At 38.5% G+C, this 57,671-nt stretch carries 58 protein-coding genes (1 of these 58 running past the window's edge); 42 read left to right on the top strand and 16 right to left on the bottom strand.

What is annotated here, in order from left to right; translation table 11 throughout:
• From AC0UA9_RS14610 to arsJ, 16 genes are all read left to right on the top strand, one after another.
• Positions 1–104, top strand: partial view of a DUF6868 family protein gene (locus AC0UA9_RS14610; RefSeq protein ID WP_475661015.1) — the final stretch only. It extends 142 nt beyond the left edge of the window; 104 of the gene's 246 nt are visible here — the last part of the coding sequence; its start codon lies beyond the left edge, outside the window; the stop codon is at positions 102–104.
• Positions 105–190: 86 nt separating this feature from the next.
• Positions 191–748, top strand: a complete 558-nt coding sequence (locus tag AC0UA9_RS14605; RefSeq protein ID WP_475661014.1) for a hypothetical protein — start codon at positions 191–193, stop codon at positions 746–748.
• 162 nt (positions 749–910) lie between these two features.
• Positions 911–1,204 (top strand): hypothetical protein, encoded by a 294-nt coding sequence (locus tag AC0UA9_RS14600; RefSeq protein WP_475661012.1) that lies wholly within the window; start codon positions 911–913, stop codon positions 1,202–1,204.
• Between the two features lie 252 nt (positions 1,205–1,456).
• Positions 1,457–1,687 (top strand): DUF904 domain-containing protein, encoded by a 231-nt coding sequence (locus AC0UA9_RS14595; RefSeq protein ID WP_475661011.1) that lies wholly within the window; start codon positions 1,457–1,459, stop codon positions 1,685–1,687.
• On the top strand, positions 1,687–1,968 hold the full coding sequence (locus AC0UA9_RS14590; protein ID WP_475661010.1) for a cell division protein ZapA: 282 nt from the start codon (positions 1,687–1,689) through the stop codon (positions 1,966–1,968). Before AC0UA9_RS14595 ends, AC0UA9_RS14590 begins: the two co-directional genes overlap by 1 nt.
• 164 nt (positions 1,969–2,132) lie before the next feature.
• A complete protein-coding gene (gene minC, locus AC0UA9_RS14585; protein ID WP_475661007.1) occupies positions 2,133–2,849 on the top strand; it encodes a septum site-determining protein MinC in 717 nt (238 codons plus the stop codon).
• Between the two features lie 26 nt (positions 2,850–2,875).
• On the top strand, positions 2,876–3,685 hold the full coding sequence (gene minD, locus AC0UA9_RS14580; RefSeq protein WP_475661005.1) for a septum site-determining protein MinD: 810 nt from the start codon (positions 2,876–2,878) through the stop codon (positions 3,683–3,685).
• 1 nt (position 3,686) lies between these two features.
• Positions 3,687–3,968, top strand: a complete 282-nt coding sequence (gene minE, locus AC0UA9_RS14575) for a cell division topological specificity factor MinE (protein WP_475661003.1) — start codon at positions 3,687–3,689, stop codon at positions 3,966–3,968.
• A 674-nt stretch (positions 3,969–4,642) separates the two neighbouring features.
• On the top strand, positions 4,643–5,011 hold the full coding sequence (locus tag AC0UA9_RS14570) for a DUF3703 domain-containing protein (protein WP_475661000.1): 369 nt from the start codon (positions 4,643–4,645) through the stop codon (positions 5,009–5,011).
• 52 nt (positions 5,012–5,063) lie between these two features.
• Positions 5,064–5,369, top strand: a complete 306-nt coding sequence (locus tag AC0UA9_RS14565) for a monooxygenase (protein WP_475660999.1) — start codon at positions 5,064–5,066, stop codon at positions 5,367–5,369.
• 61 nt (positions 5,370–5,430) lie between these two features.
• Positions 5,431–5,850, top strand: a complete 420-nt coding sequence (locus AC0UA9_RS14560) for a GFA family protein (RefSeq protein ID WP_475660998.1) — start codon at positions 5,431–5,433, stop codon at positions 5,848–5,850.
• 291 nt (positions 5,851–6,141) lie between these two features.
• Complete coding sequence (locus AC0UA9_RS14555; RefSeq protein WP_475660996.1) at positions 6,142–8,010, top strand: SLC13 family permease; 1,869 nt, start codon at positions 6,142–6,144, stop codon at positions 8,008–8,010.
• Between the two features lie 165 nt (positions 8,011–8,175).
• A complete protein-coding gene (locus AC0UA9_RS14550) occupies positions 8,176–8,997 on the top strand; it encodes a metalloregulator ArsR/SmtB family transcription factor (RefSeq protein ID WP_475660994.1) in 822 nt (273 codons plus the stop codon).
• 40 nt (positions 8,998–9,037) lie between these two features.
• Positions 9,038–10,048 (top strand): ACR3 family arsenite efflux transporter, encoded by a 1,011-nt coding sequence (arsB, locus tag AC0UA9_RS14545; RefSeq protein WP_475660992.1) that lies wholly within the window; start codon positions 9,038–9,040, stop codon positions 10,046–10,048.
• A gap of 46 nt (positions 10,049–10,094) precedes the next feature.
• Positions 10,095–11,117 (top strand): ArsJ-associated glyceraldehyde-3-phosphate dehydrogenase, encoded by a 1,023-nt coding sequence (locus AC0UA9_RS14540; RefSeq protein WP_475660991.1) that lies wholly within the window; start codon positions 10,095–10,097, stop codon positions 11,115–11,117.
• Between the two features lie 66 nt (positions 11,118–11,183).
• Positions 11,184–12,437 carry an organoarsenical effux MFS transporter ArsJ gene (arsJ, locus tag AC0UA9_RS14535; RefSeq protein WP_475660989.1) on the top strand — a complete coding sequence of 418 codons (1,254 nt, stop codon included), beginning with the start codon at positions 11,184–11,186 and terminating at the stop codon, positions 12,435–12,437.
• Between the two features lie 84 nt (positions 12,438–12,521).
• On the opposite strand, the gene AC0UA9_RS14530 is transcribed toward arsJ, so the two are convergent.
• The 6 genes from AC0UA9_RS14530 to AC0UA9_RS14505 all read right to left on the bottom strand — a co-directional run bounded on the left by AC0UA9_RS14530 (position 12,522) and on the right by AC0UA9_RS14505 (position 17,720).
• Positions 12,522–13,367, bottom strand: a complete 846-nt coding sequence (locus AC0UA9_RS14530; RefSeq protein WP_475660988.1) for a fumarylacetoacetate hydrolase family protein — start codon at positions 13,365–13,367, stop codon at positions 12,522–12,524.
• A 27-nt stretch (positions 13,368–13,394) separates the two neighbouring features.
• Positions 13,395–14,171, bottom strand: a complete 777-nt coding sequence (locus tag AC0UA9_RS14525; RefSeq protein ID WP_475660984.1) for an SDR family NAD(P)-dependent oxidoreductase — start codon at positions 14,169–14,171, stop codon at positions 13,395–13,397.
• A gap of 17 nt (positions 14,172–14,188) precedes the next feature.
• A complete protein-coding gene (locus AC0UA9_RS14520) occupies positions 14,189–15,076 on the bottom strand; it encodes an amidohydrolase family protein (protein WP_475660981.1) in 888 nt (295 codons plus the stop codon).
• A 1-nt stretch (position 15,077) separates the two neighbouring features.
• A complete protein-coding gene (locus AC0UA9_RS14515) occupies positions 15,078–16,121 on the bottom strand; it encodes an aldo/keto reductase (RefSeq protein WP_475660980.1) in 1,044 nt (347 codons plus the stop codon).
• Between the two features lie 86 nt (positions 16,122–16,207).
• Positions 16,208–17,419 (bottom strand): UxaA family hydrolase, encoded by a 1,212-nt coding sequence (locus AC0UA9_RS14510; RefSeq protein WP_475660977.1) that lies wholly within the window; start codon positions 17,417–17,419, stop codon positions 16,208–16,210.
• A gap of 1 nt (position 17,420) precedes the next feature.
• Entirely contained in the window at positions 17,421–17,720 is a 300-nt protein-coding gene (locus AC0UA9_RS14505; RefSeq protein WP_475660974.1) for a UxaA family hydrolase, read from the bottom strand.
• Positions 17,721–18,069: 349 nt separating this feature from the next.
• Between AC0UA9_RS14505 and AC0UA9_RS14500 the strand changes: the two genes are divergently transcribed.
• The 4 genes from AC0UA9_RS14500 (at position 18,070) to AC0UA9_RS14485 (ending at position 21,044) form a co-directional block, all read left to right on the top strand.
• A complete protein-coding gene (locus AC0UA9_RS14500) occupies positions 18,070–18,249 on the top strand; it encodes a hypothetical protein (RefSeq protein ID WP_475660973.1) in 180 nt (59 codons plus the stop codon).
• Positions 18,250–18,315: 66 nt separating this feature from the next.
• Positions 18,316–19,737, top strand: a complete 1,422-nt coding sequence (fucP, locus tag AC0UA9_RS14495) for an L-fucose:H+ symporter permease (protein ID WP_475660972.1) — start codon at positions 18,316–18,318, stop codon at positions 19,735–19,737.
• 1 nt (position 19,738) lies between these two features.
• On the top strand, positions 19,739–20,080 hold the full coding sequence (locus AC0UA9_RS14490; protein WP_475660969.1) for an L-rhamnose mutarotase: 342 nt from the start codon (positions 19,739–19,741) through the stop codon (positions 20,078–20,080).
• A 187-nt stretch (positions 20,081–20,267) separates the two neighbouring features.
• Complete coding sequence (locus tag AC0UA9_RS14485) at positions 20,268–21,044, top strand: IclR family transcriptional regulator (RefSeq protein WP_475660967.1); 777 nt, start codon at positions 20,268–20,270, stop codon at positions 21,042–21,044.
• A gap of 415 nt (positions 21,045–21,459) precedes the next feature.
• On the opposite strand, the gene AC0UA9_RS14480 is transcribed toward AC0UA9_RS14485, so the two are convergent.
• The gene (locus AC0UA9_RS14480) at positions 21,460–23,034 is read right to left on the bottom strand and encodes a cation:proton antiporter domain-containing protein (RefSeq protein WP_475660966.1); all 1,575 of its coding nucleotides are present in this window, start codon (positions 23,032–23,034) and stop codon (positions 21,460–21,462) included.
• A gap of 173 nt (positions 23,035–23,207) precedes the next feature.
• On the bottom strand, positions 23,208–23,828 hold the full coding sequence (locus AC0UA9_RS14475; RefSeq protein WP_475660964.1) for an arylesterase: 621 nt from the start codon (positions 23,826–23,828) through the stop codon (positions 23,208–23,210).
• Between AC0UA9_RS14475 and AC0UA9_RS14470 the strand changes: the two genes are divergently transcribed.
• The 3 genes from AC0UA9_RS14470 (at position 23,827) to AC0UA9_RS14460 (ending at position 28,302) form a co-directional block, all read left to right on the top strand.
• Positions 23,827–24,555, top strand: coding sequence for an ABC transporter ATP-binding protein (locus tag AC0UA9_RS14470; RefSeq protein WP_475660963.1), 729 nt, complete (start codon positions 23,827–23,829; stop codon positions 24,553–24,555). The genes AC0UA9_RS14475 and AC0UA9_RS14470 overlap by 2 nt on opposite strands.
• The gene (locus AC0UA9_RS14465; protein WP_475660961.1) at positions 24,545–27,058 is read left to right on the top strand and encodes an ABC transporter permease; all 2,514 of its coding nucleotides are present in this window, start codon (positions 24,545–24,547) and stop codon (positions 27,056–27,058) included. Before AC0UA9_RS14470 ends, AC0UA9_RS14465 begins: the two co-directional genes overlap by 11 nt.
• 161 nt (positions 27,059–27,219) lie before the next feature.
• Complete coding sequence (locus AC0UA9_RS14460) at positions 27,220–28,302, top strand: AI-2E family transporter (RefSeq protein ID WP_475660959.1); 1,083 nt, start codon at positions 27,220–27,222, stop codon at positions 28,300–28,302.
• Here the strand turns inward: AC0UA9_RS14460 and AC0UA9_RS14455 are convergent.
• Both AC0UA9_RS14455 and AC0UA9_RS14450 read right to left on the bottom strand, forming a co-directional pair.
• Complete coding sequence (locus AC0UA9_RS14455; RefSeq protein ID WP_475660957.1) at positions 28,299–28,703, bottom strand: lysozyme inhibitor LprI family protein; 405 nt, start codon at positions 28,701–28,703, stop codon at positions 28,299–28,301. The genes AC0UA9_RS14460 and AC0UA9_RS14455 overlap by 4 nt on opposite strands.
• Positions 28,704–28,840: 137 nt before the next feature.
• Positions 28,841–29,143 carry a YciI family protein gene (locus AC0UA9_RS14450; protein ID WP_475660955.1) on the bottom strand — a complete coding sequence of 101 codons (303 nt, stop codon included), beginning with the start codon at positions 29,141–29,143 and terminating at the stop codon, positions 28,841–28,843.
• A gap of 439 nt (positions 29,144–29,582) precedes the next feature.
• Here AC0UA9_RS14450 and AC0UA9_RS14445 point away from each other — a divergent pair, with 439 nt between their 5' ends.
• From AC0UA9_RS14445 to AC0UA9_RS14415, 7 genes are all read left to right on the top strand, one after another.
• Entirely contained in the window at positions 29,583–30,368 is a 786-nt protein-coding gene (locus AC0UA9_RS14445; RefSeq protein WP_475660954.1) for an AAA family ATPase, read from the top strand.
• Positions 30,369–30,423: 55 nt separating this feature from the next.
• On the top strand, positions 30,424–31,041 hold the full coding sequence (locus AC0UA9_RS14440; protein WP_475660951.1) for a cytochrome c oxidase subunit 3 family protein: 618 nt from the start codon (positions 30,424–30,426) through the stop codon (positions 31,039–31,041).
• Between the two features lie 19 nt (positions 31,042–31,060).
• Positions 31,061–31,336: a cytochrome C oxidase subunit IV family protein gene (locus AC0UA9_RS14435; RefSeq protein WP_475660949.1), complete on the top strand. Its 276-nt coding sequence runs from the start codon at positions 31,061–31,063 to the stop codon at positions 31,334–31,336.
• 143 nt (positions 31,337–31,479) lie between these two features.
• Positions 31,480–31,848, top strand: coding sequence for a hypothetical protein (locus AC0UA9_RS14430; RefSeq protein WP_475660948.1), 369 nt, complete (start codon positions 31,480–31,482; stop codon positions 31,846–31,848).
• Between the two features lie 186 nt (positions 31,849–32,034).
• Positions 32,035–33,882, top strand: a complete 1,848-nt coding sequence (locus tag AC0UA9_RS14425) for a nitric oxide reductase activation protein NorD (RefSeq protein WP_475660946.1) — start codon at positions 32,035–32,037, stop codon at positions 33,880–33,882.
• A gap of 56 nt (positions 33,883–33,938) precedes the next feature.
• Positions 33,939–34,133, top strand: a complete 195-nt coding sequence (locus AC0UA9_RS14420; RefSeq protein ID WP_475660944.1) for a DnrP protein — start codon at positions 33,939–33,941, stop codon at positions 34,131–34,133.
• 132 nt (positions 34,134–34,265) lie between these two features.
• Positions 34,266–35,471, top strand: coding sequence for a cation:proton antiporter (locus tag AC0UA9_RS14415; protein WP_475660943.1), 1,206 nt, complete (start codon positions 34,266–34,268; stop codon positions 35,469–35,471).
• Positions 35,472–35,501: 30 nt separating this feature from the next.
• Here the strand turns inward: AC0UA9_RS14415 and yfaE are convergent, their stop codons facing one another.
• The 4 genes from yfaE to ubiG all read right to left on the bottom strand — a co-directional run bounded on the left by yfaE (position 35,502) and on the right by ubiG (position 40,557).
• On the bottom strand, positions 35,502–35,756 hold the full coding sequence (yfaE, locus tag AC0UA9_RS14410; protein WP_475660942.1) for a class I ribonucleotide reductase maintenance protein YfaE: 255 nt from the start codon (positions 35,754–35,756) through the stop codon (positions 35,502–35,504).
• 5 nt (positions 35,757–35,761) lie between these two features.
• Positions 35,762–36,892, bottom strand: a complete 1,131-nt coding sequence (gene nrdB / locus AC0UA9_RS14405) for a class Ia ribonucleoside-diphosphate reductase subunit beta (RefSeq protein ID WP_475660940.1) — start codon at positions 36,890–36,892, stop codon at positions 35,762–35,764.
• A gap of 169 nt (positions 36,893–37,061) precedes the next feature.
• Positions 37,062–39,332, bottom strand: coding sequence for a class 1a ribonucleoside-diphosphate reductase subunit alpha (gene nrdA / locus AC0UA9_RS14400; RefSeq protein WP_475660938.1), 2,271 nt, complete (start codon positions 39,330–39,332; stop codon positions 37,062–37,064).
• A 505-nt stretch (positions 39,333–39,837) separates the two neighbouring features.
• Positions 39,838–40,557: a bifunctional 2-polyprenyl-6-hydroxyphenol methylase/3-demethylubiquinol 3-O-methyltransferase UbiG gene (gene ubiG / locus AC0UA9_RS14395; protein WP_475661029.1), complete on the bottom strand. Its 720-nt coding sequence runs from the start codon at positions 40,555–40,557 to the stop codon at positions 39,838–39,840.
• A 334-nt stretch (positions 40,558–40,891) separates the two neighbouring features.
• On the opposite strand from ubiG, the gene gyrA reads away from it, so the two are divergent.
• The 9 genes from gyrA (at position 40,892) to pyrF (ending at position 51,819) form a co-directional block, all read left to right on the top strand.
• Positions 40,892–43,609 carry a DNA topoisomerase (ATP-hydrolyzing) subunit A gene (gene gyrA / locus AC0UA9_RS14390; protein ID WP_475660936.1) on the top strand — a complete coding sequence of 906 codons (2,718 nt, stop codon included), beginning with the start codon at positions 40,892–40,894 and terminating at the stop codon, positions 43,607–43,609.
• 314 nt (positions 43,610–43,923) lie between these two features.
• Positions 43,924–45,027, top strand: a complete 1,104-nt coding sequence (gene serC / locus AC0UA9_RS14385; RefSeq protein WP_475660935.1) for a 3-phosphoserine/phosphohydroxythreonine transaminase — start codon at positions 43,924–43,926, stop codon at positions 45,025–45,027.
• A gap of 1 nt (position 45,028) precedes the next feature.
• A complete protein-coding gene (aroA, locus tag AC0UA9_RS14380; RefSeq protein ID WP_475660933.1) occupies positions 45,029–46,309 on the top strand; it encodes a 3-phosphoshikimate 1-carboxyvinyltransferase in 1,281 nt (426 codons plus the stop codon).
• A gap of 81 nt (positions 46,310–46,390) precedes the next feature.
• Positions 46,391–47,071: a (d)CMP kinase gene (cmk, locus tag AC0UA9_RS14375; protein WP_475660932.1), complete on the top strand. Its 681-nt coding sequence runs from the start codon at positions 46,391–46,393 to the stop codon at positions 47,069–47,071.
• A gap of 141 nt (positions 47,072–47,212) precedes the next feature.
• Positions 47,213–48,874 carry a 30S ribosomal protein S1 gene (gene rpsA / locus AC0UA9_RS14370; protein WP_475660930.1) on the top strand — a complete coding sequence of 554 codons (1,662 nt, stop codon included), beginning with the start codon at positions 47,213–47,215 and terminating at the stop codon, positions 48,872–48,874.
• A gap of 157 nt (positions 48,875–49,031) precedes the next feature.
• A complete protein-coding gene (gene ihfB / locus AC0UA9_RS14365) occupies positions 49,032–49,319 on the top strand; it encodes an integration host factor subunit beta (RefSeq protein WP_475660929.1) in 288 nt (95 codons plus the stop codon).
• Positions 49,320–49,432: 113 nt separating this feature from the next.
• Positions 49,433–49,678 (top strand): lipopolysaccharide assembly protein LapA domain-containing protein, encoded by a 246-nt coding sequence (locus tag AC0UA9_RS14360; protein ID WP_475660928.1) that lies wholly within the window; start codon positions 49,433–49,435, stop codon positions 49,676–49,678.
• Between the two features lie 8 nt (positions 49,679–49,686).
• Positions 49,687–50,856 (top strand): lipopolysaccharide assembly protein LapB, encoded by a 1,170-nt coding sequence (gene lapB / locus AC0UA9_RS14355; RefSeq protein WP_475660926.1) that lies wholly within the window; start codon positions 49,687–49,689, stop codon positions 50,854–50,856.
• Positions 50,857–51,123: 267 nt separating this feature from the next.
• Positions 51,124–51,819: an orotidine-5'-phosphate decarboxylase gene (gene pyrF / locus AC0UA9_RS14350; protein WP_475660924.1), complete on the top strand. Its 696-nt coding sequence runs from the start codon at positions 51,124–51,126 to the stop codon at positions 51,817–51,819.
• Between the two features lie 128 nt (positions 51,820–51,947).
• Here pyrF and gap read toward each other — a convergent pair whose 3' ends face one another.
• On the bottom strand, positions 51,948–52,955 hold the full coding sequence (gap, locus tag AC0UA9_RS14345) for a type I glyceraldehyde-3-phosphate dehydrogenase (RefSeq protein ID WP_475660923.1): 1,008 nt from the start codon (positions 52,953–52,955) through the stop codon (positions 51,948–51,950).
• Between the two features lie 370 nt (positions 52,956–53,325).
• Here gap and gndA point away from each other — a divergent pair, with 370 nt between their 5' ends.
• The 3 genes from gndA (at position 53,326) to AC0UA9_RS14330 (ending at position 57,412) form a co-directional block, all read left to right on the top strand.
• A complete protein-coding gene (gene gndA, locus AC0UA9_RS14340) occupies positions 53,326–54,855 on the top strand; it encodes an NADP-dependent phosphogluconate dehydrogenase (RefSeq protein WP_475660922.1) in 1,530 nt (509 codons plus the stop codon).
• A gap of 126 nt (positions 54,856–54,981) precedes the next feature.
• The gene (msrB, locus tag AC0UA9_RS14335; RefSeq protein ID WP_475661027.1) at positions 54,982–55,356 is read left to right on the top strand and encodes a peptide-methionine (R)-S-oxide reductase MsrB; all 375 of its coding nucleotides are present in this window, start codon (positions 54,982–54,984) and stop codon (positions 55,354–55,356) included.
• Between the two features lie 604 nt (positions 55,357–55,960).
• Entirely contained in the window at positions 55,961–57,412 is a 1,452-nt protein-coding gene (locus AC0UA9_RS14330; RefSeq protein ID WP_475660921.1) for a glyceraldehyde-3-phosphate dehydrogenase, read from the top strand.
• A 25-nt stretch (positions 57,413–57,437) separates the two neighbouring features.
• Here the strand turns inward: AC0UA9_RS14330 and AC0UA9_RS14325 are convergent.
• On the bottom strand, positions 57,438–57,671 hold a 234-nt coding region (locus tag AC0UA9_RS14325), incomplete at its 5' end, for a hypothetical protein (protein ID WP_475660918.1).

Raw genomic sequence — 57,671 nt, 5'->3', positions numbered from 1 at the left:
CTTCTGAATTACCAACGATGTATTTTAAGTTTTTGGGTAATTATAAGATAAGCATATTACTTTTAAACTTATCACCTTATATTTCATTAAAATTAATGAGCTAGTGCAATAAGAGCGAAACTCACCCCTGCTTCTTTTACAGCGTTAACTAGGGGGCACAAAAGTGATAAATGCACACGAAAGGAAAATCATGGCAACTTACTTCTCTTTTATTCAAAAACAACGTTCTTCAGCATTGTTACTTATTGTTAATGCTGGCGTGGCATTTCTTCTATACCTGGCAGCACACAGATACCTCCCTGAAGTAACGAGCGACCAAAAAGCGCTATCACAGCTTCTTGGCGTTCTTGATATCGCTATTTGGATAATCGAAGCTATTTTACTTGGGTTGGCATTGTGGTTTTGGTGTGAAAATAAGCAAGTTAAGGTTTGTGTTACGCCAACCACCTTGTCTTATTTTGACCCAACCTTCAGTGATGTGAGTTGGCAGGTTGATGTTGCCGATATTACGGAACTAACGCAAGTAACTGATACAAGGCAAACGTTTATTTCTAACTTACTAACACTTAAAAATGGGGAGCAGAAGCAACTCATGTACGGAAATTATCGTGGCTTTAATCGTCGTGCTTTTTTTGAAGCACTTGTATTAGCTAACCCTAAGATTATTGTTCCAGAAAATATATATAGCTATACAACACAAAATCCCGCATGGGCTAAACGCATTCGGAAGAAATTTGGATTAGATTAATCGTTGGTTTTGACGTTAACGTTTGTTGTAGTCGTTATAACGTGAGAGACACGATAGTCGTTTAAAAGTACAAAAATATGTATGCTTTTTCTTGAATTTCGTTTATTTTAACTTGCTAACATTTACCGCCTTGGTAGGGGCTTTAACAGGAGTTTTGCATACATGGATTTTCCAGAATTACCCATCATAATTCTTAATTTAATTATAGTGTTGGTTGCGTACCTTTCTATATATCCAAAAATAGCGGGCAGTAATTTTACTAAAATATCAATTTGTGATGTGTTCACCTCAGGTTTTTCTTTACTGGTTGTTGGCTTAAACTACTGGGGCAGTGGTCAAGAATTTTATTTAATAGTCGCCAATACTAATTGGTTTTGGTTCACGCTTATTACTTATGGGGCAATAGAAATACCAATGCTGATTTGGTACATTAAAAAGTATAAAGTTAAGTTATAAGTACAACTATAAGTTGTTTGAAAGAACAAAGACAAGTTGATTAGTACAAATTGTTGCAGGAGGACGAAATAATCATTAATGCTGTAAAAAACAACGTTAAGTGCTTGTTTTTTACACGCATAGGTGCGTGGTAGTAGTAAGTTTAAAATTGTTACAAAAATTTAACGAATAATTACGCATAATAGTAGCATTTTACCTCGCTTTAGATTAAGTTTGCGCTTTTATTTATTATACAGTTAACCAGAGCGCCTTATGTTAGAAAACACTCTCCCACAACTCGAACAACTGATTGAACAAATCATTGAGAAAAATACCCAGCTAAAAGACCAAGTAGCTGAATTAGAACAGCAAAAAGCAGTGCTAATTGAAGAAAATGAAACACTGCAATTAGAAGCACTTGAAGGTGAAGAAGCGCAAAAGCAAACAAGCACTGTTTTAACAAACCTACTAGGTAAATTACAAAGTGTAGAAGAGCTAAGTTAATGTTAGCCGAAGACGCTAACGGGCTCAGCATTGAAATTATGGGCAAGCAACATAAGTTTTCTTGTTCGGCTGAACAAGCAGAAAACTTAAAACAAGCAGTAAATAACCTTACTGCTATGTGTGACGATATTAAGCAACAAAAGACAGCTGCTAGTAGAGAGCGTACTTTGTTGGTAGCTTCAATTAACTTAAGTTATTCGCTACTGATGGCCAATAAAGAAATTAACGATTATCAACAGAGTCAAGAAGCTTTAATCGCTAAATTAAAAAACGCATTGTAATGGCCAACTCTTTAGGTACACTTTTGAAAAATTGCTATTGTTTTTAATTAAATAATAGCAATTTTTTTTGAGTTTATGTAACCTAGCATTATACTTAGCAGCATTTATAAGGTAAATTGCACATATATATATATTGAGTTACGTTATTTAGGATCACCTTTATTATGGCTGACGCCAGTATTGAATTTAAAGGGTCAAGTTTTACCCTGTCAGTTTTACATTTGAAATCGTCTGAATTAGCTGATATTCGGTCAGATTTAACTAAAAAAGTTGCACAAGCCCCTGACTTTTTTTATCTCGTCCCCGTTGTGGTCAATATTGAGCTCATCACAAATTCAATTGACTACCATGCGGTAAAGGCATTAGTTGAAGCATTTCATTTTACCTTTGTTGGTTTTACAGGTGCGGTATCTAAAGAGCAACGTCTACTTATTCGTGAACTAGGTTTTTCATTTGTTAATACGGCAAAAGCGAATAACGCCCCAAAACCCGCAGTAGACAGAAAACCTGAAGAAGAAGTTCCTATCCAAGCTCCTGTTATTAATGAACATTTATATACAGACAAAGTTCACCGAGGGCAAATCCGCTCTGGCCAGCAGATTTATGCTAAAGAGCAAAACTTAGTGATTATTGGTTCAGTGTCGGCCGGTGCAGAAGTTATTGCCGATGGTAATATTCATGTTTATGGTTCGTTACGCGGTAGAGCAATAGCTGGTGCAAAAGGTCATCATAAAGCACAAATATATTGTCAAAAACTTGAAGCTGAATTGGTCTCAATTAATGGTAACTATTGGCTGAGCGAGTCAATGGAAGCACATTGGGGCTCACCAGCATTTATACATTTGACTGACAGCGAATTAATGTCATCAAAACTTATTTAATTTTAACTTAAAAGGATATTCGGTCTATGGCACGGATAATAGTAGTTACATCAGGTAAAGGCGGTGTTGGTAAAACAACATCAAGTGCTGCCATTGGTCTTGGCTTAGCGTTGAAAGGCCATAAAGTTGTTTTAATAGATTTTGATATAGGCTTACGTAATCTTGATTTGATTATGGGCTGCGAACGTCGAGTAGTATACGACTTCGTTAATGTGATAAACGGTGAGGCCACGTTAAATCAAGCGCTTATTAAAGACAAGCGTGTGAGCAGCTTGTCAATTTTACCTGCCTCGCAAACGCGCGATAAAAATGCATTAAATAAAGAAAATGTTGGCAAGGTATTAGAAGAGTTGAGTAAAAGCTATGACTATATTATATGTGATTCACCCGCAGGTATTGAAGCAGGTGCGATGATGGCACTTTATTACGCTGATGAAGCCATCGTTACTACTAACCCAGAAGTGTCGTCAGTACGCGATTCTGATCGTATTTTAGGTATGCTTGCTAGTCGCTCACGCAGAGCAGAGCTTAGCCTAGAGCCAATAAAAGAGCACTTGTTATTAACCCGTTACTCGCCTAAGCGTGTAAAAGAGGGGGAGATGTTAAGTGTAGAAGATGTTAAAGATATACTTTCAATACCGCTATTAGGTGTTATTCCAGAGTCACAAGCGGTACTTAAAGCGTCCAATGCAGGTGAGCCAGTAATTCTTGATACGGAAAGTGATGCAGGTAAAGCTTATCAAGACGTGATTGACCGTCTATTAGGCGAAACTGTTGAATTTAGATTTTTAGCTGCCGAGAAAAAAGGCATTTTCAGTCGTATGTTTGGAGGATAACATGGCACTATTAGATTATTTTTTACGTAAAAAAGAAAAACAGGTAACGACGGCTTCTAAAGCGAAAGAACGTTTGCAAATAATTGTTGCCCACGAGCGTAATAGCCGAAATAAACAGCCTGACTATTTACCGCAACTCACAGAAGATATACTTAAGGTTTTACGTAAATACATTAAAGTGTCAGACGAAACATTCTCGATCAATTTAGATAAAAAAGATGGCGATTTAAACGTGCTTGAACTAAACATTGAGCTGCATGATGAGTTAAACAAAAGTAATTAATTTATAATCTCTGTTTAGTCCTGTGTAAAGCATTAAACAGACGAAATAAAGAACAACAAACGGTAAAGCAAGGACGCACTATCTACAACGAATATCAGGTTTTTTAACACCATCTTCTGTATGAAAAAACAGCCCCTGTCTTGATAAGTTTAGAGAAAAGCTCGTCATGCCTTGTCAATAGACTTACTTAATAATAGCGAAATAATCATCGCGTCCTTATTGCTATTACTTAGTATCCTCGCTTATATTAAAGTAACATTAATGGTATTGCCTCTGAAAAGGGGGCTGGTCAAGTAGGAACTATGTTAAAAAAATCCTGTCCGTGGTGCGCAGAAAAACTTGCGTACAATCAACTGGGACGAAGGCCAACCCAAAAGGTTTTTAAATGGTATCAATTCTCAACTAGTGTACAAGTTTGCCCGTATTGTGCCGGCGCAATAAAGCTTGGTGGTAAAGGCGTTTGGTTTATGGTGCTTGTTTTGCCTGTATTTTTCTCTTTATTGATAGAATTATTTATAGGGGTTGATCTGTTAGAGAGGGCAGGAGTCAAAAGCATTTCCCAGGTACTATTTTTAGTGGGGTGTGTTTGCACCTATTGTTTTTCAGTGTTTGTCAAAGTAGTCAAGCTATAGCGAGTTATTTAAAGAAATAGCAGCACTTTTAAGGGGTAAACTATGAATGTTGGGTTTAGAAAAAAAATTAAGCCTTTTATTCAAACAGAATTAACGCTAGCAATGAAAGCTAGAAAACAGGGTGACAACTTAAAAGAATTTAAACATTTAGAAAACGCCCATGTATTAGGGCAAGAGTCTACTTACTTTCATGTGTACGTACATTTTTGTATGTTTTTATGGGCTTGTCGTAATAAAAACTTACGAGAGTTTTGTGGACAACTACTTAGAATGTTAGGCGCGGCAACAAAAACCGTTTTCGGCTTAGTACCTCAGGGAAATACTGGCGGCTCTAATGTGAGTCCGTTCAAACCCATGCCAATTGATGCGGCGCTTGCACAAAAAATAAACAAAGCAAAAGTAAAAACATAAATAAGAAGCAGAGAAAGTTGGTCGATTACAGCAAAAAACATGAGGAATTAATATGGCAACGTTATTACAAGTAGACTTTCCACACAGTGGGCCTTTTGGCGAACAAATGACACAAGCATTCAATGATTTGGCTAATTCTATAACTGAAGAGCCGGGTTTTATTTGGAAAATATGGACAGAAAATGAAAGTACAAAAGAGGCCGGTGGTATTTATTTGTTTGAAAGCGAGGAAGCGGCCAAAGCTTACCTTAACAAGCATACCGCCAGGTTAAAAGGGTTTGGGGTTTGTGAAGTGTATGCCAAAATATTTGACGTAAATAACGTATTATCAAAAATCACCCACGGGCCTGTTGGCTAATTTCTTGCCGCAAAAAATTCGTGACCCATTACGGTAGTGTATTTAAATCTTGGAGTAAATGATGGAAAAAGTTAACTATCCTATTACAGGCTCTTGTCAATGCGGTGAAGTTACTTATGAACTGCTTGAGCCACCTTTGATGATTGTTGCTTGTCATTGTAAAGAGTGCCAAAAATTATCTACGAGTGCCTTTAGTATTACCGCTATGGTGAAAGCTCAAAGTGTTAAGTTTCATGGTTTTATGAAAGACTGGAGCCGTGCAGCTGACAGTGGAAATATTAGTGCAGCTAAATTCTGTCCATCATGCGGTAACAGGCTTTATCATTTCGATCCCAATGAACCTGACAAGTTAAAACTTAAACCAAGTAGTTTATCAGACACTCGCATAATAAAGCCAACAGTTCATATTTGGGTGAGTGAAAAACAGGATTGGTACCAGATCCCAGAAGGCGTTAAAGTTTTTGATAAACAACCTTCGTAGCGAATACGCGCAGGTAACAAATCACTTAAAAGGAGCAAAACGGTTGGGAATATCGCTTATTTAAAATGGCTATTCATTGTAGCCTAGGTCTTTCGCTGCTACTCTTGGCTGCAACGGCTGCAATAGTTTATCGTCTAGGTAACTTAGCTTTAGGAAAATATCCATCTAAATATATTTATATAAATAGTAAACTTGGCTATATACTTGCCCATAAAGCTATTATAAAGTAATTATAATGCGTAAATAAAAGCCATTAATATAACGTTAATAACCGCTATTTACGGTCTTTTCGTGTTTAAACTATCTACTTTAATTAACGTGGTATTGCCTTTGAATATTCCTGATCTTCCCAATAACCATGCTTTAGCGGTTTTGTTAATTACAGTGCTTGCGCTGTATTTATTTCGCCGAGATGATATTCCCCTTGAAACCTCTTCTTTAAGCGTGATTGCGATATTGTGTTTGATCTTTGCACTATTTCCATTTTATGTTGATGGTAATCACTTTGAGGCAAGTACCTTATTTTTTGGCTTTGGCCATGAAGCGTTAATTACTGTGTGTTCATTAATGATACTGGGCCACGGCATTGTACGCACAGGCGCGTTAGAGCCCATAGGTCGATATTTAGCAAAATTATGGAAACTTAGTCCTACGCTGTCTTTGCTGCTGACACTTATTATTGCCGGGGGTTTAAGTGCCTTTGTTAATAATACACCAGTTGTTGTGTTATTACTGCCCATTTTAATCAGTGTTGCCTTACGTAATAAAACCGATGCCTCAGGCATGCTATTGCCTATGGGCTTAGCAACTTTAGTAGGCGGAATGGCAACGAGTATTGGTACCTCAACCAACTTATTAGTGGTGAGCATAGCAAAAAATATGGGGGCAGCCGAATTTGGCATGTTTGACTTTATTAAGCCTGCGCTTCTTGCCTCTGTTGTTGCTGTACTCTATTTATGGTTAATTGCCCCAAAACTTTTACCTATACGCAAATCGTCAATGCCTGATACTTCTCCTCGGTTGTTTAGTGCTTATATTAATATTAATGAAGAGAGCGATATAATAGGAAAAACGATTGCTGAAGTTATTGAATTAACTGATGGACAGTTAAAGATTGAAAACATTCAACGTGGGCCTGATAAACGCAACATTGTGCCTTTACCTGATACGGTTCTTACTACTGATGATAGGTTAGAAGTACATGATACCCCCGAGCGCCTTAAAGAGTTTGAAAAAGTATTAGGCACTCATTTATTTACTGGCTTAGATAAAATCGATGATGAACACTCCTTAAAAGCAGATAAACAAACACTGGCAGAAATTGTGATTATCGAAGGCGCTGGTATTGAAGGAAAAAGCCTTAAACAATTAAATTTTATACACAGATATGCTGTGTCGGTTATTGCCTTGCACCGAGCGGGTAAAGCCATGGAGATCAAGCGACGCAGTATAGGCGATATCCCATTACAAGTAGGTGATGTATTGCTTGTTCAAGGGGAGGCAGAGCAGCTAACCTTGTTAAAGTCTAAACGCGGTATGTTGATTATAGACGGTGCAGCAGCACTGCCGCAAACAAGTAAAGCTCCTTTGGCGTTAGTAACACTCTTTGGGGTTGTTGTCACGTCTGCGGCGGGTATTCTACCGATTGAAATTAGTTCAATATGCGGCGTACTGATACTTTTAGCGACCAAGTGTTTGAACTGGGAAGAAGCCTCGTCGGCATTAAGTACACAAATTATTTTAATTGTAGCGGCCTCTTTAGCTTTAGGGACTGCAATGATGACTACAGGGGGGGCAGAATATATTGCACAAGTGTTTGTGGGGTTGTCGTCAGGTTTACCCCCAAACGGTGTATTAGCGGCACTGATGTTGTTGCTGGCAATACTGACTAATATAGTCTCGAACAATGCCGCTGCTGTTATTGGTACCCCTATCGCTATTTCGGTCGCTATCCAGCTTCACTTACCACCAGAGCCTTTTATATTAGCGGTATTATTTGGTGCAAATTTAAGTTATGCAACGCCAATGGCTTATAAAACGAATTTATTAGTCATGAATGCGGGAGGGTATCGGTTCTCTGACTTTATGCGGGTTGGTATTCCGTTAATTCTACTCATGTGGATAACACTATCGTCTTTATTAAGTTGGCTGTATTTGTAATAGATATATGCGGTTTACGCATTAAATAAGCCAACAACACAATAGTTTAGTGGATTAACAAACGTAGCTATTTTTAAATAGCTACGTTTTTTTATATCTTGCTTATTGTATATATGGAAAAACATATATACAATAAATATTATGCATTTGAGGTTGGGGCACAATATGAGTAAAAATAAACGACGCGTACTTTTTTTATGTACTGGTAACTCAGCAAGGTCACAAATGGCAGAAGCCTTACTTAAGTACAAAGCAGGTCAGCAATTTGATGTTTTTAGTGCTGGTACACAGCCTGAAAAGGTCGATTTACGCGCAGTAGCAGCATTAACACAATTGGGTGTTGATGCTACGCAATTAACGGCTAAAGGAATTGATAGTTATATTGATCAAGTGTTTGATTTTGTCATTACACTTTGTGACAAAGCCAGCAGTGAATGCCGAGACTTTCCTAATGCTAAACAACAGTTTTCTTGGGATATTCCCGATCCTAAAAACCGTTTAGGTCATTCACCATTTACAGCGACTTTAATTGAGTTAAGTAGTCGTTTGTCTATGTTTCTTGCAATGGAGTCAGGAAATGTAAAAGAAACAAATAGCAATATCAATGACTTAGTAGTAATGCCAGAAAAGCCAGTATGCTTAACACCGATTGATTTTTATAAAAGTTTGACAGATGAGATCAGACTGAAGGTTTTAATGTTATCCCATTATCATGGCGAATTATGTGTATGTGAAGTAATGGAAGCTTTGGCTGAAGAGAGCCAACCTAAGGTATCGCGAAACTTGGCCATCTTAAGAAAGAGCAATATTATTACGGCCAGAAAACATGGGCAATGGGTATTTTATCGAATTAACCCTAATATTCCGTCTTGGGCAAAATCGGTTATCGCACAAACAAGTGAAAACAATATTCACCTTTTTCATAATGCACATATACGGCTAACTAAAATGAAAAGTAGGCCCAACAAAGCGTCTTTTTGTCAATAGCATGCTAGGTCACAACAATTAACTTTAAGGATATATTTTAATGGGTATTTTTGAGCGTTATTTATCACTTTGGGTCGCTATTTGTATGGCATCTGGCGTGTTTTTGGGCTGGTGGCAACAAGATAACTTTCAGTTTATTGCTAGTCTTAACATTGCACATGTGAATATTGTGGTCGCTATTTTTATTTGGGTGATGATTTACCCCATGATGGTACAAATTGACTTTTCCGCAATAAAAAATGTAGGTAAAAACCCGAAAGGGTTAGTGTTAACAGTGGTAATTAACTGGCTCATTAAACCTTTTACTATGGCTGGCTTGGGGTGGCTGTTTTTTAATGGTTTATTTGCTGATTTAGTCAGCCCTGAATCCGCACAAGAATATATTGCCGGTATGATTTTACTGGGCGTTGCGCCATGTACTGCCATGGTTTTTATTTGGTCGCAATTAACCAAAGGTGATCCAAACTATACCTTGGTACAAGTCTCGGTGAATGATGTCATTATGATCTTCGCTTTTGCGCCAATATCGGCATTATTACTTGGTGTGAGTGATATTCAAGTGCCGTGGGAAACTTTATTTATTTCAGTGGTACTTTATGTGCTATTACCTTTAGTGGCTGGGGTTTTAACTCGTAAAAAACTAAATAAAAGTGAACAGTCACTGACACATTTTCTATCGACAATGAAGCCTTGGTCAGTTATTGGCTTGTTAGCGACCGTAGTATTATTATTTGGGCTTCAAGCTAACACTATTATTAATGAACCTGAAACCATAGGATTAATTGCCATTCCACTAATGTTGCAAACTTATGGTATTTTCATTATTGCTTATATTGCGGCCATATGGATGAAACTTCCGCAAAATATTGCCGCCCCAGCGTGTTTAATTGGTACTTCCAATTTTTTTGAATTAGCAGTCGCGGTAGCCATTTCACTGTTTGGTTTACATTCGGGGGCTGCGCTGGCAACCGTTGTTGGGGTGTTGGTGGAAGTCCCAGTTATGCTTTCTCTCGTATATATGATTAACCGTACCCAACATTGGTTTACATAAATTAAGCACAGTTTGATACTTTTAAAATAACTTTTAAGGAACAATAATGGCAATTAAAATAGGTATTAATGGTTTTGGTCGTATGGGGCGTTTATCAATGCGCGCAGCATTTGACTGGGATGACATTGAAATTGTTCACATTAACGACCCAGCTGGTGATGCGGCAACACTGGCGCATTTAATAACATTTGACTCAGTCCATGGACAGTGGCACCACCAAGCTACCAGCGAAAAAACAGCTGAAGGTGAGGTGATGCTCATCAATGGCAAAGCGATTCCCTGTACGAAAAATACAGCGACACAAGATACAGATTGGTCAACATGTGATGTAGTAATTGAAGCTTCAGGCAAAATAAAAACCAAAGCCTTGTTACAGGCTTATTTAGACCAAGGCGTTAAACGTGTTGTGGTGACGGCACCTGTAAAAGAAGACGGCATTTTAAATATAGTGATGGGAGTTAACGATGCTTTGTACAACAAAGACATCCACCCTATTGTTACAGCAGCCTCTTGTACCACCAACTGTATTGCGCCTGTGGTAAAAGTTATCCATGAAAAAATAGGTATTAAACATGGTTCAATGACAACCATACATAATATAACCAATACACAAACTATTATTGACGCGCCGCATAAAGATTTACGTCGTGCACGTTCATGTGGTACTAGCTTAATTCCAACTACTACAGGCTCGGCTACTGCCATTACGCATATATTTCCTGAATTAAAAGGTAAGCTAAATGGCCATGCCATTCGTGTACCTCTCACTAATGCGTCTATTACCGATTGTGTGTTTGAAGTAGAAAAAAACACAACGGTTGCGCAAGTTAATCAATTACTTAAAGAAGCGGCAAACAATGAACTAAATGGTGTTTTAGGTTATGAAGAGCGGCCATTGGTTTCTGTTGACTATAAAACTGATCCACGTTCAAGCATTGTTGATGCGTTATCAACCATGGTGGTAAATAACAGCCAAGTTAAGGTGTACCTTTGGTATGACAATGAATGGGGGTATGCCAATAGAACTGCAGAGCTTGCACGCATGGTTGGCTTAGCAGACTTACGATAGTAAACCAATGTGGCTAAAAGCAGCTAAGATGTAGCTGACAAAGTCGCTAATAAGGAATTGTTGCCAATGGGCTTCTTATTGTTTAAAAAATTAACTTTTTTACAAAACCTATCGTCACAAATAAAACAATACTTAATGATTACCGGTAATTATTGGGCGTTTACCTTAACTGATGGCGCACTACGCATGTTAGTTGTGTTGTATTTTCATCAATTAGGCTATAGCCCATTAAACATTGCTATGCTGTTTTTGTTTTATGAACTATTTGGTGTGTTTACTAACCTTATTGGTGGTTGGCTAGGAGCGCGTTTAGGTTTAAATAAAACCATGAATATTGGTTTAGCTATGCAAATTATCGCCTTAGTCATGTTAACCGTGCCCGCTGAAATGCTCACGGTTATTTATGTGATGGCCGCACAAGCACTGTCAGGTATTGCTAAAGATCTTAACAAGATGAGCGCTAAAAGTGCGATAAAGTTACTGGTGCCCGAAAATGCTCAAAGCAAACTATACCAGTGGGTTGCTCTGTTAACGGGATCTAAAAATACCTTAAAAGGGGTGGGTTTTTTTCTCGGTGGTGTGTTGCTAACCTGGTTAGGGTTTAAAGGCGCTATTGTTGTAATGGCGACTCTATTGTTTGTTGTATGGATAGTTAGCTTGTTATATTTAAAGGAAGATTTAGGGAAAGCTAAAAACACATTAAACTTTATAGCAGTATTTTCAAAGAGTGCAGAGATTAACCGTTTATCAGCCGCACGTTTGTTTTTATTTGGCGCTAGAGATGTTTGGTTTGTTGTTGCTTTGCCAGTTTATCTTGCCATAACATTACAATGGGATCATTGGTGGGTTAGTGGGTTTATGGCAGCTTGGGTGATTGGCTACGGTATTGTGCAATCATTTGCGCCATATTTTACTGGTAAAAAGCAAGGTAAAGTGCCCACTGGCAAGTCAGCCTTTTTATGGGCTGTTGGGCTAAGTTTATTGCCAATGGCCATTGGGGTCTCTTTATATTTTAATTTTTATATTCAGTATTCAATTATTGTCGGGTTGTTAATTTTTGGGGTGATTTTTGCTGTTAATTCATCACTGCATAGTTACCTTATTGTTAGCTATGCAAGTAAAGACAGCGTGTCACTTGATGTTGGCTTTTATTATATGGCTAATGCCATGGGCAGGTTACTGGGTACGGTATTGTCTGGTTGGGTTTATCAGCAATACGGGTTAGTGGCCTGTTTATGGGTTTCATCACTTTTTGTACTTATAGCAGCGTTGATTTCTTCTCAACTACCTAATACGCATGAGCACAAAGGCTTGAGCTAATTATCGTAATGTATAAAGAAGCCACAGAACATTATTGAATGTTTGTGGCTAATGTAATGCAACTATCGTTTTGTTTAGATTAATTTAACGATGTGCTACCACGACTTGTTGTTGCGTACCTAAGCCTTCAATACCTAATGAAATCTTATCGCCCACATTCAAATATAAAGGGGGGGTTTGCCCTAAACCTACGCCAGGAGGCGTGCCTGTTGAAATAACATCACCAGGTTGTAAGCTCATAAACTGGCTTAAATAACTCACAATATAGGCAGGTTTAAAGACCATTGTTTTGCTATTACCATTTTGGAAGGTTTTGCCATTGACTTCTAACCACATAGATAAGTTATTTGGGTCTTTCACTTCATCACTGGTAACTAACCAAGGTCCTATTGGGCCAAAGGTATCACAGCCTTTACCTTTGTCCCACTGACTCCCTTTTTCGAGTTGAAAAGTACGCTCAGACACGTCGTTACACACGCAATAACCTGCAATGTAGTCAAGAGCATCTTTTTCATCAACATAGGAAGCATGTTTGCCAATCACAATTGCTAGCTCTACCTCCCAGTCTAATTTATCACTATTTCTAGGTTTAATAATATCGTCATTAGGCCCTGAAATAGCACTGGTTGCTTTGGTGAAAACTTCAGGCTCGGCTGGAATTGTCATCCCTGATTCTGCAGCATGGTCAGCATAATTAAGCCCAATACAAAGAAACTTTCCTACTTTGCCAACACAAGCGCCCAAGCGAGGAGCACCATCGACAATAGGCAAGGCCGTTATATCAAGGGCTTGTAGTTTTGCTAAATTCGTTGCCGACAAGGTCTCGCCATCAATATCTGAAACCACAGCACTTAAACAACGTATGTTGCCATCGTCGTCCATCAAGCCTGGTTTTTCTTGCCCTAAAGGGCCATATCTCAGTAATTTCATTGTTAAATCTCTTATAGGGTATGTTGATTAATTGTTTAGCGTGACAAAACCGCCGTCGATAGGGAAGTTACTGCCGGTAATAAAAGCGGCATCGTCAGAGCATAAATAGTTGACCATGGCAGCAATTTCATCTGGTGTTCCCATGCGGCCTATTGGCTGGCTTTTTGATAGCTTTTCAAACATTTCTGCCTTGTTGTCTGGGTAGTTTTTATCTAAAAAGTTATCGACAAAAGGTGTGTGCACTCGACCAGGTGAAATGCAGTTACTACGAATTCCGTGGTCAAGATAGTCTCTAGCGATAGAGTAGGTCATGGTGAGTACCGCGCCTTTTGTCATTGAATAAGCAAATCTGTCTGAAATACCAACGGAGGCCGCAATGGAAGCCATATTGATAATAACGCCACTTTTTTGTGCCTTCATCGATTCAATAACCGCTGAAATACAGTTATACACGCCTTTAACATTCACGTTATATAAACGGTCTAAGTCAGCTTCTTGCACTTGTTCAATATTACCAATGTGAGCAATGCCGGCATTATTGACCAAAATATCAATGGTGTGTTTTTCTGTAATGGTTTTAAATAAAGCAATAATTTGTGCATTGTTCGAGACGTCAGCAGCATAAGCGTGAGCACGGCCATTTTGTTCAATAACCAAGTCAACGGTTTCTTGTGCGGCTGCTAAGTCTAAATCTAACACGAGTGTTTTGATATTGTTTTTAGCCAAGCGCAAACAAATACTTCTACCAATACCACTGCCGCCGCCAGTGACTAGCGCAACCTTCATTTTATTTTCCTCTGTCATCTTGTTTCCTATTTTATTCATTTTTTTATAGAGACGTTATAAAAAGCACGGGCGTTATTTGCCCAGATATTTTGCTGCTCTGTTAACGAGTAATCTTTTAATATTGCGGCTGTTAGCGCAACCCAGGTGTCATAGTCACCCTTAAGTTTTAGCACCGGCCAATCACTGCCCCACATGATTCTTGTACTGCCAAAAACTGACATAATATGCGCGAAATACGGGGCGATTTGTGCGGCATTAACCTTGTTCGAAGCTTCTGTGATTAAGCCAGAAAGCTTAATTGACACATTCTTAAGCGCTGTAAACTGACTGATTTCCTGCTGCCAAAAAACAGAGGGTGGGTTGTCTATGTGCGGTTTAGCACAGTGATTAATCACGATTTTTAATTGGGGATACTTGCTAGCTAACCAGTGTAGCGTTGTTAAATGCTGCTCTCGCACCAAGGCGTCAAAGGTGAATGAGTTCGCCGCTAAGTAATTGAAGACGGGCTCAAGCTGAGCACTTAAGAGCCAATCAATATCATCCATGTCTTGCAACATAGGACGAATACCTTTGAAATAGGGGTTTTTTGCAAACGTATTCAGGGTGGATAAAGCCGCTTCGCTTTCTAGGTTAACCCAGCCAACGACCCCAGCTACAAAATCCGTTTCCGCTGCTAATGCTAATAAAAACAATGTCTCAGCCTCAGTGGCAGAGGCTTGCACTAAAATAGTGTCACTGACTTGATTGCGCAGAATTTCTTGCGCTAAACAATCAGGTAAATAATCTTTGTAGAGTAATTCAATGTCAGGCGTTAACCAGTCGTAAAATCCATGTGATAACGCCCAAAAATGTTGATGACTGTCTACTTTTACCATCATTTTGTTTGCGGCCGCGGCGTTTGAACTATTCTTTTGTTGCCCCACTTTAGACCTCTCCACTATGAGGTAAAGGTGCTTCATGGTGTATCAACCCATTATCTTTCAAGGTCTGCCAAAATGCTTGTGGAATCTTTTCAGTGAACAAGGCCATTGTTTGATGCACGCGTTTTTCACTTCCTAAACCGGGAATAACAGAAGCAACAGTAGGATGCCCTAACGGAAACTGTAATGCCGCAGCGGCTAAGGTCACATTAAAATCAGCACAAACGGCTTCAATTTTTGCCACTTTTTCAATTATGCTTGGTGGCGCGGGTTCATAGTTATAATAGGGTACCTGCTTTCCTTTAACGCCTGTCGCTAAAATACCTGAGTTATAAGGGCCGCCTAAAATAATCGAGGCACCGTGTGCTGCACAGCGAGGTAAAAATGTCTCTAGTGGGGCTTGCTCTAATAGCGAATAGCGACCGGCCAATAAAAAACAATCGAATTGGCCAATATCCATCACCCGTTCACAAATTTCAGATTCATTAACACCTAAGCCAACCGCTTTTATTTGTCCTGAAGCACGAAGTTCATTAAGGGCTTTATAGCCACCCGACTTTAGTTGTTCAAAGTAATGTTGATCTTGTTCGCCGTGTGTATCGACGCCCAGATCATGTACGAGTAAAATGTCTATTTCTGCTAAACCTAAACGTTGTTGGCTATCTTCAAATGAGCGCATTATGCCGTCGTAGCTATAATCATAATGTGCATCAAACGGCATTGGCGTAAGAAAACCATGACGTAATTGATGAATATCAGCTTTTACATCAGGCGTTAGTATTCGGCCTGCCTTTGTTGATAACACATAGTCATTTTTAGCTAAGGGTCTAAGCGCATCGCCCACGCGACGTTCACTTAATCCTGCACCATAACGTGGGGCGGTATCAAATAAATTCATGCCTACATTAATAGCGGCAGCTAATGCTGCTTGTGCTTCACTGTCTGATACGGCTTGATAAAGGTTGCCCATAGAGGCAGCACCAAAACCTAAAGTTGAGACTTGTAGTGTGGTGTTTCCTATTTGACGATGTGAAAAGTGTGTAGTCATAATTACTTACTTTTATTTAGAATGCGTTGTTGCATTGTGTTATTTTTTATACGCTTATTTATACCAAGTACAGTATTCTTAATCTTTTATCTTAGGCAAGACGGGCCCATAACATTAATTTGTTTGGTTGAATCTACATCATCGAACCTTTTATAGGTTAAAATAAACTCTTTGTGGCCTAATTCTTCTGATTTTGTTTTAGCGCCATTGGCTACATCAATCACACAATCAAAAATTGTTTTGCCTACCCCATCTACGGTGTCTTTACCTTCAATAATACTGCCGGCATTAACATCCATATCATCACTTAAATTTCTATAAGTTTGTGGGTTTGCACAAACTTTAATCACTGGAGAAATAGCTGAGCCAACAACAGATCCTCGACCGGTCGTAAAGAGGATAATTAATGCACCTGAAGCGATCATTTCAACGATTTCTGCGTTATCAGAGATGTTTGGAAAACCAAACATAGGCTCACCATCTGGCACAACATCCATTAAGAATAAGCCTTTCTTATGGGGGAACTCTCCAGGTTTAATAATCCCGTTAATTTCTGATGAGCCAGACTTAGCATAGGCACCCATAGATTTTTCTTCCTGGGTAGTTAACCCGCCTTCAGCATTGCCTGGTGCAAAACTACCGTAGCCCATTTTAGTGTAATATTTTTCAGCTTTTTCTACACAAGTAACTAAGGCCTGCCCCAATTCGGGTGACTCAGCTCTATCGGCCATGATGTGTTCACAGCCAATTAACTCGCCCGTTTCTTCGAATATACAGGTGGCATTGCCATCGAGTAATATATCAAAACAAGCGCCTACTGCGGGGTTAGCACTAATACCGCTTGTACCGTCAGAGCCTCCACAGATAGTACCAATAACTAAATCCGATATGAGAAGCTCAGCACGCGCAACATTAGCAATACTTGCTAAAATAGATCTCGCTTTTTCAATCCCTAAATCAATCGTTGTTTTTGTACCACCACATTGTTGAATAACTAATGTTTCAACGGGACGATTGCTACTTTTAATTGTTTGTTCAAGTTGCTCACGGTTAAACCCTTCACAGCCAAGTGAAACAATAACTACGCCGCCCACATTGGGGTGAGTGCAAAGTTTTTCCATCATTTGTAATGAGTAATCATTAGGATAACAACCGGGAAAACCAATTAGCTGTACATCATCATGGTCTATCTTAGAAACAATTTTTTTAGCAACATGGTGAGCACATTCAACTAAATAAACGACGACTACCGTATTTCTAATACCTTTACGGCCATCGGATCTTAAAAAGCCTTTCATGTTATTCTCCAACTGTTGATTGTCTGGTATGACTAGGAATGTAATCACTTTTCATATTATGTAAATGAACATGACTGCCTATGGTTATATCAACTGTTGCTGACCCTATAGGTACCCCATACCGCATAATGCTTTCTCCTTTAGCTATATTATGACAGGCAACCTTATGGCCAACTTCTATGTTGTTTTCAAGCTTAAGCGCTATGTTAGTTAACTTTACCCATTCACCAGCATTAGCTGTTTGACAGCAAACCAGGACGTTATCTGCTTTATTTAATAATACAAATTTTCTGTCTATCATTTTATTCTCTAATACATATATAGGTAATTTTATATATAAAATTACTGTTTGTATGTGAAACTTAATGCTTGCGCATATATAAGTCAATACTTTTTTAAATTTAACCGTTTTTAGGGTGGTTTAATTGGTTCGCTCATCAGAATCGTTAATGGTTTACACTTTTTAATTTATAAGTTGTTGATTTTTAGTTGTTAAATTAAATAGCTCTTTTAAGTGTAAAAATAAATTGCATATATAAAATTATTATGTAAATCTAAGTTTGCTTTGTATATAAAAAATAATTCTAAATATAAAAGCAAAAAACCTTCCAAAAAGAGAAGGTTAATTTAATTATTATTAGGAGAGTAAAGTGAATAATTCAACAGGCTTAAATAGCTTTGTGCAGACTAAAGCAACGAAACTCGTCAACATAGCGATAAAAGGTATGGCGGTAACCGCTCTTAGTATGCCCCTTATACATACGGTTAATGCTGAAGAAGTTGAAAATAATGCTAAAAAATCAATTGAAGTTATCGAAGTAATAAATTAAAAGTAAGCAATAAACAACAAGTAGATTGTAATTTATTTAACGAATGAAAAGTAAAGAGTAATGTTTATGACCGAGCAAGTGAACTCAGGTGTCTCCTTAGAAAAGAGTGTTCCAATTATATCGAAAAAAATGGTCATTCCTTTTATAATGGTTGCTATTTTATTTCCCCTATGGGGCTTTGCCAATGATGTAACTAATCCGTTAGTAAAGGCATTTAAAGATATTTTTTTAATTTCTAATGTACAAAGTAGTATGGTGCAATTTGCCTTTTACTTAGGTTATGGAATTATGGCTATTCCGGCAGCTATTTTTATTAGAAGTTTTACATATAAAGCGGGTATTTTATTAGGTTTGCTCCTGTATGCCATTGGGGCAATTTTATTTATACCGGCCAGCATTACAATGGAGTTTAATTTTTTCTTAGCTGCACTTTGTATTATTACGTGTGGCTTGGCATTACTGGAAACAACGGCGAATCCCTATATTTTATCCATGGGGCATAAAAGCACGGCAACCCAACGGTTAAACTTAGCACAAGCCTTTAACCCCATTGGCTCACTAACAGGGATGTTTGTTGCCTCTACTTATATACTTAACAAGCTTCAAGTGGAAGAATTCCGCTCTGCTGAAATGCAAGCTAATCCTGAATATGCAGAAATGCTACCTTCAGTTGTTGATGGTAAATTAACGTCGGCCTTACAAAACTTTTCTGTTACAAATCCCATCGAACACCAAGCAATGCAAGCAGCAGACTTAGTGACAGTGAGAGGTCCTTACGTAGCTATAGCAATAATAGTGACTTTATTATTACTGTGGTTTTTACTTACCAAACTACCCAACACCATGTCTCACGGCAACTCGCTTACCAAAAAAGAGTTAAAAGACACTTTTAAACGCTTATTTGCTAATAAACAATACCTTGAAGGTGTTATAGCTCAGGCATTTTATGTAGGCGCACAAATTATGTGTTGGACTTTTATTATTCACTATGGGATGACAGTTGTTGGGCTAACGGCTTCAGAGGCTCAAAACTATAACATTATAGCCATGGCTATATTTTTATTAAACCGCTTTATTTGTACGTTTATGTTGAGTTATATCAAGGCTGGAAAAATGTTAATGCTACTGTCTTGCGGCGCTGTATTTTTTACTCTAGGTGCTATCATGCTTGATGGTTTAATTGGTCTTTATAGTTTAATTGGTATTTCTGCGTGTATGTCGCTTATGTTTCCAACCATTTATGGTATTGCACTAGAAGGGATGGGAGATGATGCAAGTTTAGCGTCGGCGGGGTTAGTTATGGCAATAGTAGGTGGTGCTTTAATGCCACCATTACAAGCATATTTGATTGACTTGCCACCGATGATTTCATCTCTATCTTCAGTTCAAACCTCATTTGTAATGCCCTTAATATGCTTCTTAGTTATTGCTATATACGGTTATAGAGTTAATTTTATTCATCACCCCATAAGAAAAAGGACGAGTTAAAATGCAATATTGTCTAACATTAACATTAAATGATGATCCGGAATTAATTAGCTTATATGAGGCATATCACAAGAAAGGGCAGGTATGGCCAGAAGTAATATCGAGTATTAAAGCTTCTGGAATTGAGAATATGTCTATCTACCGGTTAAATACATGCTTAATTATGGTATTGGAGGTAAATGAATCTTTTGACTTTAAGGCTAAAGCTAGAAGTGATAAAAAAAATGCCAAAGTACAAGAGTGGGAGCAGTTAATGGAAAAGTTTCAAAAAGTTGAAGGTAGTAACAACACGCAAGAGAAGTGGCAATTAATGGATGAAATATTTTCTTTAAACGAGCATTAAATAAAGTCCTAACCTGCATAACGCTTGTGATAGCAGAGTTAATAATGGCGGTGTGACTTTAAGCCATTAACATCGTGTTAGGAGTACAATTATGCTTTTCAAAGGGACTGTTTAAGGTATACTTTTATGGATTACGTTCAATATTATTATCTTTAAAAAAGTTTACTTCTGGTAGGACATCATTGACATGACTGAAAAAACCACAAAAAAACATTACTCGGCACCTGCGCTTGAAAAAGGGCTAGATTTACTGGAGCTATTGTCTAGTGAAGTGGACGGTCTAAATATTACCGATATTACTAGAAGGCTAAATAAGTCAGTGGGTGAGTTGTTTAGGATGTTAGCTGTGTTAGAACAACGAGGGTATATTGAAACCTCAAAAGATAATGACAAATATAGACTAACGTTAAAGATGTTTGGTTTAGCCAATAGGTTTCCACCGATAAAAAGGCTAACTTCATTAGCTAACCCACTAATGCACCGCTTGTCATACACTATAGAGCAGTCTTGTCATTTGGTGATCTATTATGAAGGGAAGGGACATGTTGTTGTTCAGCAAGACTCCCCATCTGCCCGTATTTTTAGTGTTAGATTAGGTGCGGAAGCGCCACTCATGAATACTTGTTCAGGTCACTTGTTATTAGCATTTTCAGATGCGGAAAAAAGAGAGTTGATGCTTAAAAGAATACCAAGAAGTCATTCAAAACCGAATAAAAAAGCATTCCAGAGTATTCTTAATAATATAGTTACACAAGGGTATGAAAGCCTTGTGAGCGCACAAGCGCATGGTGTTAAGGATATTGGTTACCCTGTGTTTGATGATACCGGCCAAATTGCAGCCGCGTTAGTGGTGCCATTTATTGGTTTTTTAGATGGTTCACATTCTGTGGATACTGATTTCGTCCATAACAATATTAAATCTACCGCGGATGAAATGTCTCGTTTGTTAGGTTTTGAGGTGTAAGTTATTCTGGAGCCAATTTGATTGACGCTGAATGCTATACTAATTCTGGGGCAATAAAGAATAGAATGCTTATAAAAAAAGCTCAAGCTATTATAGCTTGAGCTTAAGATGGGTGGCCCAAAGGGGCTTGAGCCATGCGCTTTACGTTATAACTAACTTGGTTTACCTACCTAATTGATGCTACTTTATGTTATTAGGTTTTTCTACGAGCATTTTCTTTGTTATTACAGCTTTATCACTGAATAAAGGAGCACAATACTCATGTTCAGTATATTGGCACAAACTTTTATATTAGTGCGAGTGCTGCCCCTGTTGATTAAGTGTAGTGTAAAAAATGCGGAATGCGAATTTTTTATATAACACAAAGCTAATCGTGTATCTGCGGTGCATATAGTATACGACTGGTTAGCACAACTTAACCCGCTGATGCTTCAATTAACGCCATACTCTCGTCAGCAAAACCAACCCCAGCTTCAGTATAAAAGTTGAATACTTTATCAATACCTAGTGCTTCTAATTCATTGCGCTCATCGTCATAACGTGCAATAGCGGCTATCTTTCCTTTGTACCCAGCGGTTCTTAATTGCGTACATACACTGACACTGTCAATAACATTAGGTAAGGCAAGTAGCACAAGTTGTAGTTTTGTTAGATTAATACGTTCCCAGAAAAAAGCATCTTCCGCATCACCATTATAAACTTGTAAGCCTTGTTTTTTTAATGTTTCACTTTTTTCTGGGTCAGCCTCTAATCCCCAAACGTGTTTGCTACTATGCTCAGAGATTGCTTGATAAGCCCCCATACCAACACGGCCCATACCTATAATAACAATAGGAGCTTCTTCAGGTTGAGAAAAAGAATCTTCTGCTAAATATTCTTTACGCTCAAATTTATGAAAAAAGGCTTTGTGCTTACTAAAAAAGGTATGAGCATGGGGATAAAGGATATTAGTGATAATAAATGACATAGAAACAGCTAAGGCTAAAATCACTAACCAAACACTACTTAACCAGTTATTTGAAACGCTGATGGTCGCAACAATTAAACCAAACTCACTAAAGTTACTCAGTGCCAAAGCCGATAAATAGGACGTTCGACAACGAACTTTAAAAAGACTGAGCAAACCAAAAAACAAAATAAACTTTAATGGGATAATTAACACGAGCATAACTGCTAAGCCAAGCATTTCTAACGTGGGAATGGCACTGAACCCTATTGATAAAAAGAAACCTATTAAAAACATGTCTTTAAAACTTAACAGTGATTTGTTTATTTCAGTTGCTTTCATATGTGATGACAGAAATATACCAACTAACAAGGCGCCTAGGTCGCCTTTTATATTAACTAATTCAAATAACTCGTAACTACCCAAAGCAATAAAAAAACCGGTCAGCGGTAGTAATTCGCCATGGCCAACATGGTCAACAACTTTGTTAATAATAGGCTTAATAAAAAACATCAACAGTAAGGCTAATGCCCACACAGAGGGGGTTTTGCCAGTGGCAACAACTAAGAAAATAACGGCAACAATATCTTGTATAACTAGAATGCCTACGGCTAACTTGCCATGGCGAGTACGCATTTCACCATTTTCTTCTAATAGCTTTATAACGCACACAGTACTACTAAAGCTTAAAGCAAAAACAATCAGTGTTGCTGTTAATATATCTAAATTAGAAAAATAACCAATCGCTGAGATAGTAAATAACTTAATAATAACAACAGCAGCTACTAGCCAAAGTAGGGTGTGTAAAGAGCTGGCTAACCAAATTTCATTCTTAAATAAACTCTTAATATTAAGCTTTAAGCCAATGGTAAATAGCATTAAAGTAATACCTAGGTTACTTAGAATGGTTAGGCTGTCATCTGCCTGATAGCCCATAAAGTTTAAAATAAAGCCGGCGATTAAGTAGCCAATTGAAGGAGGAAGAGAAAAGGTTTTTACTGCTAAACCACAGATAAAAGCGAAAAAAATCCAGATAAAGTCCATAGGTAGCTCTAATTAAGTTGTTTGCTGGTAATGATATACTGATAAAAATGCAGACTTATGATCATACTTATATGAGTCGGTTTGAAAAAGTTTACTTGTTGATATCTTATAATATTTACAATAACAATTTACAGTGGTTCAGGGGAAAATATTACCTAATTATACTAGAAAGCTTATTGTCGTAGCCATTTATTTATTTCTAAATACATAAAATCTCTAATCAGTGGCTGTGCTTTAGCGTTTGGGTGCAAATTATCGTTTAACATTAGGCTTGGGTCAGTAGCAACTTCTATCATAAAGTAGGGCATCAAATAAGCACCAGTTGCTTTTGCTACTTTGTGATAGCTATTGGTAAATAAGCTGGTGTATCTTACGCCTAAGTTTGGCGGGATTTGAATTTCCATTAACGCTACTTTAGCACCTTGCGCTTGGCTTTTAGTGATTAACTCGGTTAAATGCTTTTGTAGCAGTTTTACTGGGAAGCCCCTTATACCGTCATTGCCACCCAATTCAATTAATACATGGCTTGGTTTGTGGGTGTTAAGCCAGGCATCTATTTTTAGTAAGGCGTTGTCGGTTGTTTGGCCGCTAATTGCAGTGTTAATAATGCTAATATCGTGGTTATTTTCATCTAGTTTATTTTGTAACAAATAAACCCAAGCTTGGGCTTGCTCTATGCCATAGCCTGCGCTTAAGCTGTCACCAATAAGTAATATTTTATCTTTAGCAATCGTTGTAAATGACAAACATGTTAACATTATAACAACAACGGAATTTAGGAAAAAACGAGTCATGCCAGTACTTTCTCAATCAAATGTTATTCAGGTATCAGGGTTAAGTAAACATGTTAGCACGCTAGAAGGAAGCCTAACCATCCTTAACGATATTAATTTTTCTGTTAAGTCGGGTGAGTCAGTTGCTATTGTTGGTGCTTCGGGGTCAGGTAAGTCTACCTTACTTAGTTTGTTGGCTGGACTCGATGTGGCAAGTGAAGGAGATATTCACTTAGACGGTGAAGCATTAAGTACCCTTGATGAAGAAGCGCGAGCGCGGGTCAGAGCTGAAAAAATTGGTTTTGTTTTTCAATCGTTTATGTTAGTTCAAAGTCTTACTGCGCTTGAAAATGTTATGCTACCTGCCGAACTAGCAGGAGAGAAAAAAGCTAAAGAAGAAGCGTTAACATTATTAGAAAAAGTTGGCTTATCACATAGGCTAGAACATTACCCATCTCAATTGTCAGGGGGGGAGCAGCAGCGCGTTGCCATTGCTCGGGCATTTATCGGCTCACCTAAAATACTCTTTGCTGATGAGCCTTCAGCCAACCTTGATAGTAAAAATGGCCATTTAATTGAAGCCTTATTGTTTGACTTAAATAAACAAAACGGCACCACCTTAATATTGGTAACCCATGACGAACAGCTAGCTAAGAAATGTCAGCGTATTCTTCATATTGAAGGGGGAGAGCTTGAAAAAATTAGTGAAGGGGTAGCAAGTGAAGGGGTAACAAGTAATGTGGGCTAAGTTAGCGTTAAAACTATTTGTTCGTGAATTTCGCCGTGGTGAGCTCACTATTATTTTTGCGGCAATTGCACTAGCGGTGTTAACGATTTTTAGTTTGTCATCTATCACAGAGCGCATTGGCTTAAATATTGAGCAAAAAAGCAGTGACTTTATAGCCGGGGATAGGCGGTTATCAAGTAATCATGGTTTTGAGCCTGAAATACTCAGTCAGGCTAAAGCGCAGGGGCTTGATACCGCACAAATGTTATTTTTTGACTCTATGTTATTTGCTAATGACGAGTTAGTGTTAGGCGCGGTTAAGGCAACAACAGCTTCGTATCCGCTGCGAGGCAAAATCACCATTAAAGATAGTTTAAATGGCGCACCTTATACTGTTGGAACAGGGCCCAACAAAGGTGCTGTTTGGCTGAGTGAAGCTTTATTCTATCCGCTTAAAGTCAAGGTGGGGGATACGGTTGAATTAGGGGCAGGCAACTTTTTAATTAGCAAAATATTGGTATCAGAGCCAGATGCCCCCTTTTTTTCGTTGTCAGGTAATAAGCGTGTATTGTTAAATTATGACGATATCGCCACCACAAAAGCAGTACAGGCAGGTAGCCGAGTTTTTCATCGTCTACTTTTTGCAGGTTCAGAGCAAAATTTAGCAGCTTTTTATACTTGGTTAAAACCACAGCTTAAAAGTAATCAAACTTGGGAAGGGATAAAAGACAAACAATCCCCGTTGGGTAATAATTTAGATCGGGCTGAGCGTTTTTTACTGTTGGCGGGTTTATTTGGCATAATGTTAGCGGCGGTGGCTATGGCTGTTTCAGCAAAACGCTATTGCGAACGCCAATATGACCCGGTCGCTATGATGAAAACCTTAGGAGGCAGTCGTAAAACCATACGAAATATATTTTTGCTACACCTTAGCTTGGTAACCGTGTTTTCTATTGTAGCGGGCTTGGCCGTTGGTTTTATTTTGCAGAGCATTGGCGCTAGCTATTTAGCACAAGTCATGGCGACAGAGTTACCAGAATCAGGTTTTAGACCTTGGTTTTTAGCGATTTTTATTGGCATTATTTGCGCGCTAATGTTTTCACTTAAACCCTTGTTAGACCTTTTTGACATTCCACCACTTCGGGTGTTGCGCCGTAATTTAGGTGACACCCTAGCGTTAAGTCGTGTTCATGTCGCTTTATCGCTTATTACCATTTTTGCCTTAATGTGGTTATTTAGTGGCGAAATTAAGACAACCTTACTTTTATTTGGCTCAACCTTATTGGTGATCGTTATTTTATTCGCCATTTCAAGGTTGTTTTTTTCAGCAGGACGTCGTTTAGGGCTAAGGCCTGGAACTAGTTGGTCGTTAGCGATTGCTACCTTGCAAAAAAGAGCCAACGCTAATGCGATCCAATTAATAAGTTTCGCTTTGGCTATTAAATTAATGCTGTTTTTAGTTGTGTTACAAAATGACATGATTTCAGACTGGCAAATGCAAATACCTGATGATGCACCCAATATGTTCATCATTAATATTGGCGAACAAGAAGTTGAACCTATCACGCAGTTTTTTCAAGAAAAAGGTATTCCACATGAAGCATTTTATCCTGTATTTAGAGGACGAGTTGACGCGGTAAATGGTGAGGAATATGCAAGGAGAGTATCAAAACAAGAAGGCGAAGAAAGAGACAACGATGCACGCAGAGGTGCAAGGAGAGAGCCAAATTTAACCTGGTTAAGCGATTTACCAGACGGTAATGAAATAACACAAGGGCAATGGTTTAGTGCAGATATTAATAGTACAGATGAACTAGAAGTATCAGTTTTTGAAGGATGGAAAGACGCCCTAGGCTTGAAGCTAGGAGATACATTGACACTATTAGTGAATGAGCAAAAATTTAAGGCTAAAGTAACCAGCTTTAGAAGTGTTAATTGGGGAAATATTAAGCCTAACTTTTTTATGATCCTCAGCCCTAACATGGCAGGGAAAGTGCCTGTTACCTATTTTAGTGCTGCGCAATTACAAAATAGCGATACTAAAGATATGAGTGGCTTACTCCAGCGCTATCCAACAATTAGTATGATAGACATTAAATCACGTATCGAGCAAGCACAGTCAATTATCTCTCAAGTGACACTGGCAATAGGCTTTGTACTCTCTATTGTATTAATTAGTGGCGCATTAGTGCTTATTTCGCAAGTACAAGCTAGTTTATCTGAGCGTTTACAAGAAGTGGTTATCTTACGTACATTAGGTGCCAAAAGGCGCTTAATTAAGTTAGCAACACTGTATGAGTTTTTATTACTGGGGGCAATTTCTGGTTTAGTTGCTGCGATAGTGTCTGATATTACGCTCTTAATAATTCAGCAGCAGATCTTTAACCTTGAAGGCCGACTACATCCCTATATTTGGTTACTAGGGCCAGCAAGTGGCGCTATTTTTGTGGCAAGCATTGGTTACCTCATGGTTGCCCAAACAATGCGTCAAAACACGCAGGCTCTACTGAGGAAGCTGGGTTAGTGGGCGACAAGTTACGAGTTGAGTAACTATGGCGCACGACTTAAAATAAAAATTACCCAATAGATATAAAAATAATTGTATTTAGGTGGTAGAGTTTAACGACAAGTGTTAAAGCATACTCGTTTAACGGTCAATAACAGTAACAATAAGAATTTTAATTTATGATTTTACCAGCTAAAAACGATTCAATGGTTAAAGGTTTTGTGACGGTGGCAGCAATATTTATTATTTTTGCCGGAATAAAAGTGGCAGCAAATATTGTGGTTCCTTTTTTATTATCGTTATTTATTGCCATTATTTTTAACCCATTAGTAACCAAAGCAAGTGACTATAAAATACCCAAAGCAATTTCGGTGATTTTAGTGATTGGTATTTTTGTTATTATTGCGTTGTCGTTAGCGGGGTTAGTTGGCCAATCATTAAATGAACTATCCGGTCTAATTCCTCAATATAGAGCGCAATTACAAGAGCAGTTTACCTGGTTAGTGGCTTTTTTATCCCGCTATAATATTCAAATATCCTCGGCTATATTGTTTGAATATTTTGACCCTTCTGCAGCCATGGGCATGGCGGCGAATATGCTTAGCGGCTTTGGCTCTGTCATGGCTAACCTGTTCTTAATTATCCTTACGGTTGTTTTCATGTTATTTGAAGCATCGTCATTCCCACTTAAGTTACATTTTGCTTTAGACGACCCAGAAATGCGCTTAAAGCAAATTGAACGATTTTTGGCGTCAGTGAACCATTATATTGCTATAAAAACTATGGTTAGTATTGCTACTGGTATCATTGTGTCGCTAATGCTATGGGCTTTTGGTTTAGATTTTTATCTATTATGGGGGGTTTTTGCTTTCTTACTTAATTACATCCCTAATATCGGCTCTATTATTGCCGCAGTACCTGCGGTGACTTTAGCCGCCTTACAATTGGGGTTGGCTGAAGCTGGCTTTATTGGTTTAGGTTATATTGCTATTAATATGGTAATGGGAAATATGGTTGAACCAAGGTATTTAGGTAAAGGTTTAGGTTTATCAACCTTGGTGGTTTTTTTATCTTTAATCTTTTGGGGATGGTTACTAGGTACGGTAGGTATGTTACTCAGTGTCCCGTTAACGATGATTTTAAAAATAGGCCTAGAGAGCTCGTTAGAAGGGCGCTGGTTAGCTATTTTGTTAAGCGATGAAGACAGCGTAACACAAGAAGTTAAACAGCTTGAACAAACCGAGCCTGTGTCAGGTAACTAAGGGGTATTGCTAAGCTGAGCAATACGGTTTTTTGTTACTAAGATAAAACACTTTTTATAGGTCATTTTAGACGTTTTTTCTGGTGAAACTGAAAAGTACTGCCAGCGACACTCATTTTCCCGAAAGGTAATAAAATTATTTTGCGCACGTTTAAACAGCGTTAAAGCCGAAGTACGGCTAGTATGAGAGGTGCTTTCCTCTAAGTTTAAAATATGACTATTTACCCAAATTTGTAGTTCATCATTAACAATCGCTTTGACACTATCAAAACAACGAGATTGCTGTTCAGTGGCGGGCACCATTTTTTCACAATCTTCTAATGTTACCTGTGCATGCGCGGGCACTAAAAACAAATAGGGCATAAGTGTTAACACGGCTAAAACTACTGTAATTTTTGTCATTTTCGTAATGTTGTTAATTATAGGTAATCTACTTAAGGCCAATAACAGATGTCGCTCGTTAACAGCCTTTTGGTGGTAATAATCAAGCATGGCTCATCTGAACAATGAAGAATAGCTCAATGTTTGCTGCCTAATTTTTAAGTAGGCAATACTTTTTTATATGGTTTTACCGTTACTTTCTCATAAACGCCTGCAGCAATATAAGGGTCGGCATTCGCCCATGCTTGCGCTTGTGCTAAATTACTGAACTCGGCAATAATTAAAGAGCCAGTAAAACCAGCCTCGCCGGGTTCGTTGCTGTCAATGGCTGGGCAGGGGCCTGCAACTAATAAGCGACCTTCATCTTGCAGCGCACGTAAGCGAGCTAAATGAAGGTCTCTAACAGAGAGTCTTTTTGCTAAACTGTTGACAACATCTTCACTGTAAATTAAATAAAACATGTGTTTTCCTATATTTTGTTGTTATCTTTACTATTTATGAGGCTTACTTATTACGCATGACGTGTTTGAAACACTGTTTGTTGCTCCGCCGTTAATGTCATCCCTGTTCTACCCCTAGCACTGGTTTAAAAGCAATACACCAGTTAAGCCCGCCGTACACAAAATATAGCCTAAGCAAGCTTACTGTAAGCCAATAGGCTAAGTCGTGTTTAAGCAGAAAAAATGGCTTGCAATGAGAAAATATCAAGAGGTCAAGTTTAACTAAAGTTAATATAATTTAAAAGATAAAAGCTTGTAGCGCAGGAGAAAAAACAATTTATTGTGTTAATAGCTAGTTTTTCAATGATCCTTGTCAACGATGGCGCGATCTGAGTTTGTACTTTGCTTACCGCTAGGGTATTTTACTCTCAAGAAATTTTTACCGAGTTTAATAATCACTATGTCTACAAATGAGTTTTTTTACCAAGAACAAAGCAATGAAGTCACCTTATTTACCCATGCCTTTGAACACCAGTTACCTGTTTTAATTAAGGGGCCAACGGGCTGTGGTAAAACACGTTTTGTTGCGCATATGGCTAATAAATTAAATAAACCATTATACACAGTGGCTTGTCATGATGATTTAACCGCAGCAGACTTGGTAGGCCGGCATTTAATTGGCCCGCAAGGTACCTATTGGCAAGATGGTCCATTAACGAGAGCAGTAAGAGAAGGGGGAATTTGTTACTTAGATGAAGTGGTTGAAGCGCGCAAAGATACCACGGTTGTTCTGCACCCACTTGCTGATGACAGACGTGTATTACCGCTTGAAAGAACGGGGGAGTTACTTGAAGCAGCACCCGGCTTTATGCTGGTTGTTTCATATAACCCAGGTTATCAAAACTTGTTAAAAGGAATGAAACCTAGTACCAAGCAACGCTTTGTTGCCTTACGTTTTGATTACCCTAGTGCAGAAGTAGAGCAACAAATACTCATAAAAGAGACAGGTGTTGATGCACATTTAGCCTTTAAATTAGTTGAGCTAGCAGGAGCGTTAAGAAAGCTAGAGCAAAATGACTTAGATGAAGTGGCTTCAACACGTTTATTAATTTATGCAGCCCGAATGATAAGTACTGGCATGAATGTTTTAGATGTGTGCCGGTGTTGTTTAGCTGAGCCATTATCTGACGACCCTCAAACAGTGAAGGCCTTGATGGATGTCGCTAAAGTATATTTTGATGAGTAAGCTAATAATTTTACTGTAATCCCAATGAAGTAACCTAAGGTCACCCTTGTAACGCATGGATAATATCACCACTACACCAGTACAAAACAAACAAGCTGAAATAAAACAAACTTCAGATTTAACGAGTCGGTTGCCAGGTGACTTAGCCATGTGGGTATTTATTTTGGCCGAGTTGAGTGTTTTTGCCCTTTTGTTTATTGGTTTTGCTGTTTCAGAGCAACTTAATGCTGATATGTTTAGCCAAAGTAAGAGCAAAGTACATCAAATGTCGGGCTTGATTAATACCCTAACCCTCATTACCAGTAGCTACTTTGTCGCGCTAGCGTTGAATAAAATGCATCGGGGTGATGGTAAGCAGGCGGCAAAATTGTTGGTGGTGGCTAAACTTGTTGCTTGTTTATATATAGTGGTAAAAATGATGGAATATTCATCGTTATTTCAGCAGGGTATAGATATTGAAACTAATACTTTTTTTACACTCTACTTTTTGATCACCGCCTTTCACTTAATGCATGTATTGTTAGGTATGGTTATTCTTGCTGCGGTTGCCATTAAAGCCGCGAAAAATGAATATAACGAAACCAACATCTCTGGCTTTGAATCAGGTGCCAGTTATTGGCACATGGTTGATTTACTTTGGATTATTTTATTTCCGTTGGTTTATGTAATTTAATTAAATTGGAATCAGCTTCATGGCACAGCTTAATTCAAATAAAAAATTTACCCTCAGTTGGCTTTTATTGCTACTGTTAACAGTAATATCTGCTTATATAGGTTCATTTTTAGCATTGTTGAGTGCACCGAAAGTGGTCTTTATTAGTATAGTGTTATTTATTGTTTTTTTTAAAGGGCAGCAGGTTAGCGATATTTTTATGGAACTAAAAACCGCTCCTAAACGTTGGCGATATGCGTTATTAAGCTATGTGATTATACTCCCTATTGTAATCGGCCTTATTTATTTAGTTTAAGAGAGCATTTGCCACTAGTTATGGTGATCTGGCTTAGTCAAGGGAAGTTAGTTCGCGGGTTTATTGATAAACTAATGGCTAAGGTATATGGTTAACGTGAAGGTAGATGACTAAAGGTTGGCTAACGAATAATAGGGGGAAGCATGAAGTCAAACCAAGAAAACAAACCAGCGATGCTTTTTCAATCATTCTATTTAGCTAACTTAGTATTTCTCCCTATTATTGGCTTTTTATTACTTCTTTATTTTTTAGTTAAAATGCGGATGCAGCGCGGTCAAGCTAAGCGAATCTCCAATTATAATAGAATACATTTGATCAGGGCTGTACAAGTTTCGGCCCTTAGTGGCATTTTATTAGTGGTCATTCCTGCTATTTACATCATGCTTTCTGCCCAATTTGATGTTCCTATGATGGTAACCATCTTTTATTTTTCTGTACTACATACCGGCTTTGTACTTATTGGTATGCTCAATATAGCGCGTGCTATGTCACATAAGCTTCCTGTTTTTTAACGGTGCTAGGTACAGTTTGTTTTTGCAGCGTGCCAAAGTAAGCTATGAAAGTAAGGTAAAACTTTACTCCTTATTGTTTGTGTTTTTATTAGCTCGTAGTTCAATATTCTTGACCCAAATCAGGTATAAAATAATCGCTTTTGATACAATGACATTATTCTTTATTTGTTCAATGGTTTTAGGGTTATGGAAGAGTGGGTTGGTGGTATTTGGCATAAGTATATTACGCGTAAAGCAAGCGCTGAATATGATCATGCTCGTGTCTCATTTGATGAAGTGAATAAATCTGTGGGCATGGTTTTTCGTGCGTTAGGTGGCGATGCGGTAAAGCGGGTAGAAGCCGCGTCAGGGCGAGAATACTTAAGTCGTAAAAGCTTAATTCAAAAAATATCTGGTGACACCCAATTGGTAAGTTTAGCTTGGCAAGACGAAGAAAGTTTACGTCTACCAGAGTCGCTTGCTATTTTTGATGATAAATCATTAAATTATGATCTCTATATTTGGTTAGCGGTATTGGCGTCGCACCACAGTGGCCGCTTTACCCACTGGGCCAAAGACAACCAAACCTTAGTTGTTGACGTGTTAGCAAAGTATCCAGCCCTCGCTAATCGTTATACACGCCTAGCAAAGGCCTTTGTTGCCAGCCGGCCAGAGGCAAACAAACTACCTAAAGCAGAACAGGTAATGGAGCGCGCTATTGTTAAAGCTATTTTAACACCTGGGGCGGTAACTGAGTTTCCCATGGTTAACTTTGCCCCCAAAGCGGTTTATTTATGGCTATACCCGAGCGCGAGTTCAGAAGAAATACTCATGGCTGAATACCTAGACGTTGACGAAAATGAAGTAGAGGAAGAAGAGAAGAAAAAGACGGCAAAAAAATCTGACACCAGCAGAAAGAAAGCCGAACGGGCAGACTCACCGAATGAGCGCGAAGGCATGATGATTTTTCGACTTGAAAGCTTATTTTCTTGGAGTGAATTTTCTAAACTTGATCGCGGTTGTGATGACAGTGATGATGATCAAGACAACTCTAAAACAGTCGAAGATCTTGATAAAATTACCCTAGCCAAAGAACAAGAAAAACAAAGAAGTGCACAAATTAAAATAGATCTTGATTTACCTTCAGCTTCAGAAGACGACATCCCCCTAGGTGAAGGGATAAAATTACCCGAATGGCATTACAAACAGCAAGTGTTGCAAGCTGATCGCTGCTTATTACAACCTATGCTACCTAAAGACGCAAAAGCGGCAAGATTGCCAGTACGACTACAAAAAACATCAAAAATTATACAAGCGCAGTTTGAGCAATTACGCAGTGTTCGTTATTGGCTTAAAGCCCAACCCCAAGGCGAAGAAATCGACTTAAGTGCTTGGTTAGATTTTCATGTGGAAAGCCAAGTCTCAGCGAGTGCTGAAAAAGGTTTATTTAAATCGTTTCGTGGCAATAATCGCGACTTATCTTGCTTATTATTAGCAGATTTATCTATGTCTACTGATGCGCACTTAAACAATGAAAGCCGAGTGATTGACGTAGTACAAGACAGCTTATTACTCTTTGGTGAAGCATTACAATCAGTGGGTGATAACTTTGCCATGTATGGTTTCTCTTCAGTTAAACGACATAATGTTCGCTTTACTCTGCTAAAAAACTTTAATGAAAAGTACAGTGATGAGGTAAGAGGGCGTATACAAGCTATAAGACCGGGTTTTTATACCCGTATGGGGGCTGCCATTCGCCAAGCAACACAGGTGATAAATGAGCAAAAAACCAGTGAGAAGTTACTGCTTATTTTAACTGATGGTAAGCCCAATGATATTGACCATTATGAAGGCCGCTTCGGTATAGAAGACACTCATCATGCGATAAACGAAGCAAAGCGTTTAGGTATTAAACCTTTTTGTATTACGGTTGATACCGACGCACAAGCTTATTTACCTTACCTTTTTGGTGCAGATGGCTTTACTGTTATTTTAAGGCCTGAGCAATTACCATTACGTTTACCTCAATTATATCATCAGTTAACATCACAATAAGACAAGAAAAGTACTATGGCAGTAGAGCAAAGTAATAGAAATTAAGGGAAGCCGTTATGAGTAACAAAAGTAAAAAATGCCTTTATTGTCAGGGCGATAACAAGGACACAGACGAGCATTGCCAACATTGTGGTATGGCGTTGCCGTTAAAGCACCCAAACGACAGGCGAAGCAAGGTGAGTTTTTTTGTGAAAGCATTTTGGGGGATTGTTATCTTTTGTGTGGTAATGATATTTTATCTACCACGATAAAGTAACCAAGCACAACGGTAGTCGAGGATCTAAAGCAGACAAAACTTAATAATTAAGTATACTGACTCAAGGCGATAGTTAATTTCAGTATCGCTATTTAGGGCACACAAAACACGTAAGGCGTTAACATCAATGGAAATAGGTATTTTAGTTATTTTATTTTGCTTAGGAGCTTACTCATTGATCGCTAAGCGGTTATCTTCAACCATTATTTCAGCGCCCATGGTGTTTATCAGTGCTGGTTTTGCTATTGCATCCCTTAATATTATGCAGATAAATGACGCCCAGGAAGTGCTGTATTTACTGGCAGAAATAACGCTAGTTGTGCTTTTATTTTTAGATGCATCGCAAGTCAACTTAAAACACTTAAAAGCTCAAAATACTTTACCACTTCGTATGTTAATACTTGGTTTACCGCTTGCAGTATTGTTCGGTACTGTTGCTGGCATGTTGTTTTTACCCACGTGGTCAATAGCACTGGTAGCGTTATCTGCAGCCATACTTGCTCCTACTGACGCAGCCCTAAGCCAAGCAGTGATTAGTAATAAAAAAGTACCTGAAGACGAACGTCAAACATTGTCGGTAGAAAGCGGTTTAAATGATGGTCTTGCATTGCCAATTATTTTATTTTTTGCAGGTTTTTTAGCGATACATGAAACCCCTTCTGCAACATACCTCGACTGGTTATTGTTAGGAGCGGGGCAAGTGTTAATTGCTATAGTAGCTGGCGTTGTTATAGGTTGGTGCAGCGGTAAGGTTTTTTTATTTGTAGAGTCTCATCAATATACTACCAGTGTTTATGAAGGTATTGGTGTGCTTGCACTGTCTGGTATTAGCTATATCGCTGCTACTCTGCTAGGCGGTAATGGGTTTATCTCAGCATTTATCGCTGGGCTAACCTTTGGTAATATTGTTAAAGGTCAATGCCGGTTTATATATAAGTTTACTGAGTCAGACGCTCAAATGTTAGTATGGGCTGCATTTACGACAATAGGTATAGGCTTATTGCCTCAGGCGATTGAGCAACTTACGCTACCTGTGGCAGGCTACATATTAGTAAGTCTTTTTGTTATCAGGCCTGTTGCTATATATTTATCCTTGTTAGGTTCAAAAACAACAGCAATAACGCGCTTATTTATGGGGTGGTTTGGCCCAAGAGGCTTGGCTACTGCCCTATTTGCACTGTTAGTTTCACATCAAATATTACCTGAGCATAGCCAAGCCATATTGGTGGTAGCAATTAATGCTGTTTGGATGAGTACTTTATTACACGGAGTTTCCGCCGCGTTCTTAGCTGAGAAGTATGGTCAGTTAATGAACAAAAAAGCGACTAAGTAGCGAAAACATGGGCAGGCCCTGCTTACAGCGTTAATCTATTTCGATCACTATGTCAGAGGTTGGATAAGCGCAGCAGGTGAGTATTTCATTGTCACCTATATACGCTAAAGGGTACTGGCTGTATTCGACAGTACCCTTTTTTAATGAGCAACGACACGCACCACAAAATCCATCTCGGCAATGAAAATGAGATTCTATGTTCTCTTTTTCTAGTGTGTTCAATATATTTTTATCTTCTTTGAGGAACGTGATGTTACGATCCTCAATGGTGATATTAAAAGACATAGAAACTATAGGTCAAAATCGTCAAAATCATCAGCTTCAATGCTTGAATCTACTTGACCAACCAAATAGCTTGAAATTTCTGTTTCTTGTGGCGCTACTTGTACATTGTCACTTACTAAATAAGAGTTCATCCATGGTAATGGGTTACTTTTTATATCAAACTGTGCTTCAAAGCCAATCGCTGTCAGGCGTTGGTTTGAAATATATTCAATATATTGATTTAGTATTTCAGCATTTAAACCTATCATTGAGCCATCTTTAAATAAGTATTTTGCCCATTCTTTCTCTTGCTCTACCACGTCTAAAAATATTTGTAAGCCAGCCTCACGCATATCCTTACTAACTTCTGCCATTTCAGGGTCATCTTTGCCTGACGCCCATAAGTTTAAAATATGCTGAGTACCCGTTAAATGGAGTGCTTCATCGCGTGCTATCAGCTTGATTATTTTAGCGTTACCTTCTAGTAATTCACGTTCAGCAAAAGCAAAAGAGCAAGCAAAACTTACATAAAAGCGAATAGCTTCAAGCGCATTGACAGAGCAAACGGCTAAATATAACCGTTCTTTAAGTTTACGTAAGTTTACCTCAATAGTTTTCCCATTAACTTCATAACTGCCTTCCCCTTGCGATTGCAGTAACTGCGTGGTTAAAATAACCTCGTCAAAGTATTTTGCAATACTCGTAGCACGTTTTAAAATGGCTGGGTTAACAATGATGTCATCAAAAACTTCACCGGGCTCGGTAAATAAATTACGTAAAATATGGGTGTAAGAGCGAGAGTGAATAGTTTCACTAAAAGCCCATGTTTCTACCCAGGTCTCAACTTCAGGTAAAGAAACCAATGGTAAAAAAACCGCATTTACTGAACGTGCCGCCATTGAGTCAAGCAGTGTTTGGTACTTTAGGTTAGAAATGAATATATGCTTTTCAGAGTCAGTTAAGCCTTGCCAATCTGCGCGATCTTTTGACACATCGACTTCTTCAGGTCGCCAAAAAAATGAAAGTTGTTTTTCTATTAGTCTTTCAAAGGCGATGTAGCGTTGCTGGTCATAGCGAGAAACATTGACACTGTTGCCTAAAAACATCGGTTCAAGTAAGGCATTGTTAGGGGTTTGATTAAAGGTGGTATACATCATTTGTTGTCTTTCCTTAATAGGTTGCCATCTCGTTAAAGCGTTTGCTTTTAAAGCAGTTTTTAACAACGGCAACAATAATGAACCCAGTCACATGACTTGGCTCATTGATTGTTTTAACTTATGCTAATAATTTACGTTAAATAGCGGACACTTTAATAAGCTGTGCCCCTTAAATTTTACAAGCACCGCCCGCGCAATCATCATCTTCAACCGATACATCATCGCTCGCACCGTCTCGAGTGTTATGGTAATACATAGTTTTAATACCCAGTTTATAAGCGGTTAAAATATCTTTGAGCACTTGTTTAATGGGAACTTTACCACCGTCAAATTTAGCTGGGTCGTAATTAGTATTGGTCGAGATGGTTTGGTCAATAAACTTTTGCATAATACCAACAAGCTCTAAATATCCTTCATTACTTGGCATATTCCACAGTAGCTCGTAGTTGTCTTTAAGCCGTTGGTATTCAGGCACTACTTGCTTGAGAACACCGTCTTTACTGGCTTTAATACTAATTAAACCACGTGGTGGCTCTATACCATTAGTGGCATTAGATATTTGAGATGAGGTTTCTGAAGGCATTAAAGCTGACACCGTTGAGTTACGCACACCATGCTCTTGAATACTTGCACGTAAAGACTCCCAGTCTAAATGCAGTGGTTCAGCGGTAATATCATCAATCACCTTTTTATAGGTGTCTATGGGTAAAATACCTTGGGCAAGTCGCGTTTCATTAAACTTAGGGCAAGCGCCTTTTTCTTTTGCTAAGTTATTACTTGCCTTTAACAAGTAATATTGAATAGCTTCAAACGTTTTATGCGTTAAATTGTTGGCACTGCCGTTTGAGTAATACAAACCATTTTTCGCTAAATAGTAAGCATAGTTAATCACACCTATCCCTAATGTTCGACGCGCTAAGCTTGCATTTCGCGCTGCTGGAATAGGGTAGTCTTGATAATCAAGCAAATTGTCAAGCGCACGTACGGCTAATTCAGCCAATTCTTCTAACTCATCAAGAGACTCAATAGCGCCTAAGTTGAAGGCTGATAATGTACACAGTGCAATTTCGCCATCTTCATCATTCACGTTCGACATTGGCTTGGTTGGTAGAGCAATCTCTAGGCACAAGTTACTTTGACGAATAGGCGCTTTACTTGGGTCGAAAGGACTGTGAGTGTTACAGTGATCAACATTTTGTAAATATATACGGCCAGTACTAGCACGCTCTTGCGCGAACAAGGTAAATAGCTCAATTGCTTTAATACGTTTTTTGCGAATTGACTCATCATTTTCATATTGCAGGTAAAGCGCTTCAAATTTGTCTTGATCTTCAAAAAATGCGTCGTAAAGGCCAGGGACATCACTTGGGCTAAACAAGGTGATATGTCCGCCTTTGATCAAGCGTTGATACATCACTTTATTAAACTGAACACCATAGTCTAAATGGCGAACACGGTTTTCTTCAACACCCCGGTTGTTTTTGAGTACCAGCAAGCTTTCTACTTCTAAATGCCATAGCGGGTAAAATAATGTCGCTGCACCGCCACGTACACCGCCTTGTGAACAGCTTTTAACTGCAGTTTGAAAATGTTTATAAAAAGGAATACAGCCGGTATGAAAAGCCTCACCGTTGCGTATAGTACTACCTAAAGCACGAATCCTTCCCGCATTAACACCAATGCCAGCGCGTTGAGACACATATTTAACAATAGCGCTAGAGGTGGCGTTAATAGAGTCTAATGAATCGTCACACTCGATTAAAACACAAGATGAAAACTGACGTGTAGGGGTTCTAACGCCGGCCATAATAGGGGTCGGAAGTGAAATTTTAAACGTTGATATCGCGTTATAAAAACCTTTGACATAACTTAAGCGTGTCTCTTTAGGGTATTTAGCAAATAAACAGGCAGCCACTAAAAGATATAAAAACTGGGCACTTTCATATATTTCACCATTAACGCGGTTTTGCACTAAATATTTACCTTCAAGCTGCTTAATTGCCGCATAACTAAAGTTAAGATCACGGCTATGATCTAAAAACAGTGACATGTGCTCAAAGTCGCTTTCATCGTAATCAACTAATATATGCTCGTCATATTTACCAGACTCAACCATATTAACAACGTGTTGATATAAAGTAGGCGGCTCAAATTGGCCATAGGCTTTTTTACGAAGGTGGAATACAGCAAGTCTAGCCGCTAGGTATTGATAATCTGGTGTATCTTCTGAAATAAGATCCGCAGCAGACTTAATTATGGTTTCATGAATATCTGCAGTTTTGATACCGTCATAAAATTGTATATGAGACTTTAACTCAACCTGAGAAACAGAAACGTTATCAAGGTTTTCTGCAGCCCAAGCAATAACACGGTGAATTTTTTCTAAATCAATGGGTTCTTTTTCGCCATTTCGCTTGGTAACAAAAAGATTATTATTCATGAAAGACCTGTGGTGTAAATTGTTATAGTTTTCTTTAGTAAATTAAACTGCGATTAATGTTTACTAAAGGGTGCTTAAATAGTTGTGCTTTTTTGCATACGCCAAAAACATGCTACAAATGACGCATGCACAACATCTAGGGGTTTGTGTAAATATAGACACAAGATAATGAGGTTTTAACGTTTTTGCAAGGGCTAAAATTTTATCATTTGGGGTTGATTTTTTACTTGATGGTACTAGGTTAGTAATGACTAACCTAGTACCATCAAAAGCTTTAGCAACTTGCTAAAATCAACCTTTATTTTAAAATAAAAAACAGCGTAAAAATATTTAAATTATTTTTAATTGATTTTTATAATTCACCCTATTAATTTGAATTGTTTAACTTTATATCATTGTAAATCAATAGTTTATTGTTTTTGGTTTATAGTTTGAACAACTTGATTGAAAAAGGGACGTTTATCTTTTTAGCAACATAAAATCCTGCTTTATACAGCATATAAGGTTAAATTTTTTGGCAACATAAAATATAGTTAACATCTAAATTAGGCGCTAGCTTGTGGTTTTCAGAAATTGGGTTGTAATGAATACCACTTGCATCAATACAATTTAAGCCAAACTCTTCAGCCCAGCCAATCAGTTGTGAAGGTTTGATGAATTTATCATGCTCATGGGTACCGTTGGGCACAATTTTGAATATTTTTTCCGCAGCTAAAATAGCCAGTAAATAAGATTTTATTGTTTTATTTAGCGTTGAAAAAAACACTAAGCCACCAGGTTTAACTAAATTTGCACAAGCATTAACTATAGAAGAGGGATCTGGCACGTGTTCTAACATTTCCATACAGGTGACCATGTCAAAACCTTCAGGGTTTTGTTGTGCTTTCTCTTCTGCAGTAATTTTTTCATAATTAATCGTTAACCCCGACTCTAGTGCGTGCAGCTTAGCAACGTTGAGTGGCTCTGTTCCCATATCGATGCCGGTCACATTAGCACCGAGCTTAGCTAAAGACTCAGACAAAATGCCACCACCACAACCAACATCAATCACATTTTTACCAAAAATATCACTTTGTTGTTCACTAATATGCTGACAGATAAATTGAACCCTTAACGGGTTAACTTGGTGTAGAGGCTTAAAGTCACCACTTAAATCCCACCATTGGCTTGCTATTTGTTCAAACTTTGCAATTTCAGCATCATTTACATTAGGCGCACTTTTCATTTCTGTCATGTTATCTGTCATGGTAATTGTCATGCTTAAGTCGAGTTGATTTTAATGCAGTGATTCTAAACGAAACCTTTCACTAAGCAAAGAGGAAACATAGTGCGAATAAGGAACAAAGCGATAGGTCAGATCAATTCTGTTGTCATTGTGTTGTTTTTTTCGTCACTTCTATAGCACATTTACAAATCAGCTAAATGGGTAAATAAAGCTGTTTGGCATCATCCAATTTTGTGCTATTATGCTGCGTTGTTTTATATATTTTTTTATGAAAAAACAATAATAAATATTATGCTTTTTTAGTTCCATTTTAAGTTAAGGGATACGTCTATTTATGTCAGATCTGGCCAAAGAAATAGTTCCGGTAAATATTGAAGATGAGTTGAAGAATTCTTATCTAGATTACGCCATGAGCGTAATTGTTGGGCGTGCGTTACCCGATGTTCGAGATGGGTTGAAACCTGTACACCGTCGCGTATTATTTGCCATGGAAGTGTTGGGAAATGATTGGAATAAAGCTTATAAAAAATCGGCCCGTGTAGTTGGTGATGTTATAGGTAAATATCACCCTCATGGTGATACCGCTGTTTATGATACGATAGTACGTATGGCGCAATCATTTTCATTACGTTATATGTTGGTTGATGGGCAAGGGAACTTCGGCTCTGTTGATGGTGATAGCGCGGCAGCAATGCGTTATACCGAAATTAGAATGGCTAAAATTGCTCATTCAATCTTGGCTGATTTAGACAAAGAAACGGTTGATTATGTACCTAACTACGACGGTACTGAACATATTCCAGCGGTAATGCCAACGCGCATTCCTAATTTACTCATCAATGGTGGTTCAGGTATTGCTGTAGGTATGGCAACCAATATACCACCGCACAATTTAACTGAAGTGATTAACGGCTGCTTAGCCTTAATTGAAAACAGTGACATTAGTATTGAAGAACTACTCACACACATACCAGGCCCTGATTTCCCCACTGCCGCTATTATAAGTGGTAGAGCCGGCATTGAAGAAGCCTACCGCACTGGTCGTGGTAAAATAAAAATACGTGCACGTGCAGAAATAGAAGTGCACGAAACGTCTGGTAGGGAAACAATCATTGTTCATGAATTACCTTATCAAGTAAACAAAGCGCGTCTAATTGAAAAAATGGCCGAGCTGGTGAAAGAAAAACGTTTAGAAGGTATTTCAGCATTACGTGATGAGTCTGATAAAGACGGTATGCGTGTAGTTATTGAAATTAAACGTGGTGATGTTGGTGAAGTCGTTTTAAATAACCTCTATAAATTAACACAAATGCAAGTGTCTTTTGGTTTTAATATGGTGGCATTAGGTAATGGCCAACCGAAAATATTTAACCTGAAAGAAATGCTTGAAGAGTTTGTGCTGCACCGTCGTGAAGTGGTTACGCGCCGTACTATTTTTGAGCTGAGAAAAGCCCGAGACAGAGCGCACATATTAGAAGGTTTATCTATTGCTCTTGCTAATATAGAGCCTATTATTGAGTTAGTGAAAAATTCACCGTCAAGAAAAGAAGCGGAAGAACAACTCGTCGCTCAAGGCTGGGAATTAGGCAATGTTAGTGCCATGCTAGAACGAGCTGGCACACATGCTGCCCGCCCTGAATGGTTAGAGCCACAATTTGGTATTCGTGAAGACAAATATTACTTAACACCTGTTCAAGCGAAAGCCATTGTAGAGCTACAACTTTATAAGTTAAGCGGTTTAGAGCACGAAAAAATACTAAATGAGTACAAAGATTTATTAGATCTTATTGCAGAGTTAATGCATATCTTAGAAAGCCCTGAGCGGTTAATGGAAGTTATCTGTGAAGAGTTAGTGGCTATTAGGGATGAATTTGGGGATGCACGCCGTACTGAAATCACCAATGCGTCACATGATTTGTCATTAGAAGACTTAATAACAGAAGAAGACGTAGTGGTAACCCTTTCCCATGAAGGTTATGTTAAGTATCAAGTATTAAGTGATTATGAAGCGCAACGTCGTGGTGGTAAAGGTAAAGCCGCAACTAAAATGAAAGAAGAAGACTTCATTGAGCGCTTATTAATAGCAAATACCCATGACACCATTTTATGTTTCTCTGACAGAGGCAAGTTATATTGGCTGAAGGTTTATCAGCTACCATTAGCAAGCCGCACTGCCCGCGGTCGTCCTATAGTAAACATTTTACCATTAGAAAACGGTGAACGTATTACCGCAATTCTACCGGTACGTGAATACGAAGAAGACAAATATATTATTATGGCAACAGCTTCAGGTACTGTGAAGAAAACAGCGTTAACCGCTTATAAGAACCAAAGAGCTAACGGTATTATTGCTTTAAACCTACGTGACGACGACACCTTGATTGGGGTCGATATTACTGATGGTAACAACGATATCATGTTATTCTCAGACGCTGGGAAAGTCGTGCGTTTCAATGAAAAAGTACGCGATAGTGAAACCGGTGAAGTCAAGCTTGATCCTGAAACAGGTGAACAGCGTTGGGCACTAAAACCGATAGGTAGAACAGGTACAGGTGTGCGTGGTATTCGGTTAGATGAGGGACAAAAAGTTGTCTCGTTAATTGTACCTAAGAATGACGGACCTATTTTAACCATTACTGAAAATGGTTTTGGTAAGCGCACTGACCTTCATGAATACCCAGCGAAAAGTAGAGCCACTAAAGGTGTTGTTTCTATTAAAGTCAGTGAGAGAAACGGTAAAGTTGTTGGCGCTGTACAAGTAGATGAACTTGATGAAATTATGGTTATAACTGATAATGGCACCTTAGTTCGTACACGCGTTAATGAAGTGAGCGTTATTGGTCGTAATACCCAAGGTGTTCGTGTGATTCGTACAGTGGAAGGCGAACATGTTGTTGCCTTACAACGTATTGATGAAATTGAAGAATTAGACATAGCCCTTGATACAGGCGCTGAAAATATCCCTAATGATGAAACGAATACGACTCATGACAGTCCAGAGTCAAGTTCTGATTCGTTAAGCGATGACAGTACACCCAGTGATGAGCAATAGTTAACGTCTCACACATAAAAAAGGCGGCTAATAACCGCCTTTTTTATGTTCAGGATGAACGGTATATCGCGGTGCTATGTCGGTGCAAGGATGTAGCTTATTAGGTCAATGCAGGATGTACATTGTCCTGATGGCAAGGAGCGTGTATGTTCAGGATGAACGGTATATCGCGGTGCTATGTCGGTACAGGGATGTTACTTATTTGGACAATGCAGGATGCACATTGTCTTGGTGGCACTCTTCTAGTGACACAAAACAACAGGCGGAGCTTAATTTCTTAGGCCGAGCAATAACCCTTACTGAGTTAGAGAAAAATGTCAGAAATTTTTAATTTTTGTGCAGGTCCTGCAATGTTGCCAAAACCTGTCATGGAAAAAGCACAAAAAGAGTTTATTAACTGGAACAATACCGGCAGATCGGTAATGGAGTTAAGCCACCGCAGTGAAGTTTATATGGCTATGGCAGCGCAAGCAGAAGCTGATTTGCGTGAACTAATGGCCATTCCAAACAATTACCACGTGTTATTTTGTCATGGCGGTGGCCGGGGGCAATTTTCAGCAGTCCCCCTAAATTTATTACCACAAGGTCAGTCAGCAGACTACATTGTGAATGGCTCATGGTCTGCTTCAGCGGTTGTAGAGGCAGAAAAATTTGGCACTATTAACGTTATTAATGTGCGTAAAGAACATAGTAATGGCGCGATTAGCCTTATTCCTAGTGAAAAGTGGCCCTTGCATAAAAATGCGGCTTACGTCCATTATTGTCCTAATGAAACTGTTGACGGCATTGAAATTAATGATATCCCAGAAACTAATGGTGTGCCTTTGGTCGCGGATATGTCATCAACCATTTTATCTCATGAAATAGATGTCACTAAATTTGGTGTGATCTATGCCGGCGCACAGAAGAATATTGGTCCAGCAGGTTTAACCATTGTTATCATACGTGACGATTTATTACTTGATGGCACACAAAGTAGAGCACAAAAAGCAACGCCTTGCATTATGAACTACCAAACGGCTGCCAATCATGACTCTATGTACAACACGCCACCCACCTATGCTTGGTATTTAGCTGGGTTAGTCTTTCAATGGCTTAAAGCCATTGGTGGTGTAAAAGCTATTGCTAAAGTAAACCAAGCCAAAGCGGCGTTATTATATCAAGCAATTGATACCAGCAATTTTTATATCAATAATATTGAGCCTGAGTATCGCAGTAAAATGAATGTTCCTTTTTGGCTAAAAGATGAAAGTTTAAATGAAACCTTTTTATCACAAGCAGAAGCGCAAGGTTTAATGGCTTTAAAAGGCCATAGAAATGTGGGCGGCATGCGTGCCAGTATTTATAACGCAATGCCTATTGAAGGTGTACAAGCGTTAGTTGATTTTATGAAAGAATTTGAAACGAGGACTAAGTAGTATGGAGCAGTTAACATTAAATCCCATAGGTAAAATTAGTGGTGAGGTATTTTTGCCAGGCTCAAAAAGCTTGTCTAATCGTGCTTTATTAATTGCAGCGTTAGCGAAAGGTGTCACTAAAATCACCAACTTACTGGTGAGTGATGATATAAAACACATGCTAAATGCATTAAAAATTCTTAAGGTTGATTATACCTTAAGTGATTGTGGTACAGAATGTACTGTGGTTGGCAATAATGGTTTCTTCGATGTCAGTGAACCCGTAGAGCTATTTCTTGGTAATGCGGGTACGGCAATGCGTCCACTTTGTGCAGCACTTGCCGCAAGTAAAGGCGAATTTACCTTAACCGGTGAGCCCAGAATGAAAGAAAGGCCTATTGGCCATTTAGTTAACGCGTTAACTCAACTTAACGGTGACCTTGACTACTTAGAAAATAAAGATTATCCCCCATTAAAAATAACTGGCAAAGCATTATCAGCAAGTACTATCAGCATAGATGGGTCTATTTCTAGTCAGTTTTTAACCGCAATTTTAATGGTAGCGCCCTTATTAAAAACAGACACTACCATAGCTATTGAAGGTGAGTTAGTGTCTAAACCCTACATTGATATAACACTAAATATCATGAGCAGGTTTGGTGTTGAAGTCATCAATAATAACTATCAGTCTTTCACGGTTAAAGGTAATCAGGCTTACCAAGCTGTAGCAAGATATATGGTAGAAGGCGATGCGTCATCAGCTTCATACTTTTTGGCCGCTGGTGCTATCAAAGGTGGAGAAATAACAGTACATGGCGTTGGTAAACTCAGTGTGCAAGGAGATAAACACTTTGCCGATGTGCTTGAAAAAATGGGAGCAGAAGTTAACTGGCATGACGAGTCTATCACAGTGGTAGGTAAGCCACTGGTAGCAGTCGATATGGATATGAATCATATTCCTGATGCGGCAATGACCATTGCAACAACAGCACTTTTCGCTAAAGGCACAACCACAATTAGAAATATTTATAACTGGCGTGTTAAAGAGACAGATCGCTTATTTGCCATGGCAACCGAGCTGCGTAAAGTGGGGGCAGAAGTAGTAGAGGGGGAAGATTACATTTCAATTACCCCACCAAAATCATTACAGCATGCGCAAATTGATACCTACGACGATCACCGTATAGCCATGTGCTTTTCGTTGGTAGCGTTAGGTGATACAGCGGTCACGATTAATGATCCTAAATGTACAGCAAAAACTTTCCCTGACTACTTTGATAAGTTAGCGCAGGTGTCTTGTTAAGTAATAAGAAATTTCTTTTGACGATTTTTCATTATAAATCCAGTATAATGCTGCCGATTTTTGAGATTAGGAGAGATATTTATGCAGGAAAGCGTTCCGGTAATCACAATAGATGGCCCAAGCGGCGCAGGTAAAGGAACCGTGGCTAGAACAGTTGCAGAGCAGCTAGGTTGGCACCTACTTGACAGTGGGGCTATCTATCGAGTACTCGCTGTAGCAACACTACATCGCCACGTTAGCCCTGATGATGAAGAGCCCCTGATCCCTATGGCAGCGCATCTTGATGTACAGTTTGAAATAAGCAGTCAAGGTGAGAGTAAAATTATTCTTGAAGGTGAAAATGTTACTGACAGCATTCGAACTGAAGAGGTTGGTGCGCTAGCGTCTAAAGTTGCCGCTTACCCGCGTGTCCGCGAAGCTTTATTGCGCAGACAGCGAGCCTTTAGTGTCGCGCCTGGGTTAGTTGCTGACGGCCGAGATATGGGCACAGTGGTTTTTTCAAATGCCCCAGTAAAAATATTTTTAACGGCCAGTGCAGAAGAAAGAGCAGCACGGCGATTTAATCAGTTGAAAGAGAAGGGCATTGATGTTAAAATCGGGCGCCTTTTGGACGACATACGTCAACGAGATGAACGAGACAGTAACCGAAAAGTTGCTCCTCTTATTCCAGCAGAAGGAGCGTTAATTATTGACTCTACTGACCTTTCTATACAAGAAGTGGTTAATAAAGTACTTTCATTTGCGAATGGAAAATTAACATAAGCCCTTATTCTTATTAGGTTGATAAACCAAAATAAAAATAAATTTAACTAAAGCTTACGTCATGGATGTACCGAGGCTAATTTAATAACCCCATGAAACAGAGACGTTGACTGGATTAATAACTGAGTTAATAAACAAGTTATGATGGAAAATTTTGCGCAACTTTTTGAAGAAAGTTTAAAAGAAATCGAAACTCGCCCGGGTTCAATTATTCGTGGCACAATCGTTAAAGTAACCAAAGACAACGTAATTGTTGACGCTGGTCTTAAATCTGAGAGTGTAATCTCAATCGACCAATTCAAAAACGCTGCAGGCGAAGTTGAAGCGGTTGTTGGTGATGAAGTCGATGTATCGCTAAAAGCTACAGATGATGGTTTCGGTGAAACTATACTTTCACGTGATGACGCTAAACGTCATGAGGCGTGGCAAGTGCTTGAAAAAGCATACGAAGAAAAAGAAACGATTATCGGTGTTATTAACGGTAAAGTTAAAGGTGGTTTCACGGTTGAAGTTAGCAACATTCGTGCTTTCTTACCGGGCTCATTAGTTGATGTACGTCCAGTACGTGACACAGCTCACCTTGAAGGTAAAGATTTAGAATTCAAAGTAATCAAGCTTGATCAAAAACGTAATAACGTTGTTGTTTCACGTCGTGCAGTTATTGAAGCTGAAGGCAGTGCAGAGCGTGATGAATTACTTGAATCATTAGCAGAAGGCCAAGAAGTTAAAGGTATCGTTAAGAACCTTACAGACTACGGTGCATTCGTAGATCTTGGCGGTATTGACGGTTTATTACATATCACAGATATGGCTTGGAAACGCGTTAAGCACCCAAGTGAAATAGTCAATGTTGGTGATGAAATTCAAGTTAAAGTATTGAAATTTGACCGCGAACGTACACGTGTATCACTAGGTATGAAGCAGTTAGGTGAAGATCCATGGGTAGCCATTGCTAACCGTTACCCAGAAGGTTCTAAACTTTCTGGTCGTGTAACTAACTTAACTGACTACGGTTGTTTCGTTGAAATCCAAGAAGGTGTTGAAGGTTTAGTACACGTTTCTGAAATGGATTGGACTAACAAAAACATTCATCCATCTAAAGTAGTTAACTTAGGTGACACAGTTGAAGTATTAGTACTTGAAATTGACGAAGAACGTCGTCGTATTTCTTTAGGTCTTAAACAGTGTATTGCTAACCCTTGGGAAGAGTTTGCTAAAAACTTCAACAAGGGCGATAAAGTATCAGGTAAGATCAAGTCAATTACTGACTTCGGTATCTTCATTGGTCTTGACGGCGGCATAGACGGTTTAGTTCACTTGTCTGATATTTCATGGGCTGGCGGTGAAGAAGCTGTTCGTGATTACAAGAAAGGCGATGAAATCACTGCTATCGTATTGCAAGTTGACCCTGAGCGTGAGCGTATCTCTTTAGGTGTTAAACAAGCTGAAGACGACCCATTCAATATGTACCTTGCTGACAAGAAGAAAGGTGCTATTGTTACAGGTAAAGTAACAGAAGTTGATGCTAAAGGCGCTACTGTTGAATTAGCGGAAAGTGTTGAAGGTTACTTACGTGTTGGTGATATCTCTGTAGATCGTGTTGAAGATGCTTCTACAGTACTTAAAGCCGGTGATGACGTTGAAGCTAAGTTTATGGGTGTGGATCGTAAGAACCGTACTATTAGCTTATCTATCAAAGCAAAAGACCAAGCAGAAGAGCGTGATGCGATTGAAAACTTAAACCAAGTTGAAGAAACAGGTTTAAGTGCGATGGCAGCAGCGTTTAAAAATGCTAAAAACTAATATCTTGTAACAAGATACTAATTTTATTTTTTGCACTTTTTCTGGTTTTACTTTAATAATAAAGTAAACTATAAAGAGATTAGGGGAGAAGTGTTTACCCACACTTCTCTTAAATTAACTTCATTAGCGCGATGCTAGATGAATACTGGAGGGTCACATGACCAAATCAGAACTCATTGAAAAACTAGCTGATAAATTAAGTCATTTATCAGCCAGAGATGTAGAACAATCGATTAAAGAAATCTTAGAATTAATGGCACAATCTTTATCTAAAGGTGAGCGCATTGAAATTAGAGGATTTGGTAGTTTCTCATTACATTATCGCGCTCCTAGAGTTGGTAGAAACCCTAAAACCGGTGAGTCAGTTCAGTTAAGTGGTAAATATGTACCGCACTTTAAACCAGGCAAAGAGTTGCGAGAAAGAGTTAATCTTTCAGCAGCTTAATTACGCTCTTATGGTAAGCTCATTGCAAAAGCAAGAAAAACATTAGATAATAAACGGTATACATTAGTATACCGTTTTTTTTTACTTAAAAAGCCTAAGCGAGAGTGCTCAACGTGCGAATTTATTTTACTTTATTATTAGTGTTAATGTTACTCGCTATTGCTTTTATCTTTGGCAGCCAAAATGAACAAATAATCTCACTAAATTATCTTATTGCACGGGTAGAGCTTTCTATTGCTGCCGCAGTTAGTCTATTTACTGCTATTGGTTTTTTACTTGGCTTATTAAGTACAATAATATGGCGATTGATCCGCAAAGGAAAAAAATCGTTAGCTAAAAACCGCTCAACTGAAATATAAGTAATCAAATGATAGAGCTACTTTTTTTATTACTCCCAGTAGCTATGGCTTATGGCTGGTTTATGGGCCGAAATAGCATTAAACAAAAAGATCAAACCATTAAACAAGACTTGTCGATTAAGTATTCAACGGGCTTAAACTTCTTATTGTCTAATCAAAAAGACAAAGCAATAGAATCATTGCTTGACGCCTTAAAAGTGGAAGATGACAGTGTTGAAGCACACTTCGCTATGGCCAATCTTTTTCGCAAGCGTGGCGAGCTTGACAGGGCTTTAAAAGTACATGAACATTTAGTTCGCCATGGCAACCTACCGACTAAAGACAAACAGCAAGCCGTTTTTGAACTAGGAAAGGATTTTTTAAGTGCCGGTTTGTATGACCGTGCTGAAAAAATGTTTAGTAAACTGTTAAAGTCTGATGACTATGGCCTCAAATCCTTAACTTATTTATTGCAAATTTTTCAATCAACTAAAGATTGGCAACAAGGCATAGCCCATAAAAAATTAGTGATTAAATTCAATGATAAACGTTTGTTGCAAACGCTCGCCAATTTTTACTGTGAGCAGGCTACCACCGCATTTGAACAAGATAAATTTATTGAAGTGATCGAGCTACTTGAACAAGCCTTACAAGTTGATCCTAACTCATGTCGTGCTAATTGGTTAATGGCTAAAATTTATGAGCACCATAAACAATGTGAATTGGCCTGCCAATGTTATCAAGATATTTACCAGCAAGATCAAGAGTTTTTCCCCGATGTTATCGACCAGATGCACCAATGTTACTTAGCACTTAACGCAAGTGACGACTTTTTTAAGTTTATTAAAAAAGTTTATGATGAAACAGCTAGCTCTAGCGCGTTAATTGCTTATTTAGGTTATGTGGAAAGCAAACATGGTAGAAAAAAAGCAAAAGAATTTATGTTGTCAGCACTTAAGCGTAGGCCAACTATTAGGGGCTTTAAACACCTAGTAAAAATGGAAATGAGTCAAAGTGATGAAGTAGACAATAAAGCCAGTTTAGATTTGATCAAAGACTTAATTAGTGAGTATTTGAAGGTTAAGCACAGGTATAGCTGCCGTAATTGTGGCTTTAATAGTTCCACCCATTATTGGTCTTGTCCATCTTGTCATGAGTGGGAACAATTGAAACCGTTTATTGGCCTAGAAGGCGAATAAATAATAGCTTCTTTGCTAATGTCATCAATATTTTTGTCAGCCGTACTCACTGACTAAAGTCAGCTCCGTGCGCTTTCCTCAATCTTGAAGAAACTAGCGTTGAATCTAACATTTATTAAATCGCGCTCAGGTTAGTTATTATAAGTATTAAACACCACGTCCTTCCAATTGTGCTTCAGGTGGAATGTACAGTGATTAAATAATTTATCTGTAGGTTATTGTAAGAGCGACTTTAGTCGCGAAAAAGAATTAAGAATAGGAAACCCTATGTTAGATCCAAAAGTTGTTGTTGCCCTAGATTTTGATAAAAAAAATGATGCTTTATCTTTTGTAGATAGAATATCTCCAACAGATTGTAAGCTAAAAGTGGGTAAAGAAATGTTCACTTACTTCGGTCCTGAGTTTGTAAAAACTTTAACAGGGAAGGGCTTTGACGTTTTTCTTGATCTTAAATTTCACGACATCCCTAACACGGTTGCTAAGGCTGTTACGGCTGCAGCCGACTTAGGTGTTTGGATGGTGAACGTTCACGCCAGTGGCGGTAGCCAAATGATGGCTAAAGCAAAACAAGCCTTAGCAGTGTATGGTAATGATGCACCATTGCTTATTGCCGTTACAGTGCTTACTAGTATGAGTGAAAACGACTTACGTGGCTTAGGCATTAATAAAACACCAGCAGAGCAAGTAAATTTTTTAGCTAAGTTAACCAAAGAAAGTGGTTTAGATGGTGTTGTTTGCTCTGCAATGGAAGCAGAGCAACTAAAGCTGTCTTTGGGCAAAGAGTTTAAGTTAATTACACCTGGAATTAGACCCGTAGGCGCAGCTAAGGACGATCAACAACGTATTATGACCCCAGAGCAAGCAATAAAAGTAGGCGTTGACTACTTGGTGATTGGACGACCAATTACGCAGGCGATTAACCCGCAACGAGTGCTTGAGCAAATTAATGCATCAATAAACTAACATAAGTTTGTGCTTATTTTGTGTTTTGATACTAAACAAAAAAGTGGGTAATAGTGGGTAATAAAAAAGGCTAGATAAAATATCTAGCCTTTTTTAATTGTTAGGTTTATAACAACTAACTTAACAAGTTATTTTTTATAGTTGTAAATATAACTGACTAAATCTAATACCTTATTTGAATAACCAATTTCATTGTCGTACCAAGAGACTACTTTCACAAAAGTATCTGTTAATGCTATACCTGCTTTAGCATCAAAAACCGAGGTGCATGTTTCACCAATGAAATCGTTTGATACAACCGCATCTTCGGTATAATCTAGCACGCCTTTAAGTTCGCCTTCAGTTGCAGCAGCTTTCATCGCTTGACAAATTTCAGCATAAGTTGCTGGTTTTTCAAGGTTCACAGTTAAGTCAACTACCGAAACGTCTGGAGTCGGTACGCGAAAAGCCATACCTGTTAATTTACCGTTTAATGCAGGAATCACTTTGCCTACTGCTTTTGCCGCGCCAGTTGATGATGGAATAATATTTTGTCCAGCACCACGACCACCACGCCAATCTTTCGCAGAAGGGCTATCTACTGCTTTTTGTGTTGCCGTTGTAGCATGAACTGTGGTCATTAAACCGTCTTTTATGCCCCAGTTATCATTCAACACTTTAGCAAGCGGAGCCAAACAGTTAGTCGTACATGAAGCGTTAGATACAATATCTTGGCCAGCATATTCATTTAAGTTAACACCACAAACAAACATAGGGGTGTCATCTTTAGAAGGGGCCGAAAGCACTACCTGTTTAGCACCAGCTTCAATATGTTTACGCGCGGCTTCATCTGTTAAGAATAAACCTGTTGATTCGACTACAACATCAACATCTATTTCATTCCATTTTAAATCTGCAGGGTTACGCTCTGCTGTAACACGCACAACCTTATCGTTAACGATAAGTTGTCCATCTACTACCTCAACTGTGCCATTAAAGCGGCCATGTGTTGAGTCGTACTTCAGCATATATGCCATATAGTCAATATCAATTAAATCATTAATACCAACAATTTCTACATCATCTCTTGCTACTGCGGCGCGAAATACAAAACGACCAATGCGGCCAAACCCGTTAATACCAACTTTAATTTTCATGGAATTCTCCTAAAACACAATATGTAGTAAAATTACACCATTCCTGAGAAAATTCAAGTTAAAGTTGACTTATTATTAAGAAAAGTCGCAATTAACTGACTTATTTGATGTGTTTAAACAAATAAAAGCTATTTTTTATCTAAATCTATAGAATTTGTGGTTTTATTCACTATTATTATGATTTAGCGCTAGCTGCATGCTAGAATGCAAAAAATTTCAGTGTGCTCTTTATCGTTTTCGACATTGTTACAGAACCTACATTCGAAAGTAGATAAATGGCGCGTCAAGCTCGCTTAACGCTTTTGATAAGTGTAGTTTGCGACTACAAAAGCAGCACTTTGTGTTGTAAATCTATTGAGGAATTAATTTTATGGCACAAGGTAAGTTTTTGTGTGACATTGGTTTTATTGGGTTAGGTGTAATGGGGAAAAACCTTGTACTTAACCTTGCTGATAACGGCTTTAATACCGCAGTTTTTGATTTGTCTGCTGAAAAAATTGAAGATGTTATTGAACAAGACAAAGTAGAAAATACCACGGGTACGGCACGTGTTTATGGTTGTTCATCTTACACTGAATTATTATCACAATTAAAGTCGCCCCACCTTATTGTTTTAAGTGTTCCTGCTGGTTCACCTGTTGACCAAGTTTGTGAAAGCTTAATTGGTGCCGGCATTCAACCGGATGATATTATTATTGATACGGGAAACAGCTTATGGGTTGATACTGTTGCGCGTGAGCAAAAATATAAGAATAACTTTCTGCTATTTTCATCTGCAGTTTCCGGTGGGGAAGTAGGTGCGCGTTTTGGCCCTTCACTAATGCCAAGCGGATCTCCTTATGCATGGACCCGCGTTAAACCTATTTGGGAAGCTATTGCGGCGAAAGTTGATTCTAAAACAGGCAAACCCATTGAGCGGACAAAGCCTGGAGAAGTAGTGACAGAAGGCGAACCTTGTGCAGCTTATATTGGGCCAGCAGGTGCTGGACATTATGTTAAAATGGTCCATAACGGCATTGAATATGCCGACATGCAAATTATCTGTGAAGCTTACCATATCCTTGAGTCAGGTCTTGGTTTATCTGCTGATGAAATAGCCGATATTTTTGAGCAGTGGAGTAATGGTTTACTTGACAGTTACTTAATGGAAATTAGTGTTGAAGTATTACGACATAAATGTACTGAAACTGGTACAACACTAATTGACCTTATTCTAGATAAAGCAGGACAAAAAGGTACTGGTTTGTGGACAGCAATGAGCAGTTTAGAAGTCGGCTGCCCAGCACCAACGATAGCGCAAGCAGTTTACGCCCGTTCTATTTCTTCTTTTAAAGATTTAAGAGTTAAGGCGTCGGCTACGTTAAGTGGGCCTGAAAAATGCAATTTAGCAAGCCATGAAAAAGAGGACTATATCGCCCAACTTCATGATGCAATTTATTGTGCTAAAATGTGTGCTTATGCGCAAGGGTTTCAATTAATGAAGCTGGCAGCAAAAGAGCATGGCTGGGCACTTAACTTTGCGAGTATTGCTAAAATTTGGCGTGCAGGCTGTATTATTAGAGCAACCTTTTTGCAATCAATTACCCAAGCTTATGAGCGTTATGACGATTTAGATAATTTATTATTAGACAAGTTTTTTGCTGAACAGCTCAGTGAACGTCAGTTAAATTGGCGTAAAGCGGTTTGCGGTGCCACTATGTTTGGTATTCCTAACGGTGCACTTTCTTCTGCTTTATCTTATTATGACTCCATGCGTAGCGAAACGTTACCAGCTAATTTACTGCAAGGCCAACGCGACTTTTTTGGTGCGCATACGTTTGAACGTGCTGATAAGGCAGACGGTAAAAAATATCATGTTGAATGGTCTACGGCTGAACGTAAAATGGTTACCGTAGATTAAGTTACCCATGCTAGATAACGCAGGCTATACACTTGGTGTTAAAGCGTTATCCTTTTTGGTATTATAACTTTTTACAATATACGCTTTGGCATTACCTTTTTTGAAGTAATACGTGTAGGAGTCATACTGGTGACAGATCATTATAAAGACAAACTTAGTGAAGAAGCTTATAAAGTTTGCCGCTTAGCAGCAACAGAGCAGCCTTTTTCAGGTGTTTATAATGATCATTGGTTATCCGGTATTTACCACTGTGTCTGCTGTGACAAGCCTTTATTTGATAGCAAAAGTAAGTTTAATGCAGGTTGTGGTTGGCCTAGCTTTTTTACAGCAATTGAAGGTAATGTGGCCTATTTTACAGATACAAGTCATCATATGATTCGTACCGAAATTCAATGTAAGCACTGTCAATCACACTTGGGTCATGTATTTGACGATGGACCAAAACCCACAGGAAAACGTTACTGTGTTAACTCACTTAGCTTAACTTTTAAACATAGCTAACAGCGCTTTTCCTCTTATCCATCCCAGACGCGCTTTTATTTTGTCTTCTTCCTTGCCTTTCATTTTTCCTCAATTTGTGTGCTTGTTACCCTACACAATATAAAGCTGATTTTGGTTAACTTTAGCTCAGCTTAAGATACTTTTACTTACTTGAAATAATGTAAATTACTTTTTTACGGTACGCTAACTTGATAGATTTTTCTTAACTCAAGGCTAATCTTGCGTTAATAGTATGTTCTTGCAAGTAATCTCATGATGAAGTCATGAAAAATAGCGGCTAAAGAAACATTTATTAAACTAAGTTTAGGTAGGGCTCTATAGAAATAGTATTGCAGCGTTGTATAAGGTTTTAGGTGATAAAAAATTATTTTTTGAAACTTTATAGAGCTCTATATTAGTCTTCTTCGTGTTATCAGTTATTTACACGCGATAAATAATATTAAATTTTATAATTACACCAAGTGAAAACCATAGAGAAAGTTTTCATATTCAATTACAATATACGAAAAATACACCACCTTAGTCTAGTTTTCCTCTCGGGCGAACTAGATTATGATGATTACAGTAACTTTCATTCAATTAATTGAAATATAAGGCTTAACTAATGATGTCTCATCTTGAGGAAGAATATCAAATAAGTTGGCAACAACGCCAAACTTTCGCAGAAAATATGCAACCGATAATTGGTCAGTTATTTAGAAATAAAGGCATTGAAATATCGGTTTATGGCCGCCCTTTAGTAAATGCGTCGCCAATTGATATTATTAAAGCACACAAATCTGTAGCCTTGCATGAAGAGAGTAAGCTTCGCTTACGTGAAAGCTTTCCGTTTGTTGAGGCCTTAAGCAAAATGTCATTAGCACCAGCGCGTATTGATATTGGCAAATTAGCCTACCGTTATCTGTTCCATGGTGAGTCTAATAGCTTGTCAATAGAGCAGTACTTAGAAAAAGAATTAACGGCGGTGGGCGCTTTAAGTGAAGAAACCTCACGACAAGATGTTGTTTTGTATGGCTTTGGCCGTATCGGACGCCTATTGGCGCGTTTGTTAATTGAGCAAACAGGCCCTAGTGCTAAACTGAACTTACGTGCGATTGTTTTACGCCCAAGTAAAGGCTGTGATGACCTAGAAAAACGTGCGAGCTTATTACGTCGCGACTCAGTACACGGTGCATTCAATGGTAGCATTACCATTGATAAAGAAAACCATGTTATTAAAGCTAATGGTGCTTTTATAAAGGTGATTTACGCAAACTCGCCGTCTGAAATAGACTACACAGAGCATGAAATCAATAACGCCCTCGTGGTTGATAATACCGGTATTTGGACTGATAAAGAAGGTTTAGGGTTACATTTACAGTCAAAAGGGGTGGCAAAGGTATTATTAACAGCGCCAGCGAAAGGTGATATTAAAAATATTGTTTATGGGGTTAACCAAAACATGATTTTAGCGGAAGATAAAATTGTGTCGGCGGCAAGCTGTACAACTAATGCGATAACACCTGTACTAAAAGCATTAAATGATGAATTTGGTATTCGTAATGGTCATGTTGAAACGATTCATTCTTATACTAATGATCAAAACTTAATTGATAATTACCACAAAGCGCCACGTCGTGGTCGCAGTGCACCACTTAATATGGTTATTAGTACTACGGGCGCGGCACAAGCGGTTGCTAAAGCATTGCCTGAGTTAAAAGGCTTATTAACCGGTAACGCTATTCGCGTACCCACGCCTAATGTATCGATGGCGATTATGAACTTAAATTTAAAAAAAGCCACAGATAAAGACAGTTTAAATAACTATTTACGCAAAATGTCATTAGAGTCAGAGCTACAAAATCAAATTGACTATACGGCCTCAAATGAAATTGTTTCAACTGACTTGGTTGGCTCACGTTATGCGGGGGTAGTAGACTCGCAAGCAACGATTGTTGACGGTGACAGGGCAGTGTTGTACGTATGGTATGATAATGAATTTGGTTATAGCTGTCAGGTTGTCCGTGTGATGCTAGAAATGGCAGGGATAACCATACCAACTTTACCAGAAAAATAATTCACTGGTATTGGTACCCATACTATTAGTTTGCTGTGTCAGCAAAACCTTTAAGCGCCTGCACTAAATTGCAGGCGTTTTTATGTTCAGGATGAACGGTATATCGCGGTGCCAAGGATGGCAAGGAGCGTGTATGTTCAGGATGAACGGTATATCGCGGTGCCAAGGATGGCAAGGAGCGTGTATGTTCAGGATGAACGGTATATCGCGGTGCCAAGGATGGCAAGGAGCGTGTATGTTCAGGATGAACGGTATATCG

The sequence above is a fragment of the Colwellia sp. F1 genome, assembly GCF_056238625.1.
Note: the sequence above shows the minus strand (reverse complement) of the source record. Positions and strands in the feature narration are given on the sequence as shown.

Excerpts from the sequence above, each read along its gene's own strand:
- AC0UA9_RS14605 (WP_475661014.1), top strand. The coding sequence starts at position 191 with ATGGCAACTTACTTCTCTTTTATTCAAAAACAACGTTCTTCAGCATTG.
- AC0UA9_RS14600 (WP_475661012.1), top strand. The coding sequence starts at position 911 with ATGGATTTTCCAGAATTACCCATCATAATTCTTAATTTAATTATAGTG.
- AC0UA9_RS14595 (WP_475661011.1), top strand. The coding sequence starts at position 1,457 with ATGTTAGAAAACACTCTCCCACAACTCGAACAACTGATTGAACAAATC.
- AC0UA9_RS14590 (WP_475661010.1), top strand. The coding sequence starts at position 1,687 with ATGTTAGCCGAAGACGCTAACGGGCTCAGCATTGAAATTATGGGCAAG.
- minC (WP_475661007.1), top strand. The coding sequence starts at position 2,133 with ATGGCTGACGCCAGTATTGAATTTAAAGGGTCAAGTTTTACCCTGTCA.
- minD (WP_475661005.1), top strand. The coding sequence starts at position 2,876 with ATGGCACGGATAATAGTAGTTACATCAGGTAAAGGCGGTGTTGGTAAA.
- minE (WP_475661003.1), top strand. The coding sequence starts at position 3,687 with ATGGCACTATTAGATTATTTTTTACGTAAAAAAGAAAAACAGGTAACG.
- AC0UA9_RS14570 (WP_475661000.1), top strand. The coding sequence starts at position 4,643 with ATGAATGTTGGGTTTAGAAAAAAAATTAAGCCTTTTATTCAAACAGAA.
- AC0UA9_RS14565 (WP_475660999.1), top strand. The coding sequence starts at position 5,064 with ATGGCAACGTTATTACAAGTAGACTTTCCACACAGTGGGCCTTTTGGC.
- AC0UA9_RS14560 (WP_475660998.1), top strand. The coding sequence starts at position 5,431 with ATGGAAAAAGTTAACTATCCTATTACAGGCTCTTGTCAATGCGGTGAA.
- AC0UA9_RS14550 (WP_475660994.1), top strand. The coding sequence starts at position 8,176 with ATGAGTAAAAATAAACGACGCGTACTTTTTTTATGTACTGGTAACTCA.
- arsB (WP_475660992.1), top strand. The coding sequence starts at position 9,038 with ATGGGTATTTTTGAGCGTTATTTATCACTTTGGGTCGCTATTTGTATG.
- AC0UA9_RS14540 (WP_475660991.1), top strand. The coding sequence starts at position 10,095 with ATGGCAATTAAAATAGGTATTAATGGTTTTGGTCGTATGGGGCGTTTA.
- arsJ (WP_475660989.1), top strand. The coding sequence starts at position 11,184 with ATGGGCTTCTTATTGTTTAAAAAATTAACTTTTTTACAAAACCTATCG.
- AC0UA9_RS14530 (WP_475660988.1), bottom strand. The coding sequence starts at position 13,367 with ATGAAATTACTGAGATATGGCCCTTTAGGGCAAGAAAAACCAGGCTTG.
- AC0UA9_RS14525 (WP_475660984.1), bottom strand. The coding sequence starts at position 14,171 with ATGACAGAGGAAAATAAAATGAAGGTTGCGCTAGTCACTGGCGGCGGC.
- AC0UA9_RS14515 (WP_475660980.1), bottom strand. The coding sequence starts at position 16,121 with ATGACTACACACTTTTCACATCGTCAAATAGGAAACACCACACTACAA.
- AC0UA9_RS14510 (WP_475660977.1), bottom strand. The coding sequence starts at position 17,419 with ATGAAAGGCTTTTTAAGATCCGATGGCCGTAAAGGTATTAGAAATACG.
- AC0UA9_RS14505 (WP_475660974.1), bottom strand. The coding sequence starts at position 17,720 with ATGATAGACAGAAAATTTGTATTATTAAATAAAGCAGATAACGTCCTG.
- fucP (WP_475660972.1), top strand. The coding sequence starts at position 18,316 with ATGACCGAGCAAGTGAACTCAGGTGTCTCCTTAGAAAAGAGTGTTCCA.
- AC0UA9_RS14490 (WP_475660969.1), top strand. The coding sequence starts at position 19,739 with ATGCAATATTGTCTAACATTAACATTAAATGATGATCCGGAATTAATT.
- AC0UA9_RS14485 (WP_475660967.1), top strand. The coding sequence starts at position 20,268 with ATGACTGAAAAAACCACAAAAAAACATTACTCGGCACCTGCGCTTGAA.
- AC0UA9_RS14480 (WP_475660966.1), bottom strand. The coding sequence starts at position 23,034 with ATGGACTTTATCTGGATTTTTTTCGCTTTTATCTGTGGTTTAGCAGTA.
- AC0UA9_RS14470 (WP_475660963.1), top strand. The coding sequence starts at position 23,827 with ATGCCAGTACTTTCTCAATCAAATGTTATTCAGGTATCAGGGTTAAGT.
- AC0UA9_RS14475 (WP_475660964.1), bottom strand. The coding sequence starts at position 23,828 with ATGACTCGTTTTTTCCTAAATTCCGTTGTTGTTATAATGTTAACATGT.
- AC0UA9_RS14465 (WP_475660961.1), top strand. The coding sequence starts at position 24,545 with ATGTGGGCTAAGTTAGCGTTAAAACTATTTGTTCGTGAATTTCGCCGT.
- AC0UA9_RS14460 (WP_475660959.1), top strand. The coding sequence starts at position 27,220 with ATGATTTTACCAGCTAAAAACGATTCAATGGTTAAAGGTTTTGTGACG.
- AC0UA9_RS14455 (WP_475660957.1), bottom strand. The coding sequence starts at position 28,703 with ATGACAAAAATTACAGTAGTTTTAGCCGTGTTAACACTTATGCCCTAT.
- AC0UA9_RS14450 (WP_475660955.1), bottom strand. The coding sequence starts at position 29,143 with ATGTTTTATTTAATTTACAGTGAAGATGTTGTCAACAGTTTAGCAAAA.
- AC0UA9_RS14445 (WP_475660954.1), top strand. The coding sequence starts at position 29,583 with ATGTCTACAAATGAGTTTTTTTACCAAGAACAAAGCAATGAAGTCACC.
- AC0UA9_RS14440 (WP_475660951.1), top strand. The coding sequence starts at position 30,424 with ATGGATAATATCACCACTACACCAGTACAAAACAAACAAGCTGAAATA.
- AC0UA9_RS14435 (WP_475660949.1), top strand. The coding sequence starts at position 31,061 with ATGGCACAGCTTAATTCAAATAAAAAATTTACCCTCAGTTGGCTTTTA.
- AC0UA9_RS14430 (WP_475660948.1), top strand. The coding sequence starts at position 31,480 with ATGAAGTCAAACCAAGAAAACAAACCAGCGATGCTTTTTCAATCATTC.
- AC0UA9_RS14425 (WP_475660946.1), top strand. The coding sequence starts at position 32,035 with ATGGAAGAGTGGGTTGGTGGTATTTGGCATAAGTATATTACGCGTAAA.
- AC0UA9_RS14420 (WP_475660944.1), top strand. The coding sequence starts at position 33,939 with ATGAGTAACAAAAGTAAAAAATGCCTTTATTGTCAGGGCGATAACAAG.
- AC0UA9_RS14415 (WP_475660943.1), top strand. The coding sequence starts at position 34,266 with ATGGAAATAGGTATTTTAGTTATTTTATTTTGCTTAGGAGCTTACTCA.
- yfaE (WP_475660942.1), bottom strand. The coding sequence starts at position 35,756 with ATGTCTTTTAATATCACCATTGAGGATCGTAACATCACGTTCCTCAAA.
- nrdB (WP_475660940.1), bottom strand. The coding sequence starts at position 36,892 with ATGATGTATACCACCTTTAATCAAACCCCTAACAATGCCTTACTTGAA.
- nrdA (WP_475660938.1), bottom strand. The coding sequence starts at position 39,332 with ATGAATAATAATCTTTTTGTTACCAAGCGAAATGGCGAAAAAGAACCC.
- ubiG (WP_475661029.1), bottom strand. The coding sequence starts at position 40,557 with ATGAAAAGTGCGCCTAATGTAAATGATGCTGAAATTGCAAAGTTTGAA.
- gyrA (WP_475660936.1), top strand. The coding sequence starts at position 40,892 with ATGTCAGATCTGGCCAAAGAAATAGTTCCGGTAAATATTGAAGATGAG.
- serC (WP_475660935.1), top strand. The coding sequence starts at position 43,924 with ATGTCAGAAATTTTTAATTTTTGTGCAGGTCCTGCAATGTTGCCAAAA.
- aroA (WP_475660933.1), top strand. The coding sequence starts at position 45,029 with ATGGAGCAGTTAACATTAAATCCCATAGGTAAAATTAGTGGTGAGGTA.
- cmk (WP_475660932.1), top strand. The coding sequence starts at position 46,391 with ATGCAGGAAAGCGTTCCGGTAATCACAATAGATGGCCCAAGCGGCGCA.
- rpsA (WP_475660930.1), top strand. The coding sequence starts at position 47,213 with ATGATGGAAAATTTTGCGCAACTTTTTGAAGAAAGTTTAAAAGAAATC.
- ihfB (WP_475660929.1), top strand. The coding sequence starts at position 49,032 with ATGACCAAATCAGAACTCATTGAAAAACTAGCTGATAAATTAAGTCAT.
- lapB (WP_475660926.1), top strand. The coding sequence starts at position 49,687 with ATGATAGAGCTACTTTTTTTATTACTCCCAGTAGCTATGGCTTATGGC.
- pyrF (WP_475660924.1), top strand. The coding sequence starts at position 51,124 with ATGTTAGATCCAAAAGTTGTTGTTGCCCTAGATTTTGATAAAAAAAAT.
- gap (WP_475660923.1), bottom strand. The coding sequence starts at position 52,955 with ATGAAAATTAAAGTTGGTATTAACGGGTTTGGCCGCATTGGTCGTTTT.
- gndA (WP_475660922.1), top strand. The coding sequence starts at position 53,326 with ATGGCACAAGGTAAGTTTTTGTGTGACATTGGTTTTATTGGGTTAGGT.
- AC0UA9_RS14330 (WP_475660921.1), top strand. The coding sequence starts at position 55,961 with ATGATGTCTCATCTTGAGGAAGAATATCAAATAAGTTGGCAACAACGC.